This window comes from Sphingomonas anseongensis (genome assembly GCF_023516495.1).
Lineage (GTDB): Bacteria > Pseudomonadota > Alphaproteobacteria > Sphingomonadales > Sphingomonadaceae > Sphingomicrobium > Sphingomicrobium anseongensis.
In genome coordinates this window covers 389,643-446,473 of sequence record NZ_JAMGBC010000001.1, presented here as the reverse complement: position 1 = coordinate 446,473, position 56,831 = coordinate 389,643, and the positions used below count along the sequence as shown (strand labels likewise).

The window sequence follows — 56,831 nt, the reverse complement described above, 5'->3', positions numbered from 1 at the left end:
GGCGAAGGCGGGCATGTCGGCCTCGCGCTCGTTCCACCAGTCGGCAAGGCTGCCCTGCGGGTCGATGTCGATCAGGCAGACGGGACCGGCGCCCGCAAGCTGAGCTTGCACCGCGAGGTGACCGGAAAGCGTAGTCTTTCCTGATCCGCCCTTCTGCGATGCCATAGCGAGAACGCGCATGTTTTCCCCTGCCCTTTGCGATCGATCGAGGCGGGAGTGACACCCAAGGCTCTAAAATCTGGTTAATTGCTCCACGACCCTGTTGCCCGCGCCGGCAAGATGACTAGGCTAGCCGCGGGAGATTATCCGGGGATGAAGTTCATTCGATTCAGCTTGTTACTGGTGATCGCGACTAGTGCTGCGTCCGCTTCGCCGGCGGCCGCGCCGAAAACGGTCCGGGACGGAATCACTGCCTGGCAGAATGCGGATTACGCGTCTGCAGTCGCGATCTGGCGCCCTCTGGCGGAAAGAGGGGACGCGGACGCAGCCTTCAACCTGGGCCAGGCCTATCGCCTCGGGCGGGGCGTGACCGTCGACCTCGCACAGGCGCAGAAGTGGCTCGAAAAGTCAGCGCGGGCAGGACATCTGGACGCACAGACCACCTTGGGCCTGCTGCTGTTTGACAGCGGAAGCCGCGATTCCGCTTTGGTTTGGCTGAAGAAGGCTGCCGAGCGCGGCGATCCGAGGGCGATGCTGGTCTATGGAACGGCGCTCTTCAACGGTGACGGCGTGCCGCGCGACCCGTTGATGGCCTATGCCTATGTCAGCCGGTCCGCGGCCCAGGGGCTCGAACCGGCGAAGACAACCCTCGCCGAAATGGACAAGGTTTTGCCGGTCGATGTTCGCCGCCGGGCGGTCGAGATCGCACTTCAAAAGGCGGCGGAAGTCCCCGCGCCTGGCTCCAAACCGGCGAAAGCCGCGAAACCGGCCAGGGTAGCGGCGAAGCCCGCCGTCCCGCCCGCCGTCAAAGCGAAGCCGGTTGCTACTCCGTCAGCAGCCGCTTCGCCTAATCAGGTTGCCACAGCGGGAAAGTGGCGCATTCAACTCGGCGCCTTTTCGAAGCGGGAGTCGGCTGAATCCCTGTACCGGAAATTCTCAGGGGCGCTGGCCGGACACCGGCCTTTCTATGTTGCCGCGGGCGCAGTCACCCGGCTTCAGGTCGGACCCTACCCCAGCCGCGCGGCCGCTGCGGCTGCTTGCGCCTCGCTCAAGGGCCAGGCCTGCTTCCCCGTCGAAGCGAAATAGAAGCTCAGCCGCACACCCATTCCTTTTTGCGGATTCCCTGCGCCCACAGGAGCGCGTCGAGGCCGTGATGGTCGATTCGTGCGTCGGCGATCTCCGCAAGCGCGGGCTTCGCGCGATAGGCGACGCCCAGCCCAGCCTCCTCCACCATCAGCCGGTCGTTCGCTCCGTCTCCAATCGCCAGCACATCGGCAGCCTCCACGCCAAGCTTGCCACGCTCCTCGATCAGCGCTTCCAGCTTCGCCTGCGCGTCCACGATGGGGTCCTCGACACCGCCGCTCAGCTGGGTGCCGTCGAACAGCAGGCGATTGGCCCGCACAGTGTCGAAGCCGATCATCTTGGCGACGGGCTCGGCGAAGGACAGGAACCCGCCCGAGATCAGCAAGCTTCGAGCGCCACCAACGCGCATCGTCCGGACGAGTGTTGCCGCTCCGGGGTTCGGGACGACTCGCTCGGCAAGGCAGCGAGCGATCGCATCCTCCTCCAGCCCTGAAAGCAGGGCCACGCGCTCGCGAAGCGCGGCCTTGAAGTCGAGCTTGCCCTGCATTGCCCGTTCCGTGATCTCGGCGACCTCGCGCTTCAGGCCTGCAAAATCCGCCAGCTCGTCGATGCATTCCTGACCGATGATCGTGGAATCCATGTCGGCCACGAGGAGCTTGCGGAACCGCGGCTCGGGCGGCTGCACGACGACGTCGACCTCGGGCAGCGATTCGAGGGCCCAGCGGACCGCCTTGGCATCGCCCGATACATGCAGGTCGACGGCGTCGCCTTCGTCGATCCAGGCTCCGAACCGCGCCTTGGGGTCCAATTCTCTCAGAAGCCCAAGCGCCCGGTCCACCATCCTGTCATCGAGCCGTCCCGCTGCTATCAAAGTTGCGATGAACATGGTCGCCTTAATTGCCGGACCGACGGCTAGCGGCAAGTCGGCGCTTGCGCTTGCGCTCGCCGAGAGCACCAGCGGGCTGATCATCAACGCGGATAGCGCGCAAATCTATCGCGACCTGCCGATCGTCAGCGCCGCGCCGAGCGAGGACGACCTGCGGCGCGCGGAGCACAGGCTATACGGCATCGGCGACGGCGCCGAGCCCTGCTCCGCCGCGGAATGGGCGGAGCTGGCGAAAGCCGAAATCCAGGAGGCGCAGCGAAACCGGCGCCTTCCGATCCTAGTCGGAGGCACCGGCCTCTATTTGCGGACGCTTCTCGACGGCATCGCGCCGGTCCCGCCCATCGACGCTGACATACGCAAGCGCGTGCGCGGGCGCCCGGCTGAGGAGAACAGGTCGGAGCTTGAGCGTCTCGACGCTGAGGCCGCGGAGCGGCTCAACCCCGCGGACACGACAAGGATCGCTCGGGCGCTTGAGGTCGTTGCCTCTACCGGCCGCACTCTCGCCAATTGGCAGTCCAGCCGCGAAGGCGGGATTGGCAGCCAGATCGACTTGAAACCGCTGATCCTGCTGCCGCCTCGGCCGTGGCTCTACGAGCGCTGCGATTCCCGATTTGCGAAGATGGTCGACGATGGGGCGGTTCAGGAGGTTGAGGCACTGCTCGCCCGTCGGCTCGATCCTTCACTGCCCGTAATGCGCGCCATCGGGGTTCGGGAAATCGCGGCTTTCCTGAAGGGCGAGCTCACTCGCGAAGAGATGCTGGAGAAGGGCCAGCAGGCGACGCGCAACTATGCGAAGCGGCAGTACACCTGGTTCGCTCACCAACCGCCGCCCGAATGGCCGCGGTTCGCCAAGCCCCTGGAGGGCGAAGCAATCGGCCGGGCTCTGGCCCTGCTTCGGCCAAGCGCGTAGGCGGCGTCGATGGAGCTGATCCGTGACAAAGACATCGATCCGGCGCCGCTCGCCGACAAGCGCGTCGCGATCCTTGGCTATGGCAATCAGGGCCGCGCGCAGGCGCTGAACCTGAAAGATAGCGGGATCGACGTCGTCGTTGGGCTTCGCGGCGCATCCGGAAGCAGCATCGAGGCGCAGGCCGCCGGGCTTGAGGTCGAGCTGCTCGAGACCGCAACAGCAACCGCAGACGTCATCATGTTCCTCGCGCCCGACGAAATCCTCGGCGACCTGTACACCGAGGTCGAACCGCACATCCGCAAAGGCGCGGCGCTCGGATTCAGCCACGGGCTTGCGATCCACTTCGGCTTCATTCGCCCCCGGGCCGATCTCGACGTGTATCTCGTTGCACCGAAGGGTCCCGGAACGGCGCTGCGCTCACTGTACCAGGCCGGCAAGGGCATGGTCGCGCTCTGGGCGGTCGCCCAGGACGCAAGCGGCAATGCGCGCGACATCGCCCTCGCCTATGGCCGCGCCATCGGCTGCGCTCGTGCCGGCCTGATCGCCTCCTCCTTTGAGGAGGAAGCGGTGGCGGACCTGTTCAACGAGAATGCGGTGGTGTGGGGTGGAGTGCCCGAGCTTCTGCGCGCCGGTTTCGAGACGCTTGTCGACGCCGGAATCTCGCCCGAAGTCGCCTATCTGGAGTGCGTCGGCGAGCTCAAGCTGATCGCCGACCTCATCGAGGCTCGCGGGATCGCAGGAATGCGCGAGGTGATCTCCAACACGGCGGAGCTCGGCGCGGTGCTGGGCGGGCCGGCGATCATCGACGACGCGATCAGGGAAAAGATGGCCGGCGTTCTGAAAACGGTCCGCTCCGGCGAGTTCGCCAAAACGCTCCGGAGCGAGGCGGAGAACGGCTATCCGAAGCTCGACGCCGCGCGACAGGCCGCGCGCTCACAGCCGATCGAGCAGGTCTATCAGAAGTTGAGGAAGCTTACGGGCGACTAGCCGATTTCGTCGCGAACGGGGATTTCCCGTTCCCCGACTGACGCCCGCTCCAGGTAAGCCTTCTGAAGCTTGCGATGGGCCTCGGCCGCTTCGCCGTCACCGGCGGATTTTGCGAGCTCGAGCTCCTCGGCCGCACGCTGCGCATAATATGCGCGATCTTTGCTGGCGTCCTGCTCTTCCATGGCTCTACTCCTACTGAGCGGAGAGCCTAGCAGCTTTTGCGGGCGAAGTCGCTCGTTCTATCCCTGTAACGGTGCGACACATCGCTCAGAAGCGAAGCGACAGGCCGACAGCCAGCTTCTTCGACTTGCCGGCCACCGGTGTCATGGATCCGTCCGAATATTTCGGTTTCGTCTTGAAGAAGCCGATTCCAACCGTCGCATTGGGCGAGACGTCGCGGCCGACGATGATTCCCTGCCCGTGCCTCAGGGTTCCGTCGGGAGCGCGATAGTCGATGACAGGGAGAGCGAAACTGCTGCGTGCAAGGTTCAGCTCGGGCTCGCTCGGCGCAGGTTGCAACTTGAGGTCGGCGGCAGGATCCTGGGCGAGCGCCGGCGCTGTCCACAACAGCGCCATCATAAGCACTGCGCAACGCGCCATCGTCTCTCCCCTGTCGCTGGTTGAACAACAGGAGCGACGCGCGGTTCCTTAACTATCTGCGTCCGAACAGCTTCTCGATGTCGGAGTGGGCGAGCTTCACCCAGGTGGGGCGGCCGTGGTTGCACTGGCCGGACCGCGGAGTGACCTCCATTTCGCGCAGAAGCGCGTTCATTTCCGCCACAGAAAGCACGCGCCCTGCCCTCACCGATCCGTGGCATGCGATCGTCGCCTCGACATGATCCAACCGCTCCTGGAGCGACATTGCCGAACCGAGCTCGGCGATTTCGGCGGCGAGATCGGCGAGGAGCTTGTGGACGTCGGGCGAACGAAGCGCTGCGGGGACCGAACGGACGAGGATCGAGGTCGGGCCGAACCGCTCGAGCTCAAGACCAAGGCCGGCGAGCTCGGCAGACGCACCTTCGAGCCGGTCGCAATCGGGCTCCTCAAGCTCCACGACCTCGGGGATCAGCAGGTCTTGCCTCGGAACGCTTCCGCCAGAGCGGGCGGCGCGAAGCCGTTCGAGGACGAGCCGCTCGTGTGCCGCGTGCTGGTCGACGATGACGAGACCGTCGTCGGCCTCGGCGACGATGTAGGTGCTCGCGACCTGGCCGCGAGCGACGCCGAGCGGATAGGACTGCACGGGCTCGACGGCAGGTTCCGCACGGGCGGAGGGATCGACCCGGATGCCGGTGAACAACGCCCGTTCCTCGCGAACTCCGGCGGGTGGCGTCGAGGGGGAGCTGACGCTGCTGGTCCAGACGACCGGCGCGGCCGATTGCTCGTGGGCGGCGCTGCGGTGGGACTCCATGTCTAGCGCCGAGCGGATGCCGCCGACGATCAGCCCGCGGACGGCCGCAGCGTCGCGGAATCGAACCTCGGTCTTTGCCGGGTGGACATTGACGTCGACCTCTTCGAGGGGGACGTTGAGGAACAAGGCCGCGATCGGGTGGCGGTCGCGTGCGATGAGATCGCGGTAGGCTGCGCGCAACGCGCCCACGAGCAGCCGGTCCTTCACCGGCCGCGAATTGACGAACAGATATTGCTGGTCCCCGACGCCGCGGTTGAGAGTCGGGAGGCTGACCACGCCGGTAAGGCCGAGACCGTCCCGCACGCAGTCGATTCCGACGCCGTGCCTGTCGAGCTCGGGCGCGAGCAACGTGGCGACCCGCGCCTGCGGGCTCGACGGCTGAAGCGAAAGGATTTTCCGCCCGTCATGCTCCACCGCGAAGGCGACGTCGCTCCTCGCCATCGCAAGCCGCTTCACTGCATCGAGCGAGGCGGCATATTCCGCGCGCGGACTGCGCAGGAACTTGCGCCTCGCCGGCACCTTTTCGAACAACTGCTCCACTCGCACCCGGGTGCCGGGCGGAAGCGCAGCCGGTCCTTCGCCCACTCGCTTGCCGTGATCGACTTCGATCCGCCAGCCATCGGCGCCGCTGGTCCGGCTCTCAAGTGTCAGGCGCGAAACGCTCGCGATCGACGGCAGCGCTTCTCCGCGGAAGCCGAAGCTCGTGACTCGTTCGATGCTGTCTCCCGAAAGCTTGGACGTCGCGTGGCGCTCCAGGGCCAGGCGCATGTCGTCCGGGCTCATTCCCGAACCGTCGTCGACCACTTCGATCAGGCCGGTGCCTCCGCCGGAAAGCCGAATGGTGATGGTCTTCGCACCAGCGTCGAGGGCGTTTTCGACCAGCTCCTTGAGCGCGCTTGCCGGCCGCTCGACGACCTCGCCCGCGGCGATTCGGTCGACCAGTTCGGACGGCAGTCTTCTTATTGACATGTTAATAGCTCTAGCCCAATCCGAAGCGTCCCGCGAAGCGCTGATTTGAACCGAAAAATTCAGTTCGCTTTCAATGCGAAGCGGTTAATTCTCGTTTCTGTGGCCGGGGGGAAAGTCCGGCTTCCGGACTTAAGGCGGAGAGATAAATCAGGATGTTCTGGACGCGCTGGTTCAAATGGATGTCGCATGACATGGCGATCGACCTCGGGACCGCCAACACGCTCGTTTACGTGCGGGGCCGCGGAATCGTTCTAAATGAACCGTCGGTGGTCGCGATCGAGACGGTGAACGGCGTCAAGCGGGTCAAGGCCGTCGGCGACGACGCCAAGCTGATGATGGGCAAGACGCCGGACCAGATCGAGGCCATCCGGCCGCTTCGCGACGGGGTCATCGCCGACATCGACGTGGCCGAACAGATGATCAAGCACTTCATCCACAAGGTGCACGGCGGCAAGATGCGCGCCTGGCGCTTTCCCGAGATCGTGATCTGCGTGCCGTCCGGATCGACGTCGGTCGAGCGCCGAGCGATCCGCGACGCCGCTTCCAATGCTGGAGCAAGCCAGGTCTATTTGATCGAAGAGCCGATGGCCGCCGCGATCGGCGCGGACATGCCGGTCACGGAGCCGATCGGGTCGATGGTCGTCGACATCGGCGGCGGCACCACCGAAGTTGCGGTCCTCTCGCTTCGCGGCCTCGCCTACACCACCTCCGTGCGGGTCGGCGGCGACAAGATGGATGAAGCGATCAGCTCCTACGTCCGCCGCAACCACAACCTCCTGATCGGCGAGGCAACGGCCGAGCGGATCAAGAAGGAAGTCGGAATCGCCAAGCCCCCGACGGACGGCATCGGCAAGACGGTCCACATCAAGGGCCGCGACCTGGTCAACGGCGTTCCGAAAGAAATCTCGATCAACCAGGGCCAGATCGCCGAAGCGCTTTCAGAGCCCGTCGGGACGATCGTCGAGGGAGTCCGGATCGCTCTTGAGAACACTGCTCCCGAGCTCGCCGCAGACATCTGCGACCAGGGCATCGTGCTGACCGGCGGCGGAGCCCTGCTTCAGGGCCTCGACGAGGTCCTTCGCGACGAAACCGGCCTGCCTGTAACCGTTGCGGAAGATCCGCTGACCTGCGTCGCCTTGGGCACTGGCCGGGCGCTCGAGGAAGAGCAGTTCCGCGGCGTCCTGCAGACGGCGTAAGAGGCCCCTGAGCGGTGGCGGCGTCGCGCCCCGGCTGGTCCAGACGCGCGCAATACGGGCTGTTCTTCAGCTTCATTGCCGCCATTGTCGCGGTCGCCATCGGGCTGATCCTGCTCGCCATCTCCATCGCGGCTCCGCAGCGGTTCAATAATCTTCGAGGCCTGGCCCTCGACGCGACGGCGCCAATCACCAACTCGCTTCACGCGGTGAGTGCCACCGTCGGCGGCCTCGCCTCCGGTGCCGGCGACTATTGGGATGCCGCTCACCAGAACGACCAGCTGAAGCGCGAAAACGCCGCGCTTCGGCAGCAGATTACCGAAGCCCGGGCGATCCTGCTCGACAATCGCGAGCTTCGCGCAACTCTCCGCCTCCGGGAGGAGACGCCGCACACGATCGCAATCGGGCGGATCGTAAGCTCATCGTTCGAAAGCCCGCGCAGGTTCGCAATCCTTGCCGCGGGCAAGCGCGACGGCATTGACGAAGGCATGCCGGTCCGGTCGGCCAAGGGGCTGATCGGCCGAGTGCTTCAGGCCGGCACCCTCAACTCAAGGGTGCTGCTGGTGTCGGACAGGGCGAGCACTGTCCCTGCCCGCCTCCTGACCAGCGGCCAGGCTGTACTGTGCCAGGGTCGCGGCGACGGCACCCTGGAAATCAAGCCACTCGAGGTGGGTCGTAACCCGTTCAAGCCTGGCGACGTGGTGGTCACGTCGGGAGTCGGCGGTCTTTATCCGCCGCTGATCCCGCTGGCGCGGGTCGTACGCCTACTCGGCGATGGCGCGATCGCGGTCCCGCTTGCCGACATCGGTTCGACCACCGTGGCCATGGTGGAGCAGCCTTATGAGGTGGAAGCTTCCGCAGCCGCGCCGGTGGTTGCCGACCAGGGACCGATCCCCTGATGGTCCGCTCCGCGCTGACTCCAAACAAGCGGATCGGCGAGGGGCCGGTTCCGGCCGCGCACCTGGTCCCCGCGGCTTCGGTCGTCGTCGCGATACTTCTCACCGCGCTTCCTATCGTCGTTCAGAGCGGCTGGTTTCCGAACTTCGGGTTCATGGTGCTGATCGCCTGGCGCCTTCGCCGGCCGGACGTCTGGCCAGCCTGGTGGGCAGCCCCGCTCGGGCTTCTCAACGATTTTCTCACAGGTGCGCCGATCGGGCTTTCGGTGACCGTCTGGACGGTGGCGATGCTCGCGGCCGACTTCGCTGACCGCCGCATCATGTGGCGCGATTATTGGATCGAATGGACGCTAGGGGCGCTGTTGATCGTCATGGACCAGCTCGCCCAATGGCAGGTCGCGGCATGGATGGGTGCAAGGCTGCCCTTCGCTTCGGTCATTCCCCCGATGTTAATCTCCATCGCGGCATTTCCGCTTTTCGCCTGGGCAGTCGCGTCGATCGACCGCTGGAGGCTTCGGAGAAAATGAAGCACCAGCCGATCACTCCAGTCCATCAGTCGCTGACCTTTTCACGGCGGATGATGGTGTTTGGCGGCGCTCAGGCCGCCATTGGAGCGCTCCTCGTCGGCCGGCTCGGCTGGCTGTCGATCGCGGAGAACGAGCATTACTCGCTGCTGTCGGAGAGCAACCGGGTCCAGCTGATCGTCGTGCCTCCACGGCGCGGATGGCTTGTTGATCGCAACGGCGTCCCGATCGCGATCAACCGCAGCGACTTTCGCGTCGACCTCGTCCCGCAGCAGCTCGAGCAGCCCGAGCAGACGCTGAAGAGCCTCGCCAAGATCCTCGACCTCGACACCGACGCGATGGACAGGATCCTTCGCGACCTCAAGCAGAGCCGCGGGTTCCAGCCGGTGCAGGTCGCGGAGAACGTGCCGTACGAACAATATGCAGCGCTGATGGTGCGCTTGCCGGAGCTGCCGGGGGTCCGCCCGATGCGCGGTTTTTCGCGCTACTACCCGCACGGTCCGGCGGTCGCGCATCTGGTGGGCTACGTCGGCACCCCGTCCGCGGAAGAATATGAAAAGACGAAGAACCCGCTGTTCCTCACCCCGGGGTTCAAGATCGGAAAGCAGGGCCTGGAGAAGACCCTCGAGCCGTACGTCCGCGGCACACCCGGCGGCCAGAGGATCGAGGTCACGGCCCGAGGCAAGCTGGTAAAGGAGCTCGACCCGCAGCCGGATCGGTCCGGGCAGACGGTCAAGCTGACGATCGACGCCGGGCTTCAGGAATTCGCCGCCAGGCGAATGGGCGACAATTCAGGCGCCCTTGTCGCCATGGACGTCGCATCAGGCGACCTGCTCGCCTACGTCTCGATGCCCGCCTTCGACCCGAACAGCTTCAGCCAGGGCATCGGCCGTACCGAGTGGAAGATGCTGTCGGAGAACGACCACATCCCGCTGCTCAACAAGGTCGCCCAGGGTCTCTACCCGTCCGGATCGACGATCAAGCCGGCAATGGCGCTCGCCTTTCTGAAGCAGGGGATCGATCCGAACCGGAAGTTCCACTGCTCGGGCGGGGTTCAGATCGGAAATCGCTACTTCCGCGATGATGCGGCGCATGGGACCGTCGACATGCACTCGGCGATCGAGCACAGCTGCAACGCCTATTTCTGGGCAATGGGACTGAAGACGGACCCGCAGCTGACGACGGAGATGGTCAATTACCTCGGCTACGGCCAGGAGTTCGACCTGCCGATCCCGTCGCAGCGCTTCGGCACCATGCCGAGCCCCAGTTGGCTCGAGGAGAAGTACCACCGCCAGTGGCAGGGCTACGACACCGCGAATACCTCGATCGGACAGGGCTATGTGCTCGTGAATCCGATCCAACTGGCGGTGATGCCGGCGAGGATCGCCTCCGGCACGCTCGTGCAGCCCCGGTTGCTGATGGGAACTCCGCGCAAGCCGATACCGCCGCTGGCCGTCGACCCCGAGCATCTGGACTATGTGCGCAAGGCTATGGCCGCCGTCGTAAACGAACACGGCACGGCAGTGGCTTCGAAGCTTCCGCTGGACGGAGTGCTGATGGCCGGAAAGACCGGCACGGCGCAGGTTTTCAAGCTGGGTGCCCGCGGACACCAAAGCAATTGGGCGCTCCGCGATCACGCGCTCTTCATCGGCTTCGCGCCGGCGGACAAGCCGCGCTACGCGATCGGTTGCATCATCGAGCATGGCGGCTTCGGAGCGTCCGCGGCAGCGCCGATCGTCAAGGACACGATGACCTATCTGTTCGACAAGCAGAAGGCCTACGCAGCGCTTGCTCCGCTCGAAGAGCAATGGGGCGGCACCCTCGCCGAGCGAAATGCCCGCGAGCTGAATCGCATCAAGGCCGTGGCGAGAGCGAACAGCGCGTGATTTCCTCGGCCATTATCCCGCAGCCGCTCGCCAAGCTTCCGTGGCGGCTGATCTTCCTCATCGTCATCCTTGCGTGCGTCGGACTCCTGACGCTTTATTCAGCCGCGGGAGGCTCGCTTCGCCCGTGGGCATTGAAGCAGGGGCTGACGTTCCTCTTCTTCTTCGCCGTCGCCATCTCCATGTCCTGGCTTCGGGAATCGACTTTAAAGAGCGTCGCCTTCCCGATCTACATTGTCGTCTTCGTCCTTCTCGTCGGCGTCGAACTCCTTGGCTTCGTGGGCAAGGGCGCGCAGCGATGGCTTGAGATCGGGCCGGTGAAACTCCAGCCCAGTGAGTTCATGAAGCCTGTCATCGTGCTGGTCCTCGCCCGATTCTACGACCTTCTCCCACCCAGTGCGATCAAGAGCTGGCGCGCGATTTGGCCGGCCGCTCTCATGCTCTTCATCCCTGCCGCCCTGATCCTCGTCCAGCCGGACATGGGGACGGCGCTAATGGTGATCCTGATCGGTGCCAGCGTGATGTTCATCGCCGGCATCCCGTGGTGGATCTTTGCCGGAGCTGCCGGAGCGCTTGCGGCGGCGGCTCCGCTCGCCTTCGCGTTGATGCACGATTACCAGCGCAAGCGGGTTCTGATCTTCCTCAATCCTGAAGCGGACCCGCTCGGCGCCGGCTATCACGTCACTCAATCGAAGATCGCGATCGGCTCGGGCGGCATCTTCGGCAAGGGCTACCTCCAGGGGAGCCAAAGCCACCTCGATTATCTGCCGGAAGGACATACCGACTTCGTCTTCGCGACAATGGTCGAGGAATGGGGGCTGATCGGCGGCCTGATCCTCATCATGGCTTTCTACCTCGTCGTCCGCTGGGGCATGCGCGTCAGCATGAATGCGCGGACCCGCTTTTCGCAACTGACCGCCGCGGGACTGACCGCCACCATCTTCTTCTACGTTTCCATCAACCTGATGATGGTGATGGGCCTTGCTCCCGTTGTTGGCGTCCCGCTTCCCCTGGTCAGCTATGGCGGGTCGGCCGTGATGACGATCATGCTCAGCCTTGGGATGCTGATGGCGCTCGAGCGGCAACAGCGCACCGGCTCGGGAATTTCCAGCCTTCGAATCCCCGCTTGAACGGACCGCGGTTGCGCCCCATCTGAGCCCGTGCTACCGGCGCGCCGCCCCTTGCGGAAGGCCGACCGAAGCGCCTTTCGCCTCACAGGCAAATCGTGTGGACGCATAGCTCAGTTGGTAGAGCAGCTGACTCTTAATCAGCGGGTCCTAGGTTCGAGCCCTAGTGCGTCCACCATTTTTTCATCAACACCAACCGGTTATGTAACCAAACGACGCCTGCCGACCACAGGTAACAGATCAGGCATCAACGAAGTTGGCGAAGCACTCACCTGTGCGTCCGATTCGGGATCAGGTCAGGCGTCCCACCGTAGATCCGCATCTTGGCGTTAAGGCGGCCGCCCGTGTCGAGGGCCTGAAGATATTAAGCTGGATAAAGCAAATCTGATTGCCGGTAATTAGGCGCATGCTGCATGTTGCTGGCGGCTTGTTCGCATGGTCGCAGACTTGAGCCTGATTTCGGCGGAGACAGGCTGATCAGTGTGAGAGTTGCTCGGCTGGGGGCGTATCCATCGCCGGATTCCGGTCGAAATAGTTGAATGGCCGCAGCTTGAACGAATGCCAGAGCCCCGGCATCACCGGCCAGTCCTCCGCGCGGGTCTGATGTCGGAAGCCGATCGTGTACCACAGGACCAAGTCCTGGTCGGCAATCGATTCGTGATTCTCGATGAAGGCCGGAAGCCCTTCGACATTGCGGTTCTGGTTTGGATAGGCACCCGCCGCGTACAATTCGTCAGAATGATAGCGGGTCACCCAAAATGACGCGCCCGAGAAGGCCGCCCTCTGCTGCTGCGGCTCGTCATCGGCGAGGATCGAGATATCCGAATGGCCGGGCGCCAGCTGGAAGCTGGTCGGATTGCCAAGGGCGTTCTTCCTGTCGCCGCTTTCAAATCGGAACCAGGCGGATTCGTGCATGGGCTCGAAGGCCTGCTCGGAATCGACTGTCGAGCGCTCCACCTGCCAGATGCTTCGCCGAAGCGGGTTGTTCGTCAAAGCCTTCGGAACGAACTTGTCGACCACCATCCGGTTCTTCTGCCCGTCTACGTCGAGATCGATGCGGAAACTCATGAAATGATCGTGGTTCACGCCGACGAGGTTTGGAGCGATCAGGGTTCCGTAGGCAGTGTCTTCCTTGGCGGTCGCATCCTGCATCGTCTTGGCGGCAACGGCTTTGGTTGCATCGATCCCGTAAGCGCCCACGCGAACTTCGATTTCGCCGCGGCGGTTGAAGGCATAGTCAAGCAAATAGTCGTAATTGCCGACCTCCGGCGCCATCCGCACCACGAGCTCAACGTTGGGGCGGCTCTCGTGCGACTCCGTGAATACCTCGTAGTGGCGCCACAGCGGCTCGCCCGTGTCGCGCTCGAACACGCAAACGACGTTCTTCAGCGCCAACGGCTTGCCGTGATCGTCCGAGATGATCGCATCGAGGAATTTCGCGTTCACTGGGCAGTCGGAGCCAGGCTTCAGCGGAGACGACAAGGCGCCGAAACCGTATTCGCCGATGTCCATGTAGGCGCGGTAGGCCCAGGTCTTGCTCGGTTCCATGTAGGGAACGAACATTTCCGACGTGCTGATCTCATAGGCGATCTGGCGTGCCTGATTGCCGTCGCGGTACCTCACCTGCGAGATCACCGGTCCGACGCGCTTGTCGACGCGCAGGTGGAAGCTCCACTTGTCCCACTCGATGGTCGAACCGTTGATCGTGAAATTGTCGCCGGCCGGCGAGACGATCTGCACCGGCTTCAAGCCGTTCCGAGTGCTCGTCGCAGGATCGTAGGCGCTGGAAGGCACTTCCGCAGGAACGGGCACAACGCCCAAATCGATCACATCGAGAACCTTGCGGGCGCGCACGTCGACCACTGCGAGGACGTTCTCGATTGGGCGTCCGTAGATGTGATTCACTGCGCCGGCGGTGTCGAAGCAGGGGACGTTAAGGAGCCTCAGGCCGCGATACCGCTCGTCAACGACGGGGCCGACGGTCAGCGGAGCGCAGATGATCTTGTCGTAACTCGTATAGCCGCGCTTGCGCATCGCCGCCTGCCAGCGCGGGTCCGACTTGGCGATCTCGCTCGCGCCGAGGAATTCCTCGAACAGGATGAGCGACTGGCGGTCCTTCACCTCCTGGTCGGAAACCACGGAACCTCGGGTCAGGTCGACCACGGCTTCGTGGATAGCCGGACCGCGGAGGTAAGAGGCGCGGGCGAGCCTCGCGAACGGCTTCCCCGGACTCCAGGCGAGCACAGACTCCTTCGAGTTCTCCTGAAGGGTGATGGTCGGATAGCGGGTGTTCGAATCCACCTTCCCGGCGGCGGTGAGAACCTGGACGGCTCGGTTGATTTCGTCCGCTGTCAGTGCGTCCATCGGGTTCGTGGGCGCCTGTTGCGCAACGGCGGGTCCCGCCGCGACGACCGCCAGCGCAACCGCTCGAGGCATCCATCGCATTTGCAAACCCTCCCGCTCGTTTCAGGTCATCGCTGGAAAATACTTAACAGGTTAACTTGATGCCGGGCAACCCGCGTCGTAGAATTGCCCAGGATGAGCCTCTACGCCCTGCAGAAGCTGCTCTACGAGCTTAATCGCGACCCCGCCGTGCAGCACGCTTTTACATCAGATCGCGAGGATGTGCTCGGCCGCTATCGGCTGACCGAGGAGGAAGCGGAGGCGATACGTCGCGACGATATCGGCAAGCTCTACATCCTTGGAGTGAACGGGCAGATCCTCATGCACTTTGCCGCCTGGCGGGGGCTCAGCTGGGACGAATATATCGCCGCGATGAAGGATGCGCTTGCCGAGCATGGACAGGTGCGCGGCGGAATCTACGCCGCGGTCGATGGCGGAGCGGGAGGCGCGCTGTGAGCCTGGTTTTCGCCGGAATCATGAGCCACGGACCGGGAATGAGGGCTCGCGCCGACCGAGCGGACCCCGCCGTGCGCGATCCCTTCTTCGCCACCCTCGATCGCCTTCGGGCCACGCTCGAGGAGAGCCGCCCCGACGCGATCATCGTCATCGCCGCCGAGCATTTCGCCAATTTCTTCATGAACAACATGCCAGCCTACGGAATCGGCATGGCCGAAGACTATGAAGGGCCGATCGAGGACCCGGAGTGGCTCAAGATCGAGCGGCGCAGGATTCCCGGCAATCCAGACCTGTCGCGGCGTATCATTGCCAAGGTGATGGAGCGCGTGGACGTAGCTTATGCCGAGGAATGGAAGTTCGACCATGGCATCATGGTCCCGTTGAGCTTCCTCACGCCGCGCTTCGACCTCCCGGTGATCCCGGCCAACATCAACTGCCAGGGGCCGCCGCTGACTCCGCTTTTGCGAGCCTATGAGTTCGGGCGGGCCATCCGGGCCGCGTGCGATGCAGTCCCCGAGCGGATCGCGCTGATCGGGACCGGCGGGATCTCGCATTGGCCTGCGACTCCCAACTCCGGGAAGATCAACGAGGAGTGGGACCGCGAATTCCTAAGCCGATGGACTCGGAACGACCGTGACGCTCTCACCGCATATACCGACGAGGAAACGCTTCGCGATGCTGGGCAAGGCGGGTTTGAGATCCGGACTCTAATCGCCGTCGCCGGCGCATGCGAGGGACGCTCCGGCGAAATCTGGTTCTGCGAGCCCATCCCCATCTTCGCTACCAGTGGCTTTGCAGGCGTAATGGACGTCGGTCAGGCGGCAGCCGCGAAGGCGGCCTGAATCGCGCCGACTACGCGCCCAGCTTCGGGATCTTGTGTTGCCCCAGGCCGATCGCGATGTTCTTCGTCTCCATGTAGAAGTCGAAACTGTAATCGCCGCCATCGCGCCCGATCCCACTCGATTTCATTCCGCCGAACGGCGTGGGTAAGTGCCGCACGTTCTCTGAATTGACCCAGACCATGCCGGCCTCGATTGCCTGCGCAACACGATGCGCGCGCCCGGCGTCGCCGGTCCAGACATAGCCGGCCAGGCCGTACTCCACGTCGTTGGCCTTGGCGATCGCGTCCTCCTCGGTGGCGAACGGAATCACCGTAAGGACCGGGCCGAAGATTTCTTCCCGCGCAATCCGCATTTGCGCGTGGGCACCGGTGAAGAGAGTCGGCTGCACGAAATAGCCTTTGGGGCTGCAATCGTGCCGGGCACCGCCGCTGCGGATCCGGGCCCCCTCGCCGCGCGCCACCTGCATATAGCCCATGACCTTGTCGAGATGGCGCGGGTGAATGAGCGGGCCGACCTCGGTCTGGGGATCGAGCGGGTCGCCGACGCGCAGGCGCTCCACCCGCTCGGCTACCCGGTCGACGAATTCATCGTGGATCGAATCCTGGACGAGCAGCCGGCTCGACGATGTGCAGCGCTGCCCGTTGAGGCTGTAAATCATGAAGACCACCGCATCGAGCGCGCGATCGAGATCGGCATCGTCGAACACCACGACCGGATTCTTGCCGCCGAGCTCGAAGTGGACTCGCTTCAGGGTTGCCGCGCCCTGGCTCATGATCGCGCTTCCCGTGCTCGATTCACCGACGAAGCCGATCGCCTTGATGTCCGGATGCTCCGTAAGCGCGCGCCCTGCCCCTTCGCCTAATCCATTGACACTGTTGAAAACTCCCGCCGGTAATCCCGCTCGGTGCGCAATCTCGACCAACAGCCTCGCACTATACGGGCTCCACTCAGCGGGCTTGTGAACGACGGTGCAGCCGGCCGCGAGCGCTGGCGCGATCTTCCACGTCGACAGCATGAACGGCGTGTTCCACGGCGTGATCACGCCCACAGGACCGATCGGCTGGCGCATTGTGTAATTGAGGTGGTCGCTCGTCGGCAAAGCGAGCCCGTCCTGCGCATCGGGGGCGCGGTCGGCAAAGAAGCGGAAATTTTCCGCGCCGCGGAGCGCAGCCTTGCTCATGAAGCGAAGCGGCTGACCGGTGTCGAGCGATTCCACGACCGCAATCTCGTCCGCTCGCTGTTCAATTGCGTCGGCAATCGAATGCAGGATCTTCCGACGCTTTTCGCCGCTCGTGCGTGACCATTCCGGGAATGCGCGCTTCGCTGCGGCCGCCGCAGCATCCACGTCCTGCGCCATGCCCCCAAGGACCTGGCCAAGCGTCTCGCCCGTCGATGGATCGAGCACGTCGAACGGCTCACCGCCCGCGCCAGACGTCGGCTGGCCTTCGATGAAATGGCCCAGTGGCTCGGAAACGTACGGCGCAAGATGGCCGAGGGCGCGCTGTCGGTTCGCGCTTGCGACCGAGTCCGTCAGTACCGGCGCTGATTCACTCATTCGCCGGCTTCCTTCTTCAGCAGCTCGTGCAGATTGTTTTTCCTCCACGCCATGTCGGGCGGGATTTCATGCAGCTCGAACGAGAGCGCGAGCGGGCGCGACCGATACAGCTCGTCGGTGAAATCGCACAGCGCATTGAAAATCTTTTCTCCCGCCGCACGACGAGTCTCCGCCTCGCGCCCGGATCCGATACGAACCATCATGTGGATGTATCCTGCGTTGGGATTGCCGTTCGCGATCCGATAGTGCGCTCGCGGCTCCGCGCGGGTGCGAACGCCGCCGAGCGGGAATATCCCGGTCTCGAGCGCCGCTTCGTGGATTCGGTCGACCAACGCCTGTATGTCCAGCGCGTCAGCCAGGTTCGCGGAATATTCGATGTTCAGGTGCGGCATTGACCTCTCACAGCTCGGCTGATTAACATGTTAAATATCAACCGGGGCATGGGCGCGCAAGGAAACCTTTGAATGGACATAAGCAGGTTGAGGGGGTCCGTCCCGCCGCTCATCACTCCGTTCACCGACGGAGCGGTCGACTATGACGCTTATGCGGCGATGGTTGAGTTCCAGGTCCGCGAAGGCTCGCACGGGATACTCGCCAATGGCACCACGTCCGAACCGGCATCGCTGACGATCGAAGAGCGCAACCGCATCGTCGATGTCGCTGTCGAGGCTGCGGGCGGACGGGTACCAGTGGTTGCCGCCACGGGTTCGCAGTCGTTGGCGGAAACCGAGGCCCTGACGGATCACGCAGTGCGCGCGGGCGCGGACGCCTTCCTGATCGTCACGCCTTATTATTCCAAGCCGCCGCAGCGCGGCCTGATCGATTATTATCTCAGTCTCGCTGAGCGACACGACCGTCCGTGGATGGTCTATCACATCCCCGGCCGGACGGCGGTCTCGGTAACGCTCGACACGTTTAAGGAGCTGAAGGACCGCTCGCCCACCTTCGTCGGTATGAAGCATGCCGCAAACGATCTTGGCTTCGTCACCGAGTGCCTTTGCGAGTTCGGAGACGAATTCCGGATCTTCGTTGGCCTTGAAGAGCTCTCCTTCCCGATGATGGCGATCGGGGCATGCGGGCTGATGAATGCCGTCGGCAATCTTCGTCCCAAGGTGCTTTCGCAGCTTTGCGAAGCCGTGTGGAACAGCGATATTCCGGCAGCGCGCGCGCTTCATGACCGCCTTCTTGAGCTCAACCAGGCCGTCTTCTTCGACACCAACCCGATCCCCATCAAATATATGATGAAGCGCCTCGGCTTTATTCCCGAGAACGAGCATCGCCTGCCAATGGCACCCGCAACACCCGAGCTCGAACGGCGGCTCGACGCCGTGCTGGAACGCGCCGGACTACTGACGGCCGCCGCGGCGTGAAGATCGCAAAGGTCGAATTTCAGGGCACGGCACGCTGGGCCGCGATCACCGATGCCGGCGCGATCGATCTTACGCCGCTGCTGGAGGCACCCGAGGGAGCGCATCCGCTCTTGAGCGAGGCAGGCGTCCAGCGTGCGAACAACTATGTCGCCGGATGTTCGCCGGACTCGGCGCTGGAGGACTTCAGTTTCGAGCCTTTCTTGCCAGCGCCAGAAAAGATCATATGCGTCGGCGTCAATTACGCCAATCGCAACGAGGAATATCGCGACGGCTCCAATCTTCCGAAATTCCCGAGTCTGTTCATGCGCGCGCCGACGTCGTTCACCGCGCACGATCGCCCGCTGGTCCGACCGCGCGAGAGCGAGCAGCTCGATTATGAAGGTGAGATCGCAATCGTGATCGGGCGCGGCGGCCGCCGGATCGCGCGCGAACAAGCGACTGCGCATATAGCCGGCCTGACGCTCATGAACGAAGGAACGATCCGCGACTGGGTTCGCCACGCGAAGTTCAACGTCACGCAGGGCAAGAACTTCGACTTCAGCGGTTCGATCGGTCCGTGGATGGTCACCGCCGACGAGTTCGACGGATTCGACTCGCTCGCGCTCCAGACACGAGTCAACGGCGAGCTTCGCCAGGACGACAGCACGGCGAACCTCATCTTCAGCTTCGCCGATTTGATCGCCTACATTTCGACGTTCACGACTCTGAAGACGGGTGACATCATTTCAACTGGAACTCCGCCCGGCGCGGGGGCTAGGTTCGATCCGCCGGTTTACCTCAAGCCCGGAGACGTGGTCGAAGTCTCGGCGCCTGGTATCGGGATGTTGCGGAACGGAGTGACGGATGGCTGACGAAGGCTCGAGACGGCGCAGCGCAGCAGCACCCACGATGCGACCGTTCGAGCAATCGCTTCCGATGGCGCTGCTCAGAGCCCGCGAAGCCGTCATGCGAGGCTTTCGCCGAGTGCTTCGGGAACACGGACTCAACGAACAGGAATGGCGCATCATCCGGGCGCTTAGGGAAGTTGACCAGATCGACATCGGCGAGCTCGCCGAGCGCGTCTTCATACTTAAGCCAAGCGCCACGCGAACCGTGAAGAATCTCCAGCGGCGCAACCTGGTCAACCGCTTCAAGTCCGACCGCGATCAGCGGCGCGCCTACATCTCGTTGACGCCCCAGGCGCGCGAGCTCTTCGATCGGCTCGCACCGAAAAACGAAGCAGAATATTCGCGCATCACCGGAGTCATCGGCGAGGGCGACATGCAGGAGCTTTACGAACTCCTGCGTCGCGTGACGGACCGTCTGAACGGAAGGAGCCGCGGCGAATAGCCGCGGCCGAACCTATCCCTTGAAGCCGAAACGAAGGGTCGCGCCGATCTGCCGCGGCGGGGCGTACATCTGCTCGACGAAGCCGGCGAGACCGAGATCGAGGTTGTAGACCTTGTACTTGGTGTTGGTGAAATTCTTCACCCACAAAATGCCCTGCCAGCGCTCATCGTTCGACGTCAGCGAGATGGACGCATTGCCGACGGCATAGCCCTTTTGGAACGAGACTTCGGAGTTGGTCCCTTCGAGGAAATGCTTGCTCGCGTACCGGCCATCCACCTGGAAGGCGAGGTTCGCAAATCCGACCGGTACGGTGTAGCGCGCCAGGGCGTTCAGGCTGAAGTGCGGCGCCTGAGGCAAGTCCGCATCGGTCGTTCCGGTGCCGGGGAAGACCGCCGGAACGAAGTCGACGTTCGAATCCAGCAAGGCTGCGCCGAGCGCGACGTCGAGATTTTTGACCGGCCGCGAGAAGAGCTCGATTTCCGCGCCCTTCACCGTCGCGTCCGAATTTGCGACCTGCGGCTGAAGGTTGGTCAGCGAAAAAGCCTGATAGTCGTGATAATCGTAATAAAAGATCGCAGCATTGAGGCGCGTCCCCGGTGCGATCGTCGACTTCACGCCGAGCTCATACGAGTCGAGCACCTCGTTCTTGTGCTTGAAATCGGCAAGGACGACGCTCGGCGAGGGCGACCAGTTTCCGCCCTTGATGCCGCGGTTGTACGACGCATAGAAAAGCAGGTCCCGGCTCGGCTTGTAGTTTAGCTGGGCGCGTGCGGCGATGTCGCCATAATCGATGTGGTCGTCACCCGCGAACTGCGGGTTCGCGGCGATCTCACTCGCGTAGTCGAAAAAGACGAAGCCGTCCGGCAGGCCAAGGGCCCCGTTAAACGCCGTCGAGCGGAATTTGATCTTCTTGTTGTCCTGCGACCAGCGCAGGCCGACGATGCCCGTCAGCTCCGGAGTAAAATCATATTCGCCCTGGCCGAAGATCGACCAGTTCTTCGACTTGAGGTCTGTGAGGCCCTGGATGCGGCCGTCCGGATCCCCGGTGATGGCCTCGCCTGATGCGTCGAATTCGCCGTTGAAATCCATGTTCAGGAAATAGACGCCTGCCTGCCAACGAATTCGGGGCGCGTGTCCCGAAAGACGAGCTTCATTCGACCATTGCTTGTGATGAGCGATCGTCTGAAAGGGGAAGAAGGTCAGGCCGCCGCCTGCGTCTTCGATGTAGTTCTTGTCGAGCTTGCTGTAGTTTCCGATGTAGGTGAAATCGACGTTGTCGGTGATCCGGTGCGTCAGCTTCGCCGTGAGCGAGACAACCTTGCGGTCAAAGCCGGTATCCTCGTCAGATGCGTGCCGGAAAACGCTGCCCGTGATCGGCGGTCCTGCGTCAACTCCGAGACCCGTATTTGGATCAAATCCGGCGAAGCGGACGATATACTGACCAGTCGGGACGTCATTGTCCTTGGAGTAGAAGCCGGTGAGGCTCAGCAACGTGTCGGGCGTCAGGTCTGCTTGAACGTTTGCACGAAGCGCCCAGCCGTCGGTGCCCTGGCTCGTCCGACCGAGCGCCTTTCTTCCAAGGATCGGATTGAAACCCGGCTTCATCCAGCCGTCCGACTTCGTCCAGAATCCGGCAATGCGCGCCCGAATGCCCGGTGTGATGCCGCCGCCGATGGCGCCCTCCAGGCGGCGCGTATCGAACTCCGCAACCTCGCCCTCAACATAGCCGTTGAGACGAGTCTCGTCGGCGGCGTTGCTCACGAACTGGATGAGGCCGCCGGTCGCGTTCCGTCCGAAAAGCGTGCCCTGCGGCCCGCGAAGCACCTCCACTCGCTCTACGTCGAACATCGGCAGGCCAAGCGCATTCATGCTGCCGACGTAGACCTCGTCCATGTAGACGGCGACGGGCGCTTCGAGATTGTCCTGGAAGTTGTTCTGCGAGATTCCACGAAGGTTGAAGGTCGTGAAAGCCGGCGTCCAAGTTGACACCTGCAGGTTGGGAACCTGCTGGCTGATCTGCTGCATGTTCGAGAGGTTGAGGGTCTTGATCGTTTCGCCTGAGAGGGCGGTAATCGAAATGCCTACATCCTGGATGCGTTCGCGGCGCTTTTGCGCCGTGACGACGATGTCTTGCGAAAAGACGCCCTGGTCCTGCGGTGCCTGTGCGACGCCCTCGCTGACCTTGTCGCTCTCGACCGTGGTCTCGTTCGGCGCTGCATTGTTCGGCTGAACGGCCGGAGTTGTCCCTGTCGGGTCCGTCTGCGCGAATGCTGGCGAAGCCAGCGCAATGCAGCTCAGAGACGTGGTGGCAAACAGGACAGCAAGCCGAGCATGTGACATTTGTGAACCCCCTCCGCTGCCACCTGAAGTCCGGCGGCAATGCCATGTGCTTAACATGTTAAATTGTGGGGGGGAAGCCGGTTTCAGCGCTGCCGTTTCGACGCTCGATCCAACCTAGAGATCGAGGGTAAGGCTTGCAGACTTCGCACGCGAGCAGCAGATCGTCATCAGCTTACCCGACGCGCGTTCCTCGTCGCTGAGAACATAGTCGCGATGGTCTGGCTCCCCCGCTAGCACGTTGGTCAGGCAGGTGCCGCAGAGCCCCTCGCGGCACGAGAAGGGTACCTCGAATCCGTTTTCCTCGAGCACTTCCAGAATCGACCTGTCGGCCGGCACCTGGAACTCCTTGCCGCTACGCTCAAGCCGCACCGAGAAGCTGTCGGACTCCTCCGGCTCATCGCTCTCCGGAACCGTGAACCATTCGAACCGCACCGTGTCCGCAGGCAATTTCGCGGTGAGCGATTTGACCGCCTCCATCAGCGGCGTCGGGCCACAGCAATAGATGCGCTCGCCCGGCGACCAGCTCGACACCGCCTGCGCGACATCGAGTACTTGTCCCGCTTCATCGTCGAAGTGGAACTGCGCGCAGGACTCAGCGAGACCGCAAATCTCTTCGTAGAAGGCCGCGCGCTGACGACTCCGCGACGCGTAGATGATCCGCCAAGGCCTCGAGTGCGCGACGCACCAGCGGATCATTGCCATGATCGGAGTGACGCCGATCCCGCCCGCTATGAAAAGGAAGCGCTCGGCGTCCGGATCGAGCGGGAAGTTGTTCCGTGGTGGGCTGATCTTGAGCTGCATGCCCGCGCGGAGGTGCGAATGAACATAAACGGATCCGCCGCGGCTGCTTTCCGCTCGGCCGACTCCGATCACGTAGCGGTCCCGCTCTCGCCAGTCATTGGTCAGCGAATATTGGCGAAGCAGGCCGTTAGGGAGATGGAGGTCGAGATGCGATCCGGGCTCGAACGGCGGAAGCTCTCCGCCGCCCGGCGCGCGAAGCTCGAAAGTCATCACGTCGCGCGCTTCAGCGCGGGCGTCGGCGACCTGCACAGTCAGCAGTTGCGCGCTCGTCACGCCCGCGTCCGCAGCAATCGTTCCGTGCATTTCAAGCGACGGTCATTCCGCGGCGATCGCCGGCGAAAGCTGCTGCGCAAACTTCGGCGGCGCCTCTCCGGCCTGCTCCGCCTGGATCAGCTTGTCCATGATGTAGCGGAAATGCGAGAGAGCCACGTCTGAAGCGACCGCCACAAGCTTGAAGCTGGGGTCGGCATCCAGCATTTTCTGCTGCTCCTCAATGATCTCCTTGTCCTCCATGAACCCCTCGATCAGACTGTCGAGGAGTGACATTGAGATGGTGTAGTCCGCGCCTTCGAAGTCGTTGAGATAGTTCCAGAAGAAGTGCGTGGTGCGTTCAGTCTCGGGAGTCATGAACTGGCAGTTGCGGAATTCGAGCGTGCCAGGCTTCCCCTCCCCTTCGGCGCCCATGCCTGCCGGAGCGAACATCGTGTCCATCAGGAAGATCCCGGGAATCAACATGCGCGCGATGTTGCGCCGGTCCACCTTGTCGTTTTTGTTCTCGATAACCTTGCGCAGATAAGGCGGCGGATCGCTGTTCTTGTGCCAACGCTCGACATGGAAGCCATTTGGCAAGCGGTCGATCGACACCGGCTTGGTTACGTAGGCATATTCTTCCGACCCGCCGAGCGTGTTCGTGTGGACAAAGGCGAGGTGGTTGAAGTCGCTGAGGTTGTCGACGATCAGCAGATAGTTGGCATCATAGTGGAGGTATGCCGGAATGCCCTTCCACTCAGGATCGTCAAGGTAAGGGATGTCGAGAATCTCGTCCGGGTCGGCGAGCGCCGGGTCCCCCATCCAGATCCACATGCAGTGCTGCTTCTCGACGAGCGGATAGCTTTTGACCCCCAGCTGAGGGGGAATTCGCTCCTGGCCGGGGATCTGCACGCACTTGCCGGACGGATCGAACTTCAGGCCGTGGTACATGCAGCGAACGCAATCGCCCTCGATCCGGCCCTGCGAAAGCTTCGCTCCGCGATGGCAGCAGCGATTGTCGAGGGCGACGATCTGACCGCTTTCGCCTCGATAAAAAACGACCGGCTGATCCAGGATTCGCCGTTCGAGCAGCTTGCCGTCCATGACCTCATGATCCCAGCCGCCCATGTACCAGCAGTTCTTCAGGAACATCGATCGTCTCCCGTCCCGTCCGGCGCAGCCGGAGCGCCGGTGCGAAGTCCGGCCATGGATAGCTTCTAGTCCATAAGATCACACAAATTTAGCTGGCTTTTCTGGAAAGATTGTCCACTGATCTGGACAATGAACTGGGAAGATCTGGATATCTTCTGCCATGTGATCGACCACGGCAGCTTCAGCGGAGCGGCTCGAGTGCTGCGGCGACCAAAGTCGAGTGTCAGCGCCTCGGTTGCGCGGCTGGAGGCACGGCTCGGCACGCGCCTGATCGAGCGCACGACGCGCCGACTTCGATTAACGGAGCCAGGCGAGTCGCTCTATCGCGAGATGTCCCCATTGTTCGGCCATTTGCGGGAAGCGCTAGGCAATGCGGCCGCCATGGGCGAGACCGTCAGCGGCCGCCTGCGCATCGCCGCGCCCTACGAATTTGGCGCTCATCACCTGGGCGCTGTGGCCTGTTCGATGCTCACCGACCATCCGGAGCTGGAGGTCGACATAGACGTCGAGCATCAGCCGGTGAACCTGTTCGACCAGCAATATGACATCGTCTTTACGATGGTTGATCGCGAGCTACCGTCCACGAGCGGGGCAGTTCGGCGGGTCTTTTCGCTGGAGCGCGGACTGTTCTGCTCGCCGCCCTTTTTCGAGGCGGTCGAGCGGCCGCAGAGTCCATACGACCTAAAGTCATTGCCCTTACTCGCAGCGGCATCGGACACCGTATGGGACTTCACGGATTTGGCCGGCGGCCACCTCTCGGTCCCTGTCGTGGCCCCGCGGCTCCGCAGCTCGAACGCAGGCATCCGCTTGCAGGCGGCGATAGAGGGGCTCGGGGTTGCGCGGATCACCTCGACCTTTTGCGAGCCCGCGGTCGCCGAAGGCAGGCTCGTCAGGCTCCTCGAAGATTTCGAATGCGCGCCGCTCCGGGTCTACGCGCTCCTGCCCGCGAGACGGCTAATGCCAGTTAAGGTCCGCATTTTCCTCGACACGCTGGAGATGATGTCGAGGTCAGCCGCGGCCGCTCACTGATGGACGACCTGGACCGAGGTATATTCCTTAAGGCCCAGCTCCCCGAACTCGACCCCAAGGCCTGATCCCTTCACCCCGCCGAACGGGGCGAAAGGCTTGATCGCCCCGTGGTTGTTGACCCAGGCTGTCCCGCATTCCAGCCGCGCGGCGACAGCCTTCGCCTTTTCGGGGTCCGACGACCAGGCTGATCCGCCCAAGCCGACGTCGAGGCTATTCGCGCGCTCGATCGCTTCTTCGAGGTCGGTGTAGCGGATGACTGGAAGCACGGGCCCGAACTGCTCCTCGTCGACGATCCTCATGCCGTCCTTTGCATCGGCGACGATCGTAACAGGATAGAAGAAGCCGGGGCCGGACGGCGGCTCGCCGCCGCACAGGACGCGCGCGCCGTTGCGCTTCGCGTCTTCGACGAGGTCGACGACCTTCTCATACTGCATCTTGTTCTGGATCGGCCCGAGAACGCTGTCTTCAGCCAGCCCGTGACCGACCTGGACGTTCTTCGCATAGTCGACGAGCGCTTCGCACACCTCGTCGTAGATATTGTCGGGTACGTAGAGCCGCTTCAATGCGGCGCACGTCTGGCCGTTGTTGATGAATGCGCCCCAGAAGAGCCGTTCGGCGATCTCCTTTGGGTTTGCATCAGGAAGAACGATCCCGGCGTCGTTGCCCCCAAGCTCGAGCGTGACCCGCTTGAGGTTGCTCGACGCGGCCTGCATCACTTTCTTGCCGGTGGCGCAGGACCCGGTGAAGACGATCTTCTGGATATCCGGATGCTCGGTCATCATCTGGCCCAGGTCGTCGCGGCCTGCGACCACGTTCAGAACGCCTTTCGGAAGCACCTCGTTGAGCATTTGGACAAGGCGGATAGTACTGAGCGGCGTGTACGGCGACGGCTTGATAACGACCGTGTTGCCGGCGCGGATCGCCGGAACGATGTGCCAGATCGCGATGAGAATCGGGAAATTCCACGGAGTGATCGAACCGACGACTCCGAGGGGCTTGCGGTGGAGCTCGACACGGCCCGTCTCGTCGTCTTGGAGCACTTCGACCGGAAGCTCCAGCGTCCCGGTGTGCCGAGCCCAGGCTTCGGCGCCATGGAGTTCGAATCGTGATCCCAGGCCGTTGAGCGGCTTCCCCTGCTCGCGCGTCAGAAGCTCGGCGAGCTCTTCCATATTTGCGTGAATGGTGTCCGCGATGCGATTGACCGCGTCCTTCCTCTCCTGATCGGTCGACTTACTCCAGCTCTTGAACGCGTCACGCGCCGAAGCGACAGCGCGATCAAGGTCCTGCTTCGTTGCAACCGGGCATTCGCCGACGAGCTCGCCGGTTCCGGGATCGCGAATTTCGAAATAATCGGATGTCGGGACCTTCTCGCCCGAGATGATGAGACCATAGCGTTCCATCACGTCTTGCATGTCGGCGATCCTCTTTGAGCGAATGGACAGTCTGGAACCGAAGCCGCGAACGAGTCCAGTGGTTATTTAACATGTTCACTTTTTCTGCTTGACGCGCCAAGGGCCACGACGGCCCAATACGGCCAGAGGATTTATGGGAACCGGCGACTTCGATATCGACGCCAATGACCGGCTCAGCCAGGGCGAGCTTCGCGCTCTGCAACTCGAGCGCCTGCGGGCCACGCTTGCGCACGCTTATGCGAACAATCCAGCCTATTCCCGCAAGTTCGACGAAGCAGGGGTGAAGCCCGAGGACTTGCGGTCGCTCTCCGACCTTGCGCGGTTTCCATTTACGACGAAGGCTGACCTTCGAGACAACTATCCCTTCGGCTTCTTTGCGGTGCCGATGGACCGTGTCGCGCGGATCCATGCGTCATCGGGAACGACTGGCAAGCCGACGGTCGTCGGCTACACAAAGAATGACATCGCAAGATGGTCGGCACTTGTCGCGCGATCGATCAAGGCGGCTGGCGGGCGCGCAGGCATGAAGGTCCACATCGCCTATGGCTATGGCCTATTTACCGGGGGTCTCGGTGCGCATTACGGGGCAGAGCTTCTCGGTTGCACGGTAATCCCGGTCTCGGGCGGCCAGACCGAGCGCCAGATCGACCTGATCCTGGATTTCGAGCCGGACATCATCATGGTGACCCCCAGCTACATGCTTAGCCTCGTCGACGAATTCCGCCGCCGCGGAATCGATCCCAGAAGCACGAGCCTCAAGACCGGCATTTTCGGAGCAGAGCCGTGGACCGAGGCGATGCGGGGGGAGATCGAGGGTGCAACGGGGATCGACGCCGTCGACATTTACGGCCTGTCCGAGGTCATGGGCCCGGGAGTCGCGCAGGAGTATGTGGCGACGAAAGACGGTCCGACGATCTGGGAGGACCATTTCTATCCGGAGATCATCGACCCAGAGAGCGGCGAAGTCCTGCCGGACGGCGAAGAAGGCGAGCTCGTCTTCACCTCGCTGACCAAGGAGGCGATGCCAGTGGTCCGCTACCGGACTCGCGATCTCACGCGGCTGCTGCCTGGCAGCAACGGTCCGATGCGGAGAATCGCGAAGATCGTGGGCCGTTCGGACGACATGTTCATCATTCGCGGGGTCAACGTCTTCCCGACCCAGATCGAGGAGCAGATCCTGCGCTGTCCCGGCCTTGCGCCGCATTACCGGATCGAGGTCGCTCGTCCCCATCGACTGGACGAGGTCAGCGTCCACGTCGAGACCAAGCCAGGCCTGTCGCCGGACAATGCCCGCGAGGCCGCCGACGAGCTTCGTCACCACATCAAAAACGTGATCGGAATTTCCGTATCGGTACTTCTGTGCGAACCGCTGGGCATCGAGCGCTCGGCGGGAAAGGCGTCCAGAATCCGCGACCTGCGGGGGTGACAATTTCCAATTTGCCGGTGCCGCGCAGCTCCCGCGCCGCGATTTCCGGGAGCCACAGATGGGAAATTAGCGGGTCGCAGGTTCGAGCCCTGGTGCGTCCACCATTTTTCCACCGCATCGAAGCTCCGCTCACGGTCGTTCCGTCGACTTCGGTTCGCTGGACCTCCAGCGCGCGACCAGCCGCTCGGCCTCTTCCAGGTCAGCCGCGGAATTGATGTTGAAGAATGGGTCCGGCGCGTCGTCCCAGTCGACCCTAGTTTTCCCGACCAGGTCGGCCAGACCCTTGAGCGACCGGCGGCCGGTCGCGACATACTCAGGCACACGCTCAACGGCCTCTGCACGCCAAAGGCTGCAAACCGGATGCTCGCTTCCGCCGCTGGCGGCAATCGCACATTGATCGGGGCCGATCGCGCCCAAAAGCCGGTCGAGCAGGTCGTTCGGGAGGAATGGCATGTCCGCGGGGATGACGAGGAGCAGGCCCCGCCCCTCCCTCCTGGCGAATTCCAGCCCTGCGAGGAGTCCGCCGAGGGGGCCTTCGACGGAATTGTCAGGGATCAGCTGGGCCTCGACCGACCCCACCTGGCGAGCGTCCCGAACGGCCACGGCGACGCAGTCTGAAAAACGACGCGCGAAACGCAAAGCTCGGACGATCAGCCGTTCTCCGGCGAGCTCGATCAGTGGCTTGCCTCCGCCGATCCGGCTGCCCTCTCCGCCGGCGAGGATGACGATCGCGACGTCCGTGCTCATGTGAACAGGAGCTTCGCGCCCGCGACCAGAAGCACCGCCCCCAGGAACCGAAGCAGCCAGGGACGCGGCAACCGGCTAACTCCCAGCCAGGTACCAAGGCCTGCCCCGATGGCTACAGCTGTTATGAAGATCGGGAGCTCGCTCGGAAGGCGACCGATCGACGCCACGTTGCCTGCGAGCCCAGCGACGGAATTGGCGAAGATGAAGGCCGAAACCACCCCAGACGTACGGCGGGGCTCTTCCCATCCGAATAAAATGATCAGCGGACTGAGGAAAATGCCTCCGCCGGTGCCGGTCAGGCCCGCGAGCACACCGAGCACCGCTCCGGTAGGCAGGGTGACGGCGAGCGACGGCGCGTGCGGCTCGCGCTCGGCAAGCTGCCTCGGCTGCCACAGCAGCCGCGCCGCGGCGAGCCAGAGAAGGATTCCGACTAGCGGCTTGTAATAAATCGCGGGCAGGTGAATTCCGCCACCGATGAACGCCGCGGGAGTCGCAGTAAGTGCGAAAGCGAGCACGAGCTTCCAGTTGCACAAGCCCTTGCTCGAGTAGCGCCAGGCACCGAACCCAGCCACGAGCAGGTTAAGCGCAAGAGCAGTGGGCTTCATTGTCTCGGGAGCGACCGAGAACAACGCCATTGTCGCGAGATAGGCCGAAGCGCCTCCGTGACCGACGCTGGAATAGAGAGCCGCGCCCAATGCCATCAGCACGGCGATCCATACGATCGCAGTCGAATCCATCCGGCCTCCCACTGTCCGCGGCTGGAACCTCGCCGGGATCGCGGGTTGGCGCTAACGCAGATGCTTCAAAAGGCAAACCTGACGGTCATCAGTCAAGAGCGTCCGGAAGGATCAGAATTCCAACCCGCCGTCCGCCACATCCTTGAGGCCTTCCGCGTCGAGGATTTCAATTCTGTTCAAAGTCTCCAGGCGGATTAGTCGTTGGCTTTTGAACAGGGACAGGGCCCGGCTGACGGTTTCCTTCGTAATTCCGAGGTAATCCGCGATATCCGACCGGCTCATCGGCAAGTCCACGAAGCGACCCGCCCGCTCTGGCGATCGGCTTGCCTTGTCGGCCAGCTCGAGGACGAAGCTCGCCAGTCGCTCGGCCGCCGTTTTGCGGCCGAGCAAAACGAGCTGCTGCTGAGCAGCAGCGAGTTCGTGCGCGGCTGCCCGATACAGCTCTCGCTCCATCGCCGGCTGCGTTTCGACATAACGGTCGAAGCGGCTTCGAGGAAACCAGCACAGCTGGCATTCACCAAGCGCTTCGGCGGTGAACGCATGCTCATCGAACACGCTCACTCCCAGGAAATCCCCGGGAAAGAGGAATCCGGTGACCTGTCGGCGTCCGTCGGGGAGCAGCTTGTAAAGCTTCACGCAGCCATTCGTGAGGGTGAATACGCGATCGGCGCGGTCGCCTTCGTGAAACAGCGCCTGTCCGGGCGTTACGACCAGCGTCCATCCCAATGCCTTGAATTGCGCCAGGTCCGAACATTCAAGTACACCACAGACCGCGCGCGCGCGGACGTCGCAAGCTCCGCATGGGTGACCTGCGGGAAGAGTGTCCAGATGGCGCTGTGCGGGTGCAAGCATGGCCAGGTCCTGTCCATCGAACTGATCTGGATCATCGGATAAGTCGAACGGCGCGCTAACCCCATACGGATATTCACGTAACCAGCTGGGGCGGAGGCGGAGTGAACTATTTCCGCATCGAGAACCTGGACCAGGACGAGGTTGTCCTTGCCTGGCCGCTGGTTCGCTCCTTGGAACCGGCGCTCGAACTCCATGCTTGGCGGGCACGTGTCGAAGTCGTGATCGATGGCGGCGGCGGCATAATCGCCGCACAATCAGCGGATGGAATCATCCACGGCCTGGCGACGTATGAGGTGGTCGAGAGGCCGGCATTCGGTTCGGTGCTGGATGTTGCCACGTTCGTCACGTTCGAGCTGACGCGGCAGGGCTATGCGCGCCGCGCCCTTCTGGATCGCCTCAACCGAATTTGCAGATCACTCGGCTGCGTGGCGACGGTAATCAGCGAGCAGATTAGCAGGCCGATGGTTCAGACAAGAAAGTAGACCGCAAGCGCGACGCACACGACGGTCACGACGAGCCAGACAACCGGCCACCGCTCGCCCTCGCCTTCATTCGCGGATGCCGTGTCGAATGGAGCAGGCGTGACGTTTCGCGTATCGTAGACTGTTTCCGTCCGGCTCTTGAGGGCAGGGTTGAGCGGGCCGTCGGATGGCTTATCGGCTTGAGTGTCGGTCATGGTGAACTCCGGCGGCATGGGTGGCGAAAGAGTGCTCGCCGCAACCCTTCACGGTCAAGCGCCAATTGACCATCGCTCGCATGCACTCGGCCCCCGGGTCGGAGCTGTCGCGGATGGCCGAAACGACCGTCGCCCAATGCTCCTCGCTCGCAAAGCGGGCGAAGTCGGCGATCGCACAACGGACGAAAGCGGCGGGCGACATTCCTTCGCGCGATGCGGCTCTCGATACTGAAACCGCCAGTTCCGGATCCGAGGCCTCGAGCGAGGACTGGAACGATCCAGCGGACGAGCGCGCCGCGGCGAGGACATCACCCAAAGTGGGCATCAGCTCGCCCCGCCGCCGATAACGACTCCCTCCACCTGCGATCGGCCGGCAACCTCGGCAACGTAGCGAGCCGCGGCGAGCGACCAGCTGCGCGCCTCCAGCATGTCGGCGATCCGATCCCTGACCATTTCGTAGGGAAGCACCCTGCCCTCGATCCGTCGATGCAAGCGAAGCACATGCCAGCCGAACCGCGACCGGACGGGCTCGCGCCCCGTCGTTCCTTGCTCGATGGCCTCGAGCCCCGCCTGGACCGAAGGCGTCAGTTCGCCCCTGCGGATCTGGCCGAGGGAGCCGTCCTGTTGGGCCGAAGGGCATTTCGAATAAGCCCGCGCTGCCTCGGCGAATGCTTTTGGATCGTCGCCGACATCCGACGCAATCCGCCTCGCCTGCGCCTCGGCAGCCGCCCACGCTTCGTCGGTATCCGCGTCCGGCTCTATCAGGATGTGCGCGGCTTCGAACAGCTCGGGCGTGCGGAAGCGATGCTGTTGCGAATCGTAATAGCGGCGGCATTCCTCGTCGCCGGGAGTTTCGGGCCCGACCTGAGCCTCCAGCAGCGCGCGCACGAGGGCATCGTCTTCGTCTTCGGTCCTTCCGGCCTCGTCGGTCTCGGGCTCCGGCTCCATTCCGAGCCTGCGAGCCTCCTGCAGCAGCAGCTCACGCACCGCCAGCGCGCGCGCAGCCTCAACCCATGCAGTCTCGGCATCCGGCGCCGGATGGTGCTGGATTTCCTGTGCGATTGCTTCCGGCTCGATCTCGACTCCGTTGACGCTGACTTCGCCGAATGTGGGCGGCGGTGGTATGGCCGGCTCTGGACCGCCGCAGCCGCCGCTTTCGCAGGCGCTCGGCATCGCCGGCTGCGGACGTGCTGCCGGATCGCCGATGTTGATGACGTCGAGCGGCCGGTTCATGCGCCCTCCTGCCCGCTCTCGGCCAGCTGCCGAAGGACGGTCGTTCCGCCGTAGGTCGGCGCGGTTCCGGCCGGGCCGTGGGTGAGCACCTCCGGCTTCCGGTTGACCGGGCGGCGCGAGCGGACGATCTGGAAACCGGGCCGAAGCAAGTACCAGACGGGCGCGCTCCAAATGTGGACGAGCCGGGTGAACGGCGTGATCAGGAACAAGGTCAGGCCGAGGATGATGTGCAGCTTGTAGACAAGCGCCACGTCCTTGATCCGCTGCGGAGCCGCCGGATCCAGGGTCAGGATGCCGTTCGCCCAGTTCATGAACTTCAGCATCTCGCTCCCGTCGAGGTGTTTCAGCGTCCACCATGTCGTCAGAATGCCGAGGGTGAGCTGGAGCCAGATCAACACCAGCACCGCGATGTCGCCGATCGAGGAGCTTCGACGGATCCGCGGGTCGAACAGGCGGCGATGGAGAAGAAGGGTGCAGCCGATATAGGACGCCACGCCGGCGATGCCGCCCACGACCAGCGCCGCGGTCTGCTTGAGGCTATGACTTATACGAAGGGTGTCGATCACCGTGACGGGCGTCAGCAATCCGACAAGATGGCCGAAGAAAAGAATGATGATGCCCATGTGGAAGAGGTTGGAGCCGATGACCATCTGACGGCGGCGCAGGAACTGGCTCGATTGCGAGCGCCAGCTGAACTGGCTGGCGTCGAAACGCAGGACGCTGCCGACCACCAGCACCGTCACCGCAAGATAGGGGTACCAACCGAACGCCAGCTGGTTGATGAAATCCATCACTGTCCTGTCTCCCTGTCGACTGGCCGATTGGACGCTCTGATCTTCGCAACGACCCCCGTCGGGCCGCCCATTTCATGCGCACCGCTGGACATGAAAGAGACCGGGGCTTCTTCCCATTCCTCGTCGATCGTTGCCGGATCTTCCTTGGGCGTGTTCTCGTCAATTTGCGCGATCGCGGCTGCATCGGGCTTGGTGTCGGCAAGCGCGACCAGGGAATGGAATAGCCCGGCATAGTCGGAGCCGCGCTTGTCGAGCCGCTCTGCCAGCGCCGCGAAAACGTGCGCCGGCTGCCCGAGCATCTCGCGCGCCTCCTGCATCGGCAGGCATGACGCATATTCGAGGAACACGGGAATGAAATCCGGAAGCTCCTTCGCCTCCAGCAGGAAGCCGCTGTCCATATATTGGCGAGCGAGATCGATCATCGCCTGGCCGCGTTCGCGGCTGTCGCCGTGAACATGCTCGAACAGGTGCAGCGACAGCGATCGCGAGCGGTCAAACAGCTCGCTGTAAGTCGCCTGCAAATCGAGGAGTTCGTCACGTTCGAACCGCGCCAGCAACCGTTCAAGCCGCCGCCGTCCGCCATTCGTCAGCATCTGCTCGCGCGCGAACGCGTCCCGTAGCTGGCCTGCGTTCGCCTTCAAATCTTCGGAAGGATATGAGAGCAGCGCCGCCAGCGCTCGAAGAGTCATCATCATGTCGGAATGTCCATGCGCGGGTCCCGGGACGGCTTTTTCGCGCCGCCACCGAACAGGTTGACCTTCGTCGTACCGAGCGTCCCTTCGCGAAATCCGAAGCCGCTTGAGCCGCGGAGCACGAAAGCATCTTCCTCAAGCTCGCGGTGAGTTGTCGGGATCACGTACCGGTCCTCATAGGCCGCGAGCGCCATGATCTTGTACATTTCCTCGATGCGATTGCGGGTGAGGCCGACGCGCTTCGGAATGGATTCGTCGATCCTTCCCTCGATGCTCTTGGCCCGCATGTAGGAACGCATGGCGAGCATCCGTTCGAGTGCTGCAGCGATTGGTTCTTCGTCTCCCGCGGTCAGCAAATTCGCGAGATATTTCAGCGGAATTCGCAATGAGCGGACGTCCGGCATTCCATCGACAGCAGAGATCTTTCCCGCCTCGGCGGCCGACTGGATCGGCGAAAGCGGCGGAACGTACCAGACCATAGGCAGTGTCCGGTATTCCGGGTGCAGCGGGAAAGCGATCTTCCATTCCATCGCCATCTTCCAGATCGGCGAGCGCGTCGCGGCCTCCAGCCATTGCTCGGGCACGCCGTCGCGCCGCGCCTGCTCCTGGACGGCGACGTCGTTGGGATCGAGGAAAACCTCGAGCTGCGCGGGATACAGATCTTTTGGATCCTCGACCGAGGCAGCCGCCTCGATCCGGTCGGCGTCATAGAGAACGACGCCGAGGTAACGGATCCGGCCGACGCAGGTTTCCGAGCAGACTGTCGGCTGGCCGGTCTCTATCCTCGGGTAGCAGAAGATGCATTTCTCCGACTTCCCGGTGGACCAGTTGTAATAGATCTTCTTGTACGGGCAGCCCGAGACACACATGCGCCATCCCCGGCACTTGTCCTGGTCGATCAGGACGATGCCGTCCTCCGCCCTCTTGTAGATCGCGCCTGATGGGCACGAGGCGAGGCAGGATGGATTGAGACAGTGCTCGCACAGCCTCGGCAGGTACATCATGAACGTCTTTTCGAACTGGCCGTAGATCTCCTTCTCGACACCGTTGAAATTGTAATCGTGGCTGCGCTTGGAGAACTCGCCTCCGAGCATATCCTCCCAATTCCCACTCCACTCGATCTTGTTGAGCTTCTCGCCGGTCACCAGCGAACGCGGCCGGGCCGTCGGCTGCGCCTGCAGCTCGGGCGCCGACTGCAGCCATTCGTACTCGAAGGTGTAAGGCTCGTAGAAATCGTCGATCTCGGGAAGGTGCGGGTTGGCGAAAATCTTCGACAGAATTCGCCACTTCGAACCCTGGCGCGGAACGATCCGGCCGTTCTTCTTGCGAACCCAGCCGCCCTTCCAGCGATCCTGGTTCTCCCAGTCCTTCGGGTAACCGATTCCCGGCTTGGTCTCGACGTTGTTGAACCAGGCGTATTCGACGCCTTCGCGGTTGGTCCAGACGTTCTTGCAGGTGATGGAACAGGTGTGACAGCCGATGCACTTGTCGAGGTTCAGCACCATTGCGATTTGTGCGCGAACCTTCATTCTGCTGACTCCTTCGCCGGACCGGTTGCGCCGGTTCCCCAATCCGCGGTTCCACCCTCGACATTGGCGGCGTCATCCGCAGCTTTGTCGAACCAGTTGATCTCGCTCATCTTGCGCAGGATGACGAACTCGTCGCGGTTCGCGCCCACTGTCCCGTAATAATTGAAGCCGTAGGCGAGCTGCACATAGCCGCCGATCATGTGCGTCGGCTTCATGTTGATGCGAGTCACCGAATTGTGGATCCCGCCGCGCTGCCCGGTGATCTCCGACCCGACGGTGTTCACGAGCTTTTCCTGTGCGTGGTACATGATCGCAGAGCCGGGCATGATCCGCTGCGAGACGATCGCTCGCGCCGTCAGCGCTCCGTTCACGTTGAAAACCTCGATCCAGTCGTTGTCCTCGATTCCCGCCGACTTGGCGTCGTCTTCGCTGATCCACACGGTCGGGCCGCCGCGGTTGAGGCTCAGCATGATGAGGTTCTCGGTATAGGTGGAATGGATCCCCCACTTCTGGTGCGGGGTCAGGATGTTGAGCAGGATCTCCTTGTTGCCGTTCGGAAGCTTGCCGAGCACCTGCCGCACCGTCTTGGTGTCGATCGGCGGCCGCCACGTGACGAACCCTTCGCCGAACGCCCGCATCCAGTGATGGTCCTGATAGAGCTGCTGCCGCCCCGTAAGGGTGCGCCACGGGATGAGCTCGTGCACGTTCGTGTAGCCGGCGTTGTAACAAACATGCTCGCTCTCAAGGCCAGACCAGATCGGCGACGAGATGATCTTCCGGGGCTGGGCAGCCACATCGCGGAAACGGATCTTTTCCTCTTCCTTGCCCTCGGCGAGGTGGAGATGGTCGCGGCCGGTCGCCTTTCCGAGCGCTTCCCACGCCTTCACTGCGACCTCGCCGTTTGTTTCCGGCGCCAGCATCAGGATGGTCTCGCAAGCGTCGATGTCGGTGTCGATTTTCGGCCGGCCTTCGGCGGGCCCATCGAGCACGCGACCATTGAGGTCGCCGAGGAGCTCTACCTCGTGCTTGGTGTCCCAGTTGAGACCCTTGGCGCCGTTTCCGAGCTTCTCGAGGAGCGGCCCCATCGAGGTGAAGCGCGCGAACGTCTCCGGATAATTGCGCTCGACGAGTGAGACCGACGGCATCGTCTGGCCAGGAATGGGCTCGCACTCGCCTTTCAACCAATCCTTCGGCTCATAAGCCTGGGCAAGTTCGCCGGGCGTATCATGCAGGATCGGCGACATCACCAGGTCATGCTCAACTCCCAAGACTTCCGGGGCGATGTCGGAAAACTTCTTCGCGATCGCGCGGAAGATGTTCCAGTCGCTCTTGGTCTCCCACGCGGGGTCCACGGCCGCGCTGAGCGGGTGGATGAACGGGTGCATGTCCGACGTGTTGAGGTCGTGTTTTTCGTACCAGGTGGCGGTCGGAAGGACGATGTCGGAATAGATGCTGGTGGTGGACATTCTGAAGTCGATGTTGACCATGAGGTCCAGTTTTCCGACCGGAGCTTCATCGCGCCACACCACATCCTTGGGCCGGTCGATGCGCTCGCGATCCTCATCGGTGCCGACGACTCCGTGAAGCGAGCCGACGAGATGCTTGAGGAAATACTCATGTCCCTTGCCGCTCGCGCCGAGCACGTTCGACCGCCAGAAAAACATGTTGCGCGGCCAGTTGACCGGGTTGTCGGGGTCAAGGCTCGACGGCTTGAGCTTGCCGGACTTGAACGCTTTGGCGACGGCCTGCGCCGGGTCCGCGCCCGACTTGTGCAGGCGGTTCCCCCAGTCGATCGGGTTTGCATCGAACTGGGGTGCGGAAGGCAGCCACCCCATCCGCTCCGCTTTGGCATTGTAATCGAGCATCGCGCCCGACCAGTCACCAGCCGGCGCCAGCGGCGACAGGATTTCGGACATCTTGAGCGTTTCGTACCGCCACTGGTCGGTGTGCGCGTAGAAGAAGCTCGTTCCGTTCATCTGCCGGACCGGACGACTCCAGTCTGTGGCGAACGCGAGGGGGAGCCAACCGGTCTGCGGGCGGAGCTTTTCCTGCCCGACGTAATGCGACCAACCGCCGCCGGACTGGCCGACGCAACCGCACATCACCAGCAGGTTGATGATGCCGCGGTAGCTCATGTCCATGTGGTACCAGTGGTTGAGGCCGGCCCCCAGGATGACCATTGAACGGCCCTTGGTGGTCTCCGCGTTGGCGGCGAATTCGCGCGCGACCTGGATGATCGCCTGGCGCGGCACGCCCGTCACCTTCTCCGCCCAGGCGGGGCTGAAGGGAACGTCGTCATCATAGCTTGCAGCAACGTTCGGGCCGCCAAAGCCGCGATCGACTCCGTAATTGGCGCAGAAAAGGTCAAAGACAGTGGTGACGTATCCCTTTTCCCCGTCTGCGAACTTCAGCTGCTTGACGGGCACGTTCCGCATCAGAATCTCGTCGTGGTCCGTAGCCACGAAATCGTGCGGAGCCTCGGCACCGAAATAGGGGAACGCGACTGGCTCGATGGAGTCGTGATCGTCGGCCAGCGACAGGCGAAGGCGGACGTCCTTGCCGCTCTCCTCCTTCTCTTCCAGGTTCCATTTGCCTGGATCGCCCCAGCGATGGCCCGCTGAGCCAACCGGCACGACCAGCTTTCCGCTCAACTCGTCGAACGCGGCACATTTCCAGTCGGGGTTGGCAACCTTGGCGATCTTTCCGCCAATATCGGCTGCTCGGACAAAGCGGTCGGGGACAAGGCGTCCGTCACGCTCGACCAGCTTTACGAGCAGCGGAAAATCCGAATAGCGGCGGCCGTAATTGGCGAAATATTCCGCCTGACGATCGACGTGGAACTCGCGCAACACGACGTGTCCAAGCGCCAGCGCTAGCGCCGCGTCCGTGCCCTGCTTCGGATGAAGCCACATATCGGAGAATTTCGCGGCTTCATTGTAGTCCGGCGCAATCACGACGCTCTTCGCACCGCGGTAACGAACTTCCGAATAGAAATGCGCGTCCGGAGCGCGCGTCATGGGAATGTTCGACCCCCAAACCAAAAGGAAGCCGGCGTTGTACCAGTCGGCGCTTTCCGGGACGTCGGTCTGCTCGCCCCACGTTTGCGGCGACGAGGGCGGTAGGTCGCAATACCAGTCGTAGAAACTGAGCAGCGTGCCTCCGATAAGCGAAAGATAGCGGCTCCCTGCGGCGTAAGAGATCATCGACATCGCGGGGATCGGCGAGAAGCCGGCAATGCGGTCGGGACCGTAGCTCTTGATCGTATAGGCGTTGGCCGCGGCTATCAGCTCGGTGACCTCGTCCCAGCCGGCACGAACGAAGCCGCCGCGCCCGCGTTTGGAAACCCAGTCGCGCCGCTTGTCCTTGTCCTCGACGATCGACTTCCAGGCCGCAACCGGAGTCATGCTTTTGCGCGCTTCGCGCCAGTGACGGATCAGCCGGGCTCGAACGAGCGGGTATTTGATGCGCGTGCCGGAATAGAGATACCAGCTATAGCTGGCCCCACGCGGACAGCCGCGCGGCTCATGGTTCGGCAGGTCCGGGCGCGTTCGGGGATAGTCGGTCTGCTGCGTTTCCCACGTGACGATTCCGCCCTTGACGTAGATCTTCCACGAGCATGAGCCGGTGCAATTCACGCCGTGGGTGGACCGGACGATTTTGTCCGCCGCCCAACGCTTGCGGTAGGCATCTTCCCAGTCACGAGCCTCATTCGTCGTAATCCCGTGCCCGTCCGAAAACTTCTCCCTCGCCCTTCGAAAGTAGGTCAGACGATCCAGGAAATGACTCATGATGTTCCCCGCTCAGGCAGTAACAGCCGTTGTTGATTGAGACGCAAGCGCGCGCTCCAGGTTCCGAAAGAGTCCGCGCGGCCCGGTGTAGGCGATCCATGTTAGCCCCGCGCAACTCAGGTAGAAGATAATGAAGCCCCACAGCGCCGCATCGGCGGTTCCGGTCAACTCGATCGACGAGCCGTAGGCCTTTGGAATGTAGAAAGCGCCGAAGGCCGCGATCGCGGAGGTGAATCCGATGACCGCCGCCGACTCCCTTTCTGCCTGAAGGCGCCGGTCGCCCTCGGCAGCCCCGCGCTCCGCCCGGTCCACTTCGGCGCGCATGATCGAAGGCACCATCTGGAAGGTGGAAGCATTGCCGATGCCGCTGACGAAGAACAGCAAAAGGACCATTGCAAAGAAGCCAGCGAAACTGTGGGCGTCGAGAAACCACAGCATTCCCGCGACGGCGGCAATTTGCACGACGAAGACCCAGAATGTGACTCGCGCGCCGCCGACTCGGTCGGCGATCCAGCCGCTGCCCGCGCGCGAGAGCGCTCCGATGAGCGGCCCGACGAACGCATAAGCGAGCGCATTCCTTTCGGGGAACACGAGCTTCGCAAGCAGGGGGAAACCAGCCGACATCCCAATGAAGGTTCCGAACGTGCCGGTGTAGAGCCAGCACATGATCCACGTATGGACGCGTCCGAAAATCGACGACTGATCCGCAAACGAAGCACGCGCGGACAATATGTCGTTCATTCCGAACCAGGCGGCGAGCGTGCCGATGATGATCAACGGCACCCAAACGAAACCGGCATTTTGCATCCAGACCTGCGTTCCGTCTGCAGCGGTCTGCGCCTGCCCGCCGAGCGCGCCGAAGAGTCCCATCGTGATCACGACCGGAACCAGGAATTGCATCACGCTGACGCCGAGATTCCCCAAGCCTGCATTGATCGCCAGGGCATTCCCCTTTTCAGCCTTCGGGAAGAAAAAGCTGATGTTGGCCATCGACGACGCGAAATTTCCGCCGCCGAACCCGCAGAGCAATGCAAGCACCACGAACATCAGGTAGGGCGTGCTCGGCTCCTGCACCGCATAACCGATGCCGAACGCCGGGATGAGCAGAGAGGCGGTCGACAGCGTCGTCCACAGCCGGCCGCCGAATATCGGCACCAGGAACGCGTAGAAAATCCTCAGCGTCGCGCCGGACAGTCCAGGAAGCGCGGCGAGCCAGAATAGCTGGTCCGTAGTGAAGTCGAACCCGATGGCCGGAAGCCGCGCAACGACGACGCTCCACACCATCCACACGGCGAAGGAAAGCAGCAGGCAATAGGTGGAAACCCAAAGGTTGCGGCGAGCGACTGCACGACCGCCGCTCTCCCAGAAGCCCGGCTCCTCCGGTCGCCAATCAGCGATCGGTCCGGCGCGGCGCGGCGGGATCTTGATGCCCGCCTCCCCGAGCCCGCGCATTTCCGGCAGCTCGGGAACCTGGGCCGCTGCACCCTTCTTCTCGGCGGCCCGCTCCATGTAGCGAATAGCTGCCTGCATCCACACGAGGGCGATGCTGACGAGGACGAAGAGAAGGACGAAGGAGCTGGTCCATACTCCAGTGACATCGAGCAAGGCGCCAAAGGCGAGCGGAAGGATGAATCCGCCAAGCCCGCCGACCATGCCGACGAGGCCCCCGACGGCGCCTACGTGATTCGGATAGTAAGAAGGGATGTGTTTGAAGACCGCGGCCTTGCCGAGGCTCATGAAGAAACCGAGCACGAATATCGTGACCAGGAAGGGCACGAGGCCCATTTCGGTGTGGAACGTGATCGGGCCGCGGATGCCTTCGACAATATAAGTCGTCGGCGGATAGGACAGCATGAAGGTCGTAAGGACCGAGACGCCAAAGGTGACGTACATCACCGATCGCGCGCCGTAGCGATCGGAAAGCTTGCCGCCGTAAATGCGGAAAAGGCTCGCTGGCACCGAGTAGAAAGCGGCAAGCATGCCGGCCGACTTCACATCAAGATGGTAGACGCCCATCAGGTAGTGAGGCAGCCACAGCGCGAGGGCCACGAACGCTCCGAAGACGAAGAAATAATAGAGCGCAAACCGCCAGACCTGCAGGTTCTTCAATACTGAAAGCTGGCTTCCGATTGATTCCGCCTTGCGGCCTTCGCGCTTCCTCGCCGTCTGCTCCGGATCTTCCTTGGTCAGCACCAGATACAGCAGCGACGTGACCAGCAGCGCCGCCGCCCACAGTTGCGCGACCGACTGCCAACCCGCTGCGACCATGACAAACGGCGCAAGGAATTTGGTGACGGCAGCACCGACATTGCCTGCGCCGAAGATACCAAGCGCCGTTCCCTGCTTCTCTCCAGGATAGAATTTGGAAACGTACGTGACGCCCACTGAGAAGGAGCCGCCGGCGATGCCGACACCTAGAGCCGCGACAAGCAACTCGATGTAGGTATCCGCAAAGGATGTCAGGAAAGTCGCGACGGAAGCGACGATCATCACCGCGGCAAAAACCCGACGACCGCCGAACTGGTCGGCCCAAACACCGAGCAGGACTCGAGTCACCGAGCCTGTGAGGATGGGCGTTCCGACGAGCAGCCCGAATTCTGTCTCAGAGAGACCGAGCTGGTCCTTAACGCCGAGGCCGATGATCGAGAAGATCGTCCAGACGGCAAAGCAGACCGTGAACGCGATCGTGCTCGTCCAGAGTGCCTGGCCCGCGCCCTCGGTTACGCGGTCGCTCTTATTGGCGTTCATGAATTCGTCCCTCTCCCGGAACGCACATGGCGGCAGTAAAAAAAGAGCCCCGGGCCATTGGGTGGCCGGGGCTCATTGCAGAGGCTGAGGGGATGGGCCAAAACCTCTGCGGAAGTCGGGCTCGGGCTGAACGGGACCGCTTCCTGGCCCTGGCTCTGCCAGTCCTGACGGTCGGAGGCGATGATGCAGATCATTTGCGACTCACCTGTCAGCCACCCGTTACGCTCATGTGTCGCGCCACCGCCGGCGCCTCTCCAGCCCGAATTGCAAATTCATGCTTCCGCGGCTTGCCCTTGAGCAGCTTGTCGAGGGCCTCGTCGACGAGGTCCTGACTTCCCGAGCGCAACGCCTCGCGAAGCTCGACCTTCTGATCGTGCCCGAGGCAGCCGTAAACAGTGCCCGTCGCTGAAATTCGGATCCGATTGCAGCCGTCGCAGAAATTGTTGGTGAGAGGCGTGATCATCCCCAGCCTCACGCCGAGACCGTCAATCTCCCAGTAGCGAGCCGGACCCCCGGTGCGTGCAAACGATGGGACAAGCGTGAATTCCCGATCGAGCCGCGTCTTGACGTCGCTCAGCGGCAAGTAATGTGTCGTCCGATCTTCCTCGACATTTCCCAAGGGCATGGTTTCGATCAGCGTCAGATCGAACCCCTGCTCGCTGCACCAGACCAGCATGGGCTCTATTTCATGCTCGTTGATGTTCTTGAGGGCGACCATGTTGATCTTGATCTTCAAGCCCGCTTCGGCAGCCGCGTCGATGCCACGAAGGACCTGGTCGAGGTCGCCGCGGCGGGTGATGTAGCGGAAGCGTTCGGGATCGCGGCTGTCGAGGCTGACATTGATGCGACGTATCCCCGCATCAGACAGCAAACGGGCGTATCGGGGGAGCTGAGTTCCGTTCGTCGTCATCGTCAGCTCGTCGAGTCCCATGCCGACCCGTGTGCCGAGATCGGCGACGAGATGCTCGACGCCCTTGCGCACCAAAGGCTCACCACCCGTCAGCCGAATCTTGCGAACGCCCCGGCCAATGAGAAGGTCGGCCAGCTGCGCCAGTTCCTCCAGCGTCAGCACTTCACTGCGGGGCAGGAAGGTCATCTTTTCGGCCATGCAGTAACGACACCGCAGGTCACAGCGATCGGTGACGGAAAGCCGAACGTAAGTGATCTTGCGGCCGAAACTGTCGATCATCGGTCCTGGGAGCGCCACGCTATCGTTCACCACTCGCTTCCGCCGAGCGCCTAGCAGCAGCGCTTCCACCTTGAGTGATGTACATCAACGAAAGCCGGCTTTTGATCCGTAGCTTTACGGACATGATTTCTCCGGAAACCTATGCTCGGTACGCCCAAATGCCCGTGCCGCGATACACGAGCTACCCAACGGCTCCCAACTTCTCCGCCGGGGTGGATGGAACCATATACGGGTCCTGGCTCCGATCAATTGGCGAAGGCTCGAGAATTTCCGTCTACCTGCACGTCCCTTTCTGCAGGCAGATGTGCTGGTATTGCGCCTGCCACACGACGGTAACCCGCCGGCAGGCGCCTGTAAGCCGCTATGTCGATACGCTTGTCCGCGAGATCGAGCTTGTTTCGGAGCGGATGAGATCGCGGCCGACAGTCGGCCACCTTCACTGGGGAGGCGGCTCGCCGACACTGCTCACGCCTGCGGATGTGGCCAAACTCCGCGAAGCGGTCGAGGCAGCCTTCCGCATTGACCATTGCGCCGAAAATGCCGTCGAGGTGGATCCGCGGACCTTGACGTATCAGCTGGCACGCGCGCTGGGCTTGGCCGGGGTCAACCGCGCCAGCCTGGGCGTGCAAAGCTTCGATCCAATTGTCCAACAGGCCATCAATCGGGTTCAAAGTTTCTCCACCACAGATGCGGCTGTGACGATGTTGCGCACATCGGGCATTCCAGCGGTCAACCTCGACCTGATCTACGGGCTCCCGTTCCAAACGGTGGCTTCATGCCTGGATACGGTTGAGCACGCGTTGAGGCTGCAGCCGGACAGGCTTTCGGTGTTCGGCTATGCGCATGTCCCGTCCTTCAAGGCCCATCAACGCAAGATCAGCGAGCACGCGCTGCCGGGCGCGGCGGAGCGCCAAGCGCAGGCCAGTGCCATCGCCCGCGCGCTTACGAGCGCAGGCTATCGACAAATCGGGATCGATCATTTCGCATTGCCAGGTGACACGCTGGCCGTTGCTGCCGAGCAGGGCACCCTACGCCGCAACTTCCAGGGATATACCACCGACAAATGTGCCAGCCTGATCGGCTTCGGAGCGTCCGCGATCGGACACCTTTCGGAGGGATTCGTTCAGAATGCGACCAAGATCCCGGATTATGAAAGGCGGATAGCGGAGGGGCGGCTGGCGACGGTTCGGGGTTGCATGACCACGCCGGAGGACATCCGGCGCGCCGAGGTCATCGAGCAGTTGATGTGCAGTTACCGGGCTGACGTCGCATCCGTCGACGCTCCCCTCGACCAGCTCGAAAAGGATGGCCTCATCCGACGCTCCGGCAATCGGATCGAGGTGACGGACGAAGGCCGGCCCCTGGTCCGGACAGTCGCTGCCGCGTTCGATACCTACCTGCCCTCCTCGACCGCCACCCACGTCACTGCGGTCTAGCTCAACCGCATTTGGAATAGCCGCACTCCAGGCAGTTGTTGCAGCCCTCGACCTTCACCAGCGCCGACGCTCCGCATTGCGGACATTGCGGCATCGGCTTTGCCGAAGCCGCTTCGAATCCACCGGCTTCGACTAGCTGGGGCCCCAGCCCGCCAAGGTGCCGCTCGACGATGTCGCCGATGGCCGCGAGAAGCGAGGGGACGTAGCGGCCCTGCATCCACGCGCCTCCGCGCGGGTCGAAAACCGCCTTCAGCTCCTCGGCTACGAACGCAACGTCGGAGCTTCTCCTGAACACTGCGGACACCATCCGCGTTAGACCAAGCGTCCAGGCGTAATGCTCCATGTTCTTGGAGTTGATGAACATCTCGAACGGGCGCCTCTCGCCATCCTGGTCGAGGTCGTTGATCGTGATGTAGACCGCATGCGGGCTCTCCGGCCATTTGAGCTTGTAGGTCGTGCCGTGCAGCTGCTCGGCGCGAGGCTCGAGCACTTCCTCATTGCTCGATGCCTTCGTTTCGGCGACGCTCAGAACCGACCCGGTGACCGCATTGGGGCGGTATGTGGTCAGGCCCTTGCAGCCGAGGTGATAGCCTTCGACGTAAATGTCGGCGAAGTCCTCGAAGCTGATCTCCTCAGGACAGTTGACCGTCTTGGAGATGGAGCTGTCGATCAGAGCCTGGGCGGCGGCCTGCATGGTGAGGTGATCTGAGGGCGATAGAGTCTGAGCGCTTACGAAAAGCTCCGGCGGCGGGGGTGCGTCGCCCTTCAGCCGGCGCCACTCGCGAATGGCAAAATCCTCGACCTTCTCCTCGCGCGTCGTGCCGTCGGGCCGGCGGATCTTGCGCGTGTAGGAGAAGGCGAAGACCGGTTCGATGCCGGAACTGACGTTACCGGCGAGAAGCGAGGTCGTGCCCGTCGGCGCGATCGAAGTAAGGCAGCCGTTGCGAAGGCCATGCTTGGCGACGAGAGCGCGCGTCTCTTCGTCCAGCGAAGCCAGATTCGGACGGTCGAGCATCGACTTGTCGTAAAGGGGAAACGGCCCCTTCTCAGCGGCGAGCTCGGCCGAGGCGCGATAGGCCTCGCGCTTGATTGTGCCGAGCCAGCTGCGGGTCAATGCCACGGCGTCGCTGCCCCCGTAGGCCGCGCCGCAGAAGAGGAGTGCGTCGGCCAAGCCCGTAATTCCAAGACCGATTCGCCGCTTCGCTTTCGCTTCCTCCTCCTGCTCCGGCAGTGGATAGCGTGAGATGTCGATGACATTGTCGAGCATTCTGACGGCTGTGCGCGTCAGCTCCCCCAGCTGCTTTTCGTCGAGCTGTGCACCCTCCTCGAACGGCCGCTCGACCAGCCGCGCAAGATTGATGGAGCCGAGCAAGCAAGCGCCATATGGCGGAAGCATCTGCTCGCCGCATGGATTGCTTGCGCTGATCGTCTCGCAATGGGCCAGATTGTTCTGGGCATTCACTCGATCGACGAAGATCACCCCGGGCTCCGCGACATCGTAGGTCGCGCGTGTCAGCTTTTCCCAAAGCTCGCGCGCACGCACCGTTCTGATCGTCTCGCCGCCGAACGTCAGGGGCCAGTCGGAATCGCTTCCAAGCGCGGCCATGAATGCATCTGTCACAAGCACCGACACGTTGAAGTTGCGAAAGCGGGCGGGGTCGCGCTTCGCATCGATGAACGCTTCGATGTCGGGATGATCGATACGAAGGCACCCCATCATCGCTCCGCGCCGCTGTCCCGCCGAATGGACGGTCCGGCACATCGAATCCCAGCAGTCCATGAACGTAAGGGGACCGGAGGCGTCGGCGGCTACGCCCTTCACCAGCGCACCGCGGGGACGAACGGTCGAGAAGTCCATTCCGACGCCGCCTCCCTGTTGCATGGTCAGCGCCGCCTGTTTCAGATGCTCGAAGATACCGTCCAGACTGTCGGGGATCGTGCCCATCACGAAGCAGTTGAACAGTGTAACTGCGCGATCCGTACCTGCGCCGGCGAGAACCCGGCCGGCGGGGATGAACCGGAAGTCCTGGATCGCGTCGCGGAAGCGAGTTTCCCACGAGCTTCGGCATTCGGGCGACTCTCGTGCCGCGACTGCTCTCGCCACACGAGCGGCAGTCGCCGCAAAGCTGTCATCGCCTTCGCCAGCGCTCGTCTGGAACCGGTACTTCGCGGTCCAGATTTCTTCCGCCAGCGCCACGTCGAAGAACATTCCACCCTCCCACATTTTGTGGTGAGGAGGTTACGGATCACAACATATTCGGTATTGATCCATCGCAAATGGGGTACTTGGATAGGCTGCTCGCAATTCGCACTCTAGGTATCCTCGAGGTTTTTCGAGCTATCCCTGATTGCGTGATCGATCAGCTTTACAGAGCGAACGCGCCCCTCAGCCTCGACACGGCGACGATAGCGGGCAAGGCGGCGAACGAGGTCTGCCTTTTCTGAGTCTTCCGGGCCATTTGCTGCTTCGATCATTGGGCCGTGAATATCGACCAGGCCGGCGCGGTTGCATACGTAAGTATCCTAGCCGTCCGTCGGGATCGAAACTGCCATTACGCCGTCGAATTGCTATGACCCACCTGATGAACGAGCCGTCTTCCGAAGCACCTCCCGAAGCGGAGTCTCATCTTCGCTCGATTCTGGCGACTGTTCCCGACGCGATGGTTGTGATCGATGAAGTCGGTCTGATCTTGTCCTTCAGCGCTGCCGCGGAAAAAATGTTCGGTTATCGCGAGCAGGACGTCGTGGGCCAGAACGTCAGCATGCTCATGCCTTCGCCCGATCGCGAGCGGCACGACCAGTATCTCGAGAATTATCTTCGAACGGGGCAGCGGAAGATCATTGGCATCGGCAGGGTAACCACGGCCCTCCATCGCGACGGAAACACCATTCCAATCGAGTTGGCGGTAGGGGAAGCGTGGCTGGGGTCGCGGCGCATTTTCACCGGCTTCATGCGTGACCTCACGGAGCGGCAGCAAACTTTGCTGCGTCTCCAGGACCTCCAGTCGGAACTCGCGCACGTCGGGCGCCTGAGCGAAATGGGAACCCTGGCGTCGTCGCTCGCGCACGAACTTAACCAGCCGCTGACAGCCCTCTCCGCTTATTGTGAAACGGCGCGCGACTTACTCGGAGCGAGCAGCGACGAAGAGACCCTGGCAACCGTTCGAGAGGCCATGGGAGAGGCTGCCAACGAGGCCGTCAGAGCAGGCCAGATCGTTCGCCGGCTCCGGGATTTCATGAGTCGCGGCGAAATCGAGCGCCGCGTGGAGAGCCTGCAGCAGCTCATCAACGAGGCGAATGCCCTCGCGCTCGTGGGATCTCGGGAGCACGGAATCGACGTGCAATTGTCACTGTCTCCTGCAGCCGACCTCGTGATGGTTGACCGGATTCAAATTCAACAGGTGATGGTGAACCTGATCCGCAACGCTATCGATGCGATGCTGGAAGGCCCGGCGAAATTGCTTGTCATTCGCACGCGGCCGGAAGGCAATCAGGTTCGAATCACCGTGGAGGACAGCGGGAGCGGAATCAGCGAGGCGATTGCTGCCCAGCTCTTCCAGCCGTTTGTGACCTCCAAGTCGAACGGCATGGGAATTGGCCTTTCGATCTGCAGAACGATAGTCGAAGCCCACGGCGGCCGGATCTGGTTCGAGCAACCCAAGTCAGGCGGGACGGCTTTCCATTTTACCCTGCCAAGTGGAAGAGCGAACGCATGAACTCCGACGACACTCGCCTCGTCCATCTGGTAGACGATGATGGCGCCATTCGCCGGTCGGTCGGCTTCATGCTCAAGACCTCCGGCTACGAAGTCCGCACATATGAAAGCGGCGTTGAACTCCTGAAATCGCTCCCTGCTGCGCCCGGCTGTGTGCTGTTGGACATTCGGATGCCCGGCATGGATGGACTTCAGGTCCAGGCTGAACTCGCGAAAAGAGGGGTAAGCCTGCCCGTGGTCATCATGACGGGTCACGGGGACGTCACCTTGGCGGTGCAGGCAATGAAGGCCGGCGCAGTCGACTTCATCGAAAAACCGTTCGAGAAAGGGGTGCTTCTGGAAGCTATCGACCACAGCTTCGACCGGCTCCGCCGAGCGACAGAAAGCAGAGACCGTGCGGACGCCGCGGTCACCAAGTTGAACGCCCTCACCGCTCGCGAGCGCGAAGTGCTCGAAGGTCTGGCCAAGGGGTTGCCCAACAAAACGATCGCGTTCGATCTCGGCATCAGCCCTCGAACGGTTGAGATCCATCGCGCCAACCTGATGACCAAGCTTGGAGTTCGCAGCCTATCAGAGGCACTCCGCATCATTTTCGCTGCACAGCAGCGGTAACGCACCCTCGTAAAATTACGGATTACTGCTGGCGCCCGTGCCGGGCACCTCATCCGCTCGATTGTCGCTGGATGGGGAAATAGACATGACAAGTCGCGTACGTCTGAAGGTTCTTAGTGCCCGAAATGAGTTGGTTTCGGCACCCACCGTTCGTGCCTGCAATGACCAGAGCTTCGAAGTGCCGACTGAAATCTACATCGCCATGGGCCTGATGTTCGCTGGCTTCATTGGCGTGCTCGCTTTCGCATTCCGCTCCGACATGTCGGTTTCCTATGGCGTCATCTTCGCCTTCCTGACCGCCTATTTCCTCGTGCCGGCGCTGTTCTCGCGTGTAGGGCGCAGCCTCAGTCGCACGAAGGCTCTCGACTGGCCTGTCTTTCGCGAGAAGGGGATTGCGACGGCCACTGGCCATTCGACCAGCGTTGAAGCGACGATCCTTATCCTGCTTCTGCCATTCCTAATCCTGTGCTTTGCGATTTCAGTGACGATAATCGCGGCCGTGGTCTGAGGGAACAGCAAGGCTGCGCCCTCAGGAAATCCGGACGCTCGTTTAGAAATCGGTAACCGCTTTCAGCGCATGCTTGAGCCGCTTTGCGAAGGAGAGCGGCATGAGCGCTCGTCTGGTATCGATTGCAGTCGGGATTTCGCTGGTTTCCGCGGTTGCGGCCGCCGAGCCTCCCAAGGCGACCGTCGCCAAGGCCGAGCAGCCAGCAGATCGCGCCCCGGCCGCCGTCATGGCCGCAGCCGACGCGGTGGTAGTGTCCGCCCCTGCTGAACAGCGCCAACAGCCCGAAGCAAGCGATGCCGCCAAGGTGCCGGCCCGCCATGCGCGGGTGAGCAGCTGCCGCTGCGGCGACCAGAACCCCAGCGACTAAGCTTCGCCGGCCCGTCAGGGCTTCTGAGCGACCTGCGACTTTGTCCTGATGATCGGGATCTCACCGTCACCAACCGCAGCGAACGCCGACCAATAAAACGGATGCGACGTGTTTACGTCGTCCATCAGCTTTTGCTCGGACACGCGAAGCGCGGTGACGGTCGGCGTACCAGGCGGGGAGGTGAAGATTCCCGTCATCAGCCGCTGCGTCGCATTGAAGTCGTCGGGCACGGCCCAGTGGCTCGCGACCACCAGGCGGCCCCCGGCGCCGACGAAGGCCCGAACCAAGCCGTCGAGCGCGACGTCGCCGCCGGTGGCGAGGCCCGCGCTCTGAGTCGCGAGCGCCGTCGCCTTGCCGGCGGTGTCGCAGGCCGAAAGGATGACGATGTCGGCGTCGAGGTCCAGGTCGAAGATGTCGCGGAACGTCAGCAGGCCGTCCGATCCGCTTCCACCGAAGCTGGTCAGGAGCGCGGGCTGGGTCGGGCACTTCGGGCGAGCGGCAGTCACCACTCCGTGAGTGGCGAAGTGGATGATGCGATATTGGTCGAGGTCCTTGCGGGCTTCGATCGCGGTGTCGGTGAACGCATCGCCGGTGACGATCTGTACGCCTTTCGCGTCGATCTTCGACAAGATGTCGCCGGCTATGTGAAGCTCGCGGTCCGAAATCGGGCGGTTCCACGACGCCAGCGGAAGAACGCAATCGCGGTCCGCGGCCGACTGAGCCGCGTCGGCGCCCTGGGCCGGCAAGGAGTTGTGGCCAAGCCCCAGATATTGCTTCGAACCGGACGCAGGCGGAGCTTGCCGGAGCTCGACGAAGGAAAGCGGTGACACTGCCGTGCTGATGTCGCGGTCGCGCCCGAACCATTTGATCCCGGTGAAGTCGAAGTCGGCGTTCGGATCCGCCTTCACTCGCGCGGCGTAGAGATCCACCGAGGCCTGATCGACGACGAGCGGGTTCGGAGGCATGCGAAGCATTCCGCCGTCCGGCTCGAAGATCAGATGCCGGACGTCCTTGAGATCGCCGTCAACGGGCCCGAACAGCTCGGTGTACAGCTTGTGCGCCAAAGCGACGTCATAAGCATAGGTGACCTGCTGCCCCTTCTCGATCGTCGAGATGGTGTCGCGAAGCGAGCTGACCTGGTCGTCCAGATCCTTCGCAGTGAGTCCCAGCTTCATGGCTCGCGCGGACGTGGGGCTCGCCAGCAACGCATAGATATTATCGTCGACGATGGTCATCCGATAATAAGCTTCGCCGGGCCGCAGCGCCTTCTGAAGATCAGCGAGCGACAGCACGCCGCTGGAAACTGCGCGGTAGCGGGGGTAGCCGGCGAGCGAGGCCTGGGTCGCGACTTCGCTCTTGCTCGCGCTGTCGAGGTCCGCGGTCAGAGCCTTCATTCGAACCAGCTCCTGCGGCGAGGGATGTGGCAGGTCCTGCATGTGGGCGAGCGCGATCCGGGTCCGCTCCACCTGCCGAGTCAGTGTCACCGCTTGGCGGAACAGGCGCGAAGCCTCGTCGGTCCCGCCGCTAAGCTCGCGCGCAAGCACCGCCTGCGTCTGGGCAAGGCCCGGACGCATCATCAACTGGCTTGCGGCGAAGATTTCCGCTGTCGTTGTGGCGTCTCCAGTCTTCTCCAGCAGAATATCGACATAGGGCCGAAGGACCCGGGCGAAGGACGGGGGCAGGTTGTTGGCGTCCGCCTGCGAATGGACGATGTCGCGGAACATGGTCTCAGCCGCCGCGGGCTGGCCGGAGCGAGCGAGGAAACCAGCGAGCCGGGCGCGTGCGTTCAGCAAAGCCGCCGAGCCCGGATAATTCACTTCAAGGATCGTGACGCCGTCGCGGTAGAGCCGCTCGGCTTCTGATGGATTGCCGGTCTGCTCGGCGATCGCCCCGAGATCGCCGGCGATCTGCGCGCGCATCCAGGCGATCGAAGCCACTCGTCCACCGCGGACCGCCTGCAGCTTCGTGTCGGCATTCTGGAGCGACTGGGTCGCGGCGGCATAGTCGCCGCCGAGCCGGAGCGAGGTGCCGCGGAGCTGGAGCGCCTGTCCGTCGAGGATCTCGGCCTTCTCCTCGGGGAGGAGCTGGTCGGAAGACGTTCCCAGCTGCTCGCCGACATTGGATTCGGAATTCAGCCGCTTGGCGGTCGCGACATCGATTTCGAGTGACCGGCCCGAGCCTGGCGCAGCAGCCGACGCGAAAGCGGGGACCGGCTTATCGAGCTCCTTGAGCGCTTCCGCGGACTGCCCCTGGTTGAGCAGGTGCATGGCCCGGTAGTTGCGCAGTCGGCGCCCATCGAGCGGGTCGCCGCGAACCAGCCCCTCCGCGCGCGAAAACAAATTGTCCGCTTCCGCGAAGCGGCCGAGGTTCGATTTCTGCAAGGCCTCGTTGATGACGGCCTCGGCTCGGCTGATCGGGCCATCGCCTGCACTTCCGACGGCGGCGAAGAATTCCGCGGCATCCGCGTAGCTGCCAACATTGTTGCGGCGATAGGCTTCCGCCAGCGCGCGAGTGGGATCCAATGTCCCCGCCTGCACGCGGGCGAAGGCCGCAGGGTCGCCGGCGCCGGTCGTCGCAATAGACACTTCGCCGACGACTGGCCTGTCGGCGACGATGCTTCTCAGCCCCAGCTCGAGCGCGCTTTCATAGCCCGCGAGCCCTTCGGCGCTGAAAAAACCCCTGCCGCGACGAAACTGGTAAACGCGGTAGTCGATGTCTGCGTCGGCGAGCTTGCAGTCGATGACCTCAACCGTGCCGAGGTCTTCAAGCGTGCCGGCATGCGCAGTGCCGCACCTGACTTCCCGGCTTCGGGCTGCCGCCAGCCTCGATGCAGGGTCGCCCTCAGCGCGCAAATGGTAAAGCTTGCCGACAGGGAGCGCCGCATCGCGGCACGTCACCGAATAGCCGGAGTCGAACATGCCCGCGAGAGCCGGGTCGTTCGAAACCGGCTGCGCCGAGCAATAGCTCGATCCCGTGGTGCCGATCCTGAAGCTGTCGCGGACGCTAACCGGAGCGCCGGTCGCGGGCGCGACAACAGCCCAAAGCGTGCAAGCGAGCGCAAGACCAGTCTTTCGCATCCAGCCCTCCATGAGCCCCAGGCGCCCTGCCCGTCTCATTCGTAGGTCCACGGCCAGAGCCTCGACGACAGCGAGATCAGGATCCGGGGGTCACCCTTGCGGGCGAAAGGTCCCACGCGGGTTAAAGGCACCGCGATGTTTGCGTCGAGCCAGAATCGGGCGAAGCTGACCCGGGCGCCCGCGCCCACTGAATTGAGGTGCCTGGACCCGATAATCTCCGGCGCGAGGCGATCGAGGTTGCCGACCCTCGCGTGATCCCAGAATACATAGCCTTCGACGCCGGCCTTGCGGGCGCTCGCTGGGATGGTGCTGCCTATCCGGATTTCCGCCTGGGTCCCCCATCCGCGGTCGCCGAGCAGCACTCCGGGGTCGTAGCCGCGTCCAACGGTGTAGTTGCCGGCGGAGAATTCCTCGAAGCTGAGCAGAGGATCCCATGCATATTGCGCCCGGCCTCCGAGCGCGAAGGTCAGCTTGGGAATGGGCCGGTACTCGCCGTACAGCAGGGCCCTCACCACCGCTGCCGTCGCGAGGCCCTCGACCCGGCTTGGAGCTACGCCCTTTGGGCCGAGGCAATTAACCGCCTTCGGCCCGCACGGGTCGGTTGCACCCAGGATATCCAGGCCCTTGCGTAGCTCCAGGAGACTGTTGACGCGCCACAGTGGCTCCGTCTGGGAGCGGCCTTCCGAGAAGTTGGTGTTCAGAGCGTCAAAGGCGAGCCGGAGGAACCCAACGCGCAAGCGATCCCTCGTCAGGACCTTTAAATTGAGATCGACCGTCTGGTTGATGAAATCCATTCCGAACGATGCGCGCAACGTGCGCGGCAAGGTGCGGATGATCGGGTAATCGGCGTGGAGAGTCGCAAGCAGCGTTCGGGCACGAACGTTGGTGTTGGGCGTCGGAATCGTCGGATGCGCCCAGGCATAAGTGAACTCGCCGCCGAGCCCGAGGCCGTCAGCGCCAAGCCGCATGTCATGGCCGACCTGGAGCGTCTGCTGCTCGTCGAAATCGGCGGTAGTGAACGCCGCAACGGTCGTCCGGTCAGCAAGTCCAGTCAGGCCGTAGAATTGTGCCCGGACCAACGCCCCCCACGGACCGACTTCGTTCGATCCGCCGTTCTGGATATTGGAGTCGACGTAGATCGGGGTACGCTGGACGGTGACGTCTCCGAGCACCTCGCCCGGCGTCGTCCCCGCCGGACGCAATGTCATCCGCACCGTATAGCCCGGCAGATCGCTTGCCAGCAGCAGATAGCGCTCCGCGGCATAGCGGTTGAAGACCGGCTGCTCCGTCAGCGCACTGAGGTAGGCCGCGATGACTCGTTCAGCCCCGGTAGCACTTCCGCGCACGCGCACCTGGCCGAGGTGCGCCATAGTCACCTTGAAGCGAACAACTCCATCGGTGATTCGCTGCTCAGGCACTTCGACTGACGCAATATAGCCGGCGCTACGCAAGATCGCCGCTGTGCGGTCGCGAATGTCGCATACCGTCGAAATCGGCTGTTCCTTGCCGATCATATCCGCATAAGCCGGCGCAAGTTCGCTCGGGGAAAGGCCTTTCAGCCCCTCGATCTCTGCACCGCGGAAAGTGAAGCGGACATCCTTGAACTCCGGGCTATCGAGCGCGCACGGCGCACGTTCCAGCCCGCCTTCGACCTGTAATTGCGCCCCGGTCTCACGAACTTGAGGAGCTTTGGGCCGGGTCACTTCTTCACGGGTTGGAAGAACGACCTGGCGCGAGACCTGGGCCCCTGCTCCAGTCGGCGCGGAGATGCTCAGGGACGACAATAGAAGGCCGGTCAGCAAATGGCGCAAACCGCTGCTGCCGCTGTCGGCGCTATTCCCGTCAACCAGTCGAAGCATTTCGGGGCGGCCCCTCCCCCAAGGTGCGTTTCGCTCGCGCGAACGCTGGGTTTAGAGCAGCTTAACCAGCTCGTCACAAGCCCGATTTCTAATCTGTCTCAAGTCCTTACAGCGCAATTGCTGTTCAGGATTCACCTATCGACAGATAGTCGACCCCCGGTCCGAAACAGTGGCGGGCAGACAAGAGTCCGAATGAATCCAACGATCTAAGCGTCTTAACTTTCGTTATTATTGAGAACTTGGGAGCAAATCTTTTTGACTTGGCGGATTCCTGTTTCGTCGTCGGCGCCGGCGTCGGGGACTTGGTTGACTCTGCCTTAACTGGTGATACCTCTGTCCGGTTAACCAATTCCGGTTGACTACAGGGGAGTTGCGCCATGACCGGGACCACGGCCAACAATCGCAAATACTTAATGTCTGGAGCGGCGATTCTTTTCGTCGCAGTCGGAGCCTACGGGCTCGGGCGAGTCTATCCGCCGCTTGGCCCTAGCGCCGGCACGATCGCGCCTGCCGATCGGTATCAATCAGCGCAGGTCACCGAAGCGGACGTCACTCTTGGCGACACGTCGGTGCCGGAATTGATGCAGACCGACGCCTTCGAGCTTGTCGTTCACGACCCGAATTTCCGGGCGCTGGCCGCAAGCCCCGGCTTCCAGGCTCTCGCCGGACAGCCGCAGGTGATGGCTGCATTGATGGCCAACCCGAAAGCGTTCAGCGCGCTCGCCGCCAACCCTTCGGCCTTTGCCGGAGTGGCGAATGCGGCACGCAACGCGTCCGCTTTGGCACCGCAGGCTCACCAGGCCAGCGCAGCGCTGCTTAGCGCGTTTGCAAGCCATCCGGCGGCAATGCAGGCCCTCGCCTCGCAGCCGCAGGCGCTCGCAGCAATCCTGTCCAACGCGTCAGCCTTCAGCAACTTCGCAAACAACGCCAACGCGTTCCGCGATGCGGCGTCGAAAGCTGCAAGCAATGCGCAGATGGCGAACAGTGCGTCCGCCTTCCAGCAGCTTGCCGGAAACAGCAAGGCGATGCAGGCGCTCCAGGCGGATCCGAGAGTTTTCAGTGCGCTTGCTGCCAATGCGGCTTCGTTCAAGGCGCTGTCGGGCCACCAGCAGGCGCTGTCGGCGGCGATCAGCAGTGCAGCCGCAGCAGCCCATCAGCTGCAGTCGCTCGGTGTATCGAACGCGGCAATGTCTGCGCTCGCTGCCAACCCGTCGGCTTTCTCGGCGCTTGCAGCGCAACCTAAAGCACTGGCGGCAATCGCGGCCCATTCAAATGCGTTTGCCGCGCTTGCTAGCCATCCGCAGGCACTGGCTGCGATCATGGCGAATGCGTCATCGTTCAGCAGCTTCGCGAACAACGCCAATGCGTTCCGCGACGCCGCATCGAAGGCCGCGAGCAATGCCCATATGGCGCGTAACGCCGTCGCGTTCCAGCAACTCGCTGCGGACAACAAGGCAATGCAAGCGCTCCAGGCCGATCCGCGGGTGTTCTCCGCGATGGGCAACCAGGCGCTGGCGTTCGCAAGCCTTGCGTCGAATGCGAGCCAGCTGAACCCGCAGCTGCTTTCGGGAATCGCCAACAATGCGTCGGCCTTCTCGAACATGGCCAACAATGCAGCGGCGCTCGGCCAGGCTTCGCAAGCGCTCCAGGCGCTCAACGCTCATTCTCTGGTCGCGTCAGCGGCGGCGGCAAGCCAGTTCAACGCTGCGGCATCGCAGGCCGTTCTGGCGAACCCGCAAGCGTTCTCGGCGATGATGGCCAACCCCAAGGCGTTCGCAGCGGTCAGCCAGAACTCGGCGGCGATGGCGGCTCTTGCGGCCAATCCGAAGGCCCTGTCCGCGCTTGCTGCACAGCCGAACCTGGCCGCGTTGATGGCCAACCCA

The 56,831-nt window shown here is 62.9% G+C and carries 48 protein-coding genes and 1 tRNA gene (2 of these 49 cut by a window edge); 23 read left to right on the top strand and 26 right to left on the bottom strand.

Annotated elements, in window-relative coordinates:
* Nucleotides 1-180: the 5' portion of a ParA family protein gene (locus tag LZ519_RS02270; RefSeq protein ID WP_249867118.1), read on the bottom strand. Its footprint begins 543 nt before the window's first position; the window shows 180 of its 723 coding nt (coding positions 1-180); it begins with the start codon at nt 178-180; the stop codon falls past the left edge of the window.
* Nucleotides 181-279: 99 nt separating this feature from the next.
* Between LZ519_RS02270 and LZ519_RS02265 the strand changes: the two genes are divergently transcribed.
* Nucleotides 280-1,245: an SPOR domain-containing protein gene (locus LZ519_RS02265; RefSeq protein WP_249867117.1), complete on the top strand. Its 966-nt coding sequence runs from the start codon at nt 280-282 to the stop codon at nt 1,243-1,245.
* Between the two features lie 4 nt (nt 1,246-1,249).
* Here the strand turns inward: LZ519_RS02265 and serB are convergent, their stop codons facing one another.
* A complete protein-coding gene (gene serB / locus LZ519_RS02260; RefSeq protein WP_249867116.1) occupies nt 1,250-2,128 on the bottom strand; it encodes a phosphoserine phosphatase SerB in 879 nt (292 codons plus the stop codon).
* On the opposite strand from serB, the gene miaA reads away from it, so the two are divergent.
* Together miaA and ilvC are read left to right on the top strand one after the other, a co-directional pair.
* Entirely contained in the window at nt 2,121-3,038 is a 918-nt protein-coding gene (gene miaA / locus LZ519_RS02255; protein WP_249867115.1) for a tRNA (adenosine(37)-N6)-dimethylallyltransferase MiaA, read from the top strand. The genes serB and miaA overlap by 8 nt on opposite strands.
* Nucleotides 3,039-3,047: 9 nt before the next feature.
* Nucleotides 3,048-4,025 (top strand): ketol-acid reductoisomerase, encoded by a 978-nt coding sequence (ilvC, locus tag LZ519_RS02250; RefSeq protein ID WP_249867114.1) that lies wholly within the window; start codon nt 3,048-3,050, stop codon nt 4,023-4,025.
* Here the strand turns inward: ilvC and LZ519_RS02245 are convergent.
* The 3 genes from LZ519_RS02245 to mutL form a co-directional block, all read right to left on the bottom strand.
* Nucleotides 4,022-4,207, bottom strand: a complete 186-nt coding sequence (locus tag LZ519_RS02245; protein ID WP_249867113.1) for a hypothetical protein — start codon at nt 4,205-4,207, stop codon at nt 4,022-4,024. The genes ilvC and LZ519_RS02245 overlap by 4 nt on opposite strands.
* Before the next feature lie 85 nt (nt 4,208-4,292).
* On the bottom strand, nt 4,293-4,625 hold the full coding sequence (locus LZ519_RS02240) for a hypothetical protein (RefSeq protein WP_249867112.1): 333 nt from the start codon (nt 4,623-4,625) through the stop codon (nt 4,293-4,295).
* A gap of 52 nt (nt 4,626-4,677) precedes the next feature.
* Nucleotides 4,678-6,402, bottom strand: coding sequence for a DNA mismatch repair endonuclease MutL (gene mutL / locus LZ519_RS02235; RefSeq protein WP_249867111.1), 1,725 nt, complete (start codon nt 6,400-6,402; stop codon nt 4,678-4,680).
* Between the two features lie 152 nt (nt 6,403-6,554).
* Here mutL and LZ519_RS02230 point away from each other — a divergent pair, with 152 nt between their 5' ends.
* The 6 genes from LZ519_RS02230 to LZ519_RS02205 all read left to right on the top strand — a co-directional run bounded on the left by LZ519_RS02230 (nt 6,555) and on the right by LZ519_RS02205 (nt 12,203).
* Nucleotides 6,555-7,598, top strand: coding sequence for a rod shape-determining protein (locus LZ519_RS02230; protein WP_249867110.1), 1,044 nt, complete (start codon nt 6,555-6,557; stop codon nt 7,596-7,598).
* A 14-nt stretch (nt 7,599-7,612) separates the two neighbouring features.
* Complete coding sequence (locus LZ519_RS11635; RefSeq protein ID WP_249867109.1) at nt 7,613-8,494, top strand: rod shape-determining protein MreC; 882 nt, start codon at nt 7,613-7,615, stop codon at nt 8,492-8,494.
* Complete coding sequence (gene mreD / locus LZ519_RS02220) at nt 8,494-9,018, top strand: rod shape-determining protein MreD (RefSeq protein ID WP_249867108.1); 525 nt, start codon at nt 8,494-8,496, stop codon at nt 9,016-9,018. The genes LZ519_RS11635 and mreD overlap by 1 nt, the downstream gene beginning before the upstream one ends.
* Nucleotides 9,015-10,901 carry a penicillin-binding protein 2 gene (mrdA, locus tag LZ519_RS02215; RefSeq protein WP_249867107.1) on the top strand — a complete coding sequence of 629 codons (1,887 nt, stop codon included), beginning with the start codon at nt 9,015-9,017 and terminating at the stop codon, nt 10,899-10,901. The genes mreD and mrdA overlap by 4 nt, the downstream gene beginning before the upstream one ends.
* Nucleotides 10,898-12,028 carry a rod shape-determining protein RodA gene (gene rodA, locus LZ519_RS02210; RefSeq protein ID WP_249867106.1) on the top strand — a complete coding sequence of 377 codons (1,131 nt, stop codon included), beginning with the start codon at nt 10,898-10,900 and terminating at the stop codon, nt 12,026-12,028. The genes mrdA and rodA overlap by 4 nt, the downstream gene beginning before the upstream one ends.
* Nucleotides 12,029-12,127: 99 nt before the next feature.
* Nucleotides 12,128-12,203 (top strand) — tRNA-Lys (locus LZ519_RS02205).
* Between the two features lie 299 nt (nt 12,204-12,502).
* On the opposite strand, the gene LZ519_RS02200 is transcribed toward LZ519_RS02205, so the two are convergent.
* Nucleotides 12,503-14,470 carry a copper amine oxidase gene (locus LZ519_RS02200; RefSeq protein ID WP_249867105.1) on the bottom strand — a complete coding sequence of 656 codons (1,968 nt, stop codon included), beginning with the start codon at nt 14,468-14,470 and terminating at the stop codon, nt 12,503-12,505.
* A 93-nt stretch (nt 14,471-14,563) separates the two neighbouring features.
* Here LZ519_RS02200 and LZ519_RS02195 point away from each other — a divergent pair, with 93 nt between their 5' ends.
* The gene (locus tag LZ519_RS02195) at nt 14,564-14,884 is read left to right on the top strand and encodes an aromatic ring-opening dioxygenase subunit LigA (protein WP_249867104.1); all 321 of its coding nucleotides are present in this window, start codon (nt 14,564-14,566) and stop codon (nt 14,882-14,884) included.
* Nucleotides 14,881-15,726, top strand: coding sequence for a DODA-type extradiol aromatic ring-opening family dioxygenase (locus LZ519_RS02190; RefSeq protein WP_249867103.1), 846 nt, complete (start codon nt 14,881-14,883; stop codon nt 15,724-15,726). Before LZ519_RS02195 ends, LZ519_RS02190 begins: the two co-directional genes overlap by 4 nt.
* A 10-nt stretch (nt 15,727-15,736) precedes the next feature.
* Here the strand turns inward: LZ519_RS02190 and hpaE are convergent, their stop codons facing one another.
* Entirely contained in the window at nt 15,737-17,281 is a 1,545-nt protein-coding gene (hpaE, locus tag LZ519_RS02185; RefSeq protein ID WP_249867102.1) for a 5-carboxymethyl-2-hydroxymuconate semialdehyde dehydrogenase, read from the bottom strand.
* The gene (locus LZ519_RS02180) at nt 17,278-17,673 is read right to left on the bottom strand and encodes a 5-carboxymethyl-2-hydroxymuconate Delta-isomerase (RefSeq protein ID WP_249867101.1); all 396 of its coding nucleotides are present in this window, start codon (nt 17,671-17,673) and stop codon (nt 17,278-17,280) included. Before LZ519_RS02180 ends, hpaE begins: the two co-directional genes overlap by 4 nt.
* 72 nt (nt 17,674-17,745) lie before the next feature.
* Between LZ519_RS02180 and dapA the strand changes: the two genes are divergently transcribed.
* The 3 genes from dapA to hpaR are packed head-to-tail and all read left to right on the top strand — an operon-like array spanning nt 17,746 to nt 19,980.
* Nucleotides 17,746-18,651, top strand: coding sequence for a 4-hydroxy-tetrahydrodipicolinate synthase (dapA, locus tag LZ519_RS02175; protein WP_249867100.1), 906 nt, complete (start codon nt 17,746-17,748; stop codon nt 18,649-18,651).
* Nucleotides 18,648-19,502 (top strand): fumarylacetoacetate hydrolase family protein, encoded by an 855-nt coding sequence (locus LZ519_RS02170; RefSeq protein ID WP_249867099.1) that lies wholly within the window; start codon nt 18,648-18,650, stop codon nt 19,500-19,502. The genes dapA and LZ519_RS02170 overlap by 4 nt, the downstream gene beginning before the upstream one ends.
* Entirely contained in the window at nt 19,495-19,980 is a 486-nt protein-coding gene (gene hpaR, locus LZ519_RS02165; protein WP_249867098.1) for a homoprotocatechuate degradation operon regulator HpaR, read from the top strand. The genes LZ519_RS02170 and hpaR overlap by 8 nt, the downstream gene beginning before the upstream one ends.
* 12 nt (nt 19,981-19,992) lie before the next feature.
* Here the strand turns inward: hpaR and LZ519_RS02160 are convergent, their stop codons facing one another.
* From LZ519_RS02160 to LZ519_RS02150, 3 genes are all read right to left on the bottom strand, one after another.
* Nucleotides 19,993-22,320 carry a TonB-dependent receptor gene (locus LZ519_RS02160; protein WP_249867097.1) on the bottom strand — a complete coding sequence of 776 codons (2,328 nt, stop codon included), beginning with the start codon at nt 22,318-22,320 and terminating at the stop codon, nt 19,993-19,995.
* A gap of 114 nt (nt 22,321-22,434) precedes the next feature.
* Nucleotides 22,435-23,424: a PDR/VanB family oxidoreductase gene (locus LZ519_RS02155; RefSeq protein WP_249867096.1), complete on the bottom strand. Its 990-nt coding sequence runs from the start codon at nt 23,422-23,424 to the stop codon at nt 22,435-22,437.
* Between the two features lie 12 nt (nt 23,425-23,436).
* Complete coding sequence (locus LZ519_RS02150; RefSeq protein WP_249867095.1) at nt 23,437-24,522, bottom strand: aromatic ring-hydroxylating dioxygenase subunit alpha; 1,086 nt, start codon at nt 24,520-24,522, stop codon at nt 23,437-23,439.
* Between the two features lie 129 nt (nt 24,523-24,651).
* Here LZ519_RS02150 and LZ519_RS02145 point away from each other — a divergent pair, with 129 nt between their 5' ends.
* Nucleotides 24,652-25,551 (top strand): LysR family transcriptional regulator, encoded by a 900-nt coding sequence (locus LZ519_RS02145; RefSeq protein WP_249867094.1) that lies wholly within the window; start codon nt 24,652-24,654, stop codon nt 25,549-25,551.
* Here the strand turns inward: LZ519_RS02145 and LZ519_RS02140 are convergent.
* The gene (locus LZ519_RS02140; RefSeq protein ID WP_249867093.1) at nt 25,545-26,963 is read right to left on the bottom strand and encodes an aldehyde dehydrogenase family protein; all 1,419 of its coding nucleotides are present in this window, start codon (nt 26,961-26,963) and stop codon (nt 25,545-25,547) included. The genes LZ519_RS02145 and LZ519_RS02140 overlap by 7 nt on opposite strands.
* 133 nt (nt 26,964-27,096) lie before the next feature.
* On the opposite strand from LZ519_RS02140, the gene paaK reads away from it, so the two are divergent.
* Nucleotides 27,097-28,389, top strand: coding sequence for a phenylacetate--CoA ligase PaaK (gene paaK, locus LZ519_RS02135; RefSeq protein WP_249867092.1), 1,293 nt, complete (start codon nt 27,097-27,099; stop codon nt 28,387-28,389).
* Nucleotides 28,390-28,518: 129 nt separating this feature from the next.
* On the opposite strand, the gene mobA is transcribed toward paaK, so the two are convergent.
* From mobA to LZ519_RS02120, 3 genes are all read right to left on the bottom strand, one after another.
* Complete coding sequence (mobA, locus tag LZ519_RS02130) at nt 28,519-29,136, bottom strand: molybdenum cofactor guanylyltransferase (RefSeq protein ID WP_249867091.1); 618 nt, start codon at nt 29,134-29,136, stop codon at nt 28,519-28,521.
* Complete coding sequence (locus tag LZ519_RS02125) at nt 29,133-29,873, bottom strand: sulfite exporter TauE/SafE family protein (protein ID WP_249867090.1); 741 nt, start codon at nt 29,871-29,873, stop codon at nt 29,133-29,135. The genes mobA and LZ519_RS02125 overlap by 4 nt, the downstream gene beginning before the upstream one ends.
* Before the next feature lie 111 nt (nt 29,874-29,984).
* Nucleotides 29,985-30,599, bottom strand: coding sequence for a Crp/Fnr family transcriptional regulator (locus tag LZ519_RS02120; protein ID WP_249867089.1), 615 nt, complete (start codon nt 30,597-30,599; stop codon nt 29,985-29,987).
* A 227-nt stretch (nt 30,600-30,826) separates the two neighbouring features.
* Between LZ519_RS02120 and LZ519_RS02115 the strand changes: the two genes are divergently transcribed.
* Complete coding sequence (locus LZ519_RS02115; protein WP_249867088.1) at nt 30,827-31,207, top strand: GNAT family N-acetyltransferase; 381 nt, start codon at nt 30,827-30,829, stop codon at nt 31,205-31,207.
* On the opposite strand, the gene LZ519_RS02110 is transcribed toward LZ519_RS02115, so the two are convergent.
* The 8 genes from LZ519_RS02110 to moaA all read right to left on the bottom strand — a co-directional run bounded on the left by LZ519_RS02110 (nt 31,192) and on the right by moaA (nt 43,374).
* The gene (locus tag LZ519_RS02110; protein WP_249867087.1) at nt 31,192-31,401 is read right to left on the bottom strand and encodes a hypothetical protein; all 210 of its coding nucleotides are present in this window, start codon (nt 31,399-31,401) and stop codon (nt 31,192-31,194) included. The genes LZ519_RS02115 and LZ519_RS02110 overlap by 16 nt on opposite strands.
* A 324-nt stretch (nt 31,402-31,725) precedes the next feature.
* Nucleotides 31,726-32,634, bottom strand: a complete 909-nt coding sequence (locus LZ519_RS02105; RefSeq protein ID WP_249867086.1) for a peptidylprolyl isomerase — start codon at nt 32,632-32,634, stop codon at nt 31,726-31,728.
* Nucleotides 32,631-33,425: a respiratory nitrate reductase subunit gamma gene (gene narI, locus LZ519_RS02100; RefSeq protein WP_249868836.1), complete on the bottom strand. Its 795-nt coding sequence runs from the start codon at nt 33,423-33,425 to the stop codon at nt 32,631-32,633. Before narI ends, LZ519_RS02105 begins: the two co-directional genes overlap by 4 nt.
* The gene (narJ, locus tag LZ519_RS02095) at nt 33,425-34,123 is read right to left on the bottom strand and encodes a nitrate reductase molybdenum cofactor assembly chaperone (protein ID WP_249867085.1); all 699 of its coding nucleotides are present in this window, start codon (nt 34,121-34,123) and stop codon (nt 33,425-33,427) included. The genes narI and narJ overlap by 1 nt, the downstream gene beginning before the upstream one ends.
* The gene (narH, locus tag LZ519_RS02090; protein WP_249867084.1) at nt 34,120-35,649 is read right to left on the bottom strand and encodes a nitrate reductase subunit beta; all 1,530 of its coding nucleotides are present in this window, start codon (nt 35,647-35,649) and stop codon (nt 34,120-34,122) included. Before narH ends, narJ begins: the two co-directional genes overlap by 4 nt.
* The gene (locus tag LZ519_RS02085) at nt 35,646-39,437 is read right to left on the bottom strand and encodes a nitrate reductase subunit alpha (RefSeq protein WP_249867083.1); all 3,792 of its coding nucleotides are present in this window, start codon (nt 39,435-39,437) and stop codon (nt 35,646-35,648) included. Before LZ519_RS02085 ends, narH begins: the two co-directional genes overlap by 4 nt.
* 12 nt (nt 39,438-39,449) lie before the next feature.
* Nucleotides 39,450-42,185 carry a nitrate/nitrite transporter gene (locus tag LZ519_RS02080; protein ID WP_249867082.1) on the bottom strand — a complete coding sequence of 912 codons (2,736 nt, stop codon included), beginning with the start codon at nt 42,183-42,185 and terminating at the stop codon, nt 39,450-39,452.
* Nucleotides 42,186-42,393: 208 nt separating this feature from the next.
* Nucleotides 42,394-43,374 (bottom strand): GTP 3',8-cyclase MoaA, encoded by a 981-nt coding sequence (moaA, locus tag LZ519_RS02075; protein WP_249868835.1) that lies wholly within the window; start codon nt 43,372-43,374, stop codon nt 42,394-42,396.
* Nucleotides 43,375-43,451: 77 nt separating this feature from the next.
* Between moaA and hemN the strand changes: the two genes are divergently transcribed.
* Nucleotides 43,452-44,810: an oxygen-independent coproporphyrinogen III oxidase gene (hemN, locus tag LZ519_RS02070; RefSeq protein WP_348539372.1), complete on the top strand. Its 1,359-nt coding sequence runs from the start codon at nt 43,452-43,454 to the stop codon at nt 44,808-44,810.
* 1 nt (nt 44,811) lies between these two features.
* On the opposite strand, the gene LZ519_RS02065 is transcribed toward hemN, so the two are convergent.
* On the bottom strand, nt 44,812-47,019 hold the full coding sequence (locus LZ519_RS02065) for an adenosylcobalamin-dependent ribonucleoside-diphosphate reductase (protein WP_249867080.1): 2,208 nt from the start codon (nt 47,017-47,019) through the stop codon (nt 44,812-44,814).
* Nucleotides 47,020-47,284: 265 nt separating this feature from the next.
* Between LZ519_RS02065 and LZ519_RS02060 the strand changes: the two genes are divergently transcribed.
* The 4 genes from LZ519_RS02060 (at nt 47,285) to LZ519_RS02045 (ending at nt 50,012) form a co-directional block, all read left to right on the top strand.
* Nucleotides 47,285-48,526 carry a PAS domain-containing sensor histidine kinase gene (locus LZ519_RS02060; protein ID WP_249867079.1) on the top strand — a complete coding sequence of 414 codons (1,242 nt, stop codon included), beginning with the start codon at nt 47,285-47,287 and terminating at the stop codon, nt 48,524-48,526.
* Nucleotides 48,523-49,137, top strand: a complete 615-nt coding sequence (locus LZ519_RS02055) for a response regulator transcription factor (RefSeq protein WP_249867078.1) — start codon at nt 48,523-48,525, stop codon at nt 49,135-49,137. The genes LZ519_RS02060 and LZ519_RS02055 overlap by 4 nt, the downstream gene beginning before the upstream one ends.
* Before the next feature lie 178 nt (nt 49,138-49,315).
* Nucleotides 49,316-49,645, top strand: coding sequence for a hypothetical protein (locus LZ519_RS02050; protein WP_249867077.1), 330 nt, complete (start codon nt 49,316-49,318; stop codon nt 49,643-49,645).
* A gap of 100 nt (nt 49,646-49,745) precedes the next feature.
* Nucleotides 49,746-50,012 carry a hypothetical protein gene (locus LZ519_RS02045; RefSeq protein ID WP_249867076.1) on the top strand — a complete coding sequence of 89 codons (267 nt, stop codon included), beginning with the start codon at nt 49,746-49,748 and terminating at the stop codon, nt 50,010-50,012.
* Nucleotides 50,013-50,026: 14 nt separating this feature from the next.
* On the opposite strand, the gene LZ519_RS02040 is transcribed toward LZ519_RS02045, so the two are convergent.
* Complete coding sequence (locus tag LZ519_RS02040; RefSeq protein ID WP_249867075.1) at nt 50,027-53,089, bottom strand: CHAT domain-containing protein; 3,063 nt, start codon at nt 53,087-53,089, stop codon at nt 50,027-50,029.
* A gap of 35 nt (nt 53,090-53,124) precedes the next feature.
* Nucleotides 53,125-54,948 carry a ShlB/FhaC/HecB family hemolysin secretion/activation protein gene (locus LZ519_RS02035; protein ID WP_249867074.1) on the bottom strand — a complete coding sequence of 608 codons (1,824 nt, stop codon included), beginning with the start codon at nt 54,946-54,948 and terminating at the stop codon, nt 53,125-53,127.
* Nucleotides 54,949-55,325: 377 nt separating this feature from the next.
* Here LZ519_RS02035 and LZ519_RS02030 point away from each other — a divergent pair, with 377 nt between their 5' ends.
* A protein-coding gene (locus LZ519_RS02030; protein ID WP_249867073.1) for a hypothetical protein crosses the window boundary here: on the top strand, nt 55,326-56,831 show its 5' portion. 54 nt of this gene lie beyond the right edge of the window; the window shows 1,506 of its 1,560 coding nt (coding positions 1-1,506); it begins with the start codon at nt 55,326-55,328; the stop codon falls past the right edge of the window.

Excerpts from the sequence above, each read along its gene's own strand:
- LZ519_RS02240 (WP_249867112.1), bottom strand. The coding sequence starts at position 4,625 with ATGGCGCGTTGCGCAGTGCTTATGATGGCGCTGTTGTGGACAGCGCCG.
- paaK (WP_249867092.1), top strand. The coding sequence starts at position 27,097 with ATGGGAACCGGCGACTTCGATATCGACGCCAATGACCGGCTCAGCCAG.
- LZ519_RS02040 (WP_249867075.1), bottom strand. The coding sequence starts at position 53,089 with ATGCGAAAGACTGGTCTTGCGCTCGCTTGCACGCTTTGGGCTGTTGTC.
- narI (WP_249868836.1), bottom strand. The coding sequence starts at position 33,425 with ATGGATTTCATCAACCAGCTGGCGTTCGGTTGGTACCCCTATCTTGCG.
- LZ519_RS02200 (WP_249867105.1), bottom strand. The coding sequence starts at position 14,470 with ATGCGATGGATGCCTCGAGCGGTTGCGCTGGCGGTCGTCGCGGCGGGA.
- mutL (WP_249867111.1), bottom strand. The coding sequence starts at position 6,402 with ATGTCAATAAGAAGACTGCCGTCCGAACTGGTCGACCGAATCGCCGCG.
- LZ519_RS02045 (WP_249867076.1), top strand. The coding sequence starts at position 49,746 with ATGAGCGCTCGTCTGGTATCGATTGCAGTCGGGATTTCGCTGGTTTCC.
- mrdA (WP_249867107.1), top strand. The coding sequence starts at position 9,015 with ATGAAGCACCAGCCGATCACTCCAGTCCATCAGTCGCTGACCTTTTCA.
- LZ519_RS02160 (WP_249867097.1), bottom strand. The coding sequence starts at position 22,320 with ATGTCACATGCTCGGCTTGCTGTCCTGTTTGCCACCACGTCTCTGAGC.
- mreD (WP_249867108.1), top strand. The coding sequence starts at position 8,494 with ATGGTCCGCTCCGCGCTGACTCCAAACAAGCGGATCGGCGAGGGGCCG.
- LZ519_RS02230 (WP_249867110.1), top strand. The coding sequence starts at position 6,555 with ATGTTCTGGACGCGCTGGTTCAAATGGATGTCGCATGACATGGCGATC.
- LZ519_RS02085 (WP_249867083.1), bottom strand. The coding sequence starts at position 39,437 with ATGAGTCATTTCCTGGATCGTCTGACCTACTTTCGAAGGGCGAGGGAG.
- mobA (WP_249867091.1), bottom strand. The coding sequence starts at position 29,136 with ATGAGCACGGACGTCGCGATCGTCATCCTCGCCGGCGGAGAGGGCAGC.
- hpaR (WP_249867098.1), top strand. The coding sequence starts at position 19,495 with ATGGCTGACGAAGGCTCGAGACGGCGCAGCGCAGCAGCACCCACGATG.
- LZ519_RS02110 (WP_249867087.1), bottom strand. The coding sequence starts at position 31,401 with ATGACCGACACTCAAGCCGATAAGCCATCCGACGGCCCGCTCAACCCT.
- LZ519_RS02180 (WP_249867101.1), bottom strand. The coding sequence starts at position 17,673 with ATGCCGCACCTGAACATCGAATATTCCGCGAACCTGGCTGACGCGCTG.
- narH (WP_249867084.1), bottom strand. The coding sequence starts at position 35,649 with ATGAAGGTTCGCGCACAAATCGCAATGGTGCTGAACCTCGACAAGTGC.
- ilvC (WP_249867114.1), top strand. The coding sequence starts at position 3,048 with ATGGAGCTGATCCGTGACAAAGACATCGATCCGGCGCCGCTCGCCGAC.
- LZ519_RS02140 (WP_249867093.1), bottom strand. The coding sequence starts at position 26,963 with ATGCAAGACGTGATGGAACGCTATGGTCTCATCATCTCGGGCGAGAAG.
- LZ519_RS02150 (WP_249867095.1), bottom strand. The coding sequence starts at position 24,522 with ATGTTCCTGAAGAACTGCTGGTACATGGGCGGCTGGGATCATGAGGTC.
- LZ519_RS02265 (WP_249867117.1), top strand. The coding sequence starts at position 280 with ATGACTAGGCTAGCCGCGGGAGATTATCCGGGGATGAAGTTCATTCGA.
- LZ519_RS02125 (WP_249867090.1), bottom strand. The coding sequence starts at position 29,873 with ATGGATTCGACTGCGATCGTATGGATCGCCGTGCTGATGGCATTGGGC.
- dapA (WP_249867100.1), top strand. The coding sequence starts at position 17,746 with ATGGACATAAGCAGGTTGAGGGGGTCCGTCCCGCCGCTCATCACTCCG.
- miaA (WP_249867115.1), top strand. The coding sequence starts at position 2,121 with ATGAACATGGTCGCCTTAATTGCCGGACCGACGGCTAGCGGCAAGTCG.
- LZ519_RS02145 (WP_249867094.1), top strand. The coding sequence starts at position 24,652 with ATGAACTGGGAAGATCTGGATATCTTCTGCCATGTGATCGACCACGGC.
- LZ519_RS02080 (WP_249867082.1), bottom strand. The coding sequence starts at position 42,185 with ATGAACGCCAATAAGAGCGACCGCGTAACCGAGGGCGCGGGCCAGGCA.
- LZ519_RS02195 (WP_249867104.1), top strand. The coding sequence starts at position 14,564 with ATGAGCCTCTACGCCCTGCAGAAGCTGCTCTACGAGCTTAATCGCGAC.
- hemN (WP_348539372.1), top strand. The coding sequence starts at position 43,452 with ATGTACATCAACGAAAGCCGGCTTTTGATCCGTAGCTTTACGGACATG.
- serB (WP_249867116.1), bottom strand. The coding sequence starts at position 2,128 with ATGTTCATCGCAACTTTGATAGCAGCGGGACGGCTCGATGACAGGATG.
- narJ (WP_249867085.1), bottom strand. The coding sequence starts at position 34,123 with ATGATGATGACTCTTCGAGCGCTGGCGGCGCTGCTCTCATATCCTTCC.
- moaA (WP_249868835.1), bottom strand. The coding sequence starts at position 43,374 with ATGATCGACAGTTTCGGCCGCAAGATCACTTACGTTCGGCTTTCCGTC.
- LZ519_RS02055 (WP_249867078.1), top strand. The coding sequence starts at position 48,523 with ATGAACTCCGACGACACTCGCCTCGTCCATCTGGTAGACGATGATGGC.
- LZ519_RS02035 (WP_249867074.1), bottom strand. The coding sequence starts at position 54,948 with ATGCTTCGACTGGTTGACGGGAATAGCGCCGACAGCGGCAGCAGCGGT.
- LZ519_RS02065 (WP_249867080.1), bottom strand. The coding sequence starts at position 47,019 with ATGTTCTTCGACGTGGCGCTGGCGGAAGAAATCTGGACCGCGAAGTAC.
- hpaE (WP_249867102.1), bottom strand. The coding sequence starts at position 17,281 with ATGAGTGAATCAGCGCCGGTACTGACGGACTCGGTCGCAAGCGCGAAC.
- LZ519_RS02155 (WP_249867096.1), bottom strand. The coding sequence starts at position 23,424 with ATGCACGGAACGATTGCTGCGGACGCGGGCGTGACGAGCGCGCAACTG.
- LZ519_RS02105 (WP_249867086.1), bottom strand. The coding sequence starts at position 32,634 with ATGAACCGGCCGCTCGACGTCATCAACATCGGCGATCCGGCAGCACGT.
- LZ519_RS02245 (WP_249867113.1), bottom strand. The coding sequence starts at position 4,207 with ATGGAAGAGCAGGACGCCAGCAAAGATCGCGCATATTATGCGCAGCGT.